The 57,380-nt window shown below is 33.5% G+C and carries 40 protein-coding genes and 1 tRNA gene; 18 read left to right on the top strand and 23 right to left on the bottom strand.

The window, feature by feature from the left end; translation table 11 throughout:
• Positions 1 to 139: 139 nt before the first annotated feature.
• The 6 genes from ABD935_RS15000 to ABD935_RS14975 all read right to left on the bottom strand — a co-directional run bounded on the left by ABD935_RS15000 (position 140) and on the right by ABD935_RS14975 (position 9,770).
• Entirely contained in the window at positions 140 to 418 is a 279-nt protein-coding gene (locus tag ABD935_RS15000) for a F0F1 ATP synthase subunit delta/epsilon (RefSeq protein ID WP_345193413.1), read from the bottom strand.
• Between the two features lie 102 nt (positions 419 to 520).
• Complete coding sequence (gene atpD / locus ABD935_RS14995; RefSeq protein WP_345193411.1) at positions 521 to 2,029, bottom strand: F0F1 ATP synthase subunit beta; 1,509 nt, start codon at positions 2,027 to 2,029, stop codon at positions 521 to 523.
• 183 nt (positions 2,030 to 2,212) lie between these two features.
• Positions 2,213 to 5,032, bottom strand: coding sequence for a TonB-dependent receptor (locus ABD935_RS14990; RefSeq protein WP_345193409.1), 2,820 nt, complete (start codon positions 5,030 to 5,032; stop codon positions 2,213 to 2,215).
• A gap of 217 nt (positions 5,033 to 5,249) precedes the next feature.
• Entirely contained in the window at positions 5,250 to 7,103 is a 1,854-nt protein-coding gene (glmS, locus tag ABD935_RS14985) for a glutamine--fructose-6-phosphate transaminase (isomerizing) (protein ID WP_345193407.1), read from the bottom strand.
• A 163-nt stretch (positions 7,104 to 7,266) separates the two neighbouring features.
• Positions 7,267 to 8,937, bottom strand: a complete 1,671-nt coding sequence (bamH, locus tag ABD935_RS14980; RefSeq protein ID WP_345193405.1) for a BamH family beta-barrel-assembly machinery protein — start codon at positions 8,935 to 8,937, stop codon at positions 7,267 to 7,269.
• 23 nt (positions 8,938 to 8,960) lie between these two features.
• Complete coding sequence (locus ABD935_RS14975; RefSeq protein ID WP_345193403.1) at positions 8,961 to 9,770, bottom strand: glycogen/starch synthase; 810 nt, start codon at positions 9,768 to 9,770, stop codon at positions 8,961 to 8,963.
• A gap of 199 nt (positions 9,771 to 9,969) precedes the next feature.
• On the opposite strand from ABD935_RS14975, the gene panC reads away from it, so the two are divergent.
• From panC to ABD935_RS14945, 6 genes are all read left to right on the top strand, one after another.
• Entirely contained in the window at positions 9,970 to 10,821 is an 852-nt protein-coding gene (gene panC, locus ABD935_RS14970; protein ID WP_345193400.1) for a pantoate--beta-alanine ligase, read from the top strand.
• A gap of 13 nt (positions 10,822 to 10,834) precedes the next feature.
• Positions 10,835 to 11,185, top strand: a complete 351-nt coding sequence (panD, locus tag ABD935_RS14965; RefSeq protein WP_345193398.1) for an aspartate 1-decarboxylase — start codon at positions 10,835 to 10,837, stop codon at positions 11,183 to 11,185.
• Positions 11,186 to 11,189: 4 nt separating this feature from the next.
• Positions 11,190 to 12,149 carry a lysylphosphatidylglycerol synthase transmembrane domain-containing protein gene (locus ABD935_RS14960; protein ID WP_345193396.1) on the top strand — a complete coding sequence of 320 codons (960 nt, stop codon included), beginning with the start codon at positions 11,190 to 11,192 and terminating at the stop codon, positions 12,147 to 12,149.
• 198 nt (positions 12,150 to 12,347) lie between these two features.
• Positions 12,348 to 13,496 (top strand): alpha/beta hydrolase, encoded by a 1,149-nt coding sequence (locus ABD935_RS14955; RefSeq protein ID WP_345193394.1) that lies wholly within the window; start codon positions 12,348 to 12,350, stop codon positions 13,494 to 13,496.
• Between the two features lie 44 nt (positions 13,497 to 13,540).
• A complete protein-coding gene (gene radA, locus ABD935_RS14950; protein ID WP_345193392.1) occupies positions 13,541 to 14,899 on the top strand; it encodes a DNA repair protein RadA in 1,359 nt (452 codons plus the stop codon).
• Between the two features lie 440 nt (positions 14,900 to 15,339).
• Positions 15,340 to 18,963 carry a LamG domain-containing protein gene (locus tag ABD935_RS14945; RefSeq protein WP_345193389.1) on the top strand — a complete coding sequence of 1,208 codons (3,624 nt, stop codon included), beginning with the start codon at positions 15,340 to 15,342 and terminating at the stop codon, positions 18,961 to 18,963.
• Positions 18,964 to 18,985: 22 nt separating this feature from the next.
• On the opposite strand, the gene ABD935_RS14940 is transcribed toward ABD935_RS14945, so the two are convergent.
• Positions 18,986 to 19,654, bottom strand: a complete 669-nt coding sequence (locus ABD935_RS14940; RefSeq protein WP_345193387.1) for an SCO family protein — start codon at positions 19,652 to 19,654, stop codon at positions 18,986 to 18,988.
• Between the two features lie 238 nt (positions 19,655 to 19,892).
• Between ABD935_RS14940 and rseP the strand changes: the two genes are divergently transcribed.
• The 5 genes from rseP to ABD935_RS14915 all read left to right on the top strand — a co-directional run bounded on the left by rseP (position 19,893) and on the right by ABD935_RS14915 (position 24,988).
• Positions 19,893 to 21,224 (top strand): RIP metalloprotease RseP, encoded by a 1,332-nt coding sequence (gene rseP, locus ABD935_RS14935; RefSeq protein WP_345193384.1) that lies wholly within the window; start codon positions 19,893 to 19,895, stop codon positions 21,222 to 21,224.
• Between the two features lie 71 nt (positions 21,225 to 21,295).
• Positions 21,296 to 21,369: transfer RNA gene (locus ABD935_RS14930), tRNA-Asn, on the top strand.
• Positions 21,370 to 21,757: 388 nt separating this feature from the next.
• Entirely contained in the window at positions 21,758 to 22,381 is a 624-nt protein-coding gene (locus tag ABD935_RS14925) for a protein-L-isoaspartate(D-aspartate) O-methyltransferase (RefSeq protein WP_425550226.1), read from the top strand.
• A gap of 14 nt (positions 22,382 to 22,395) precedes the next feature.
• Positions 22,396 to 23,547 (top strand): methionine adenosyltransferase, encoded by a 1,152-nt coding sequence (locus tag ABD935_RS14920; RefSeq protein WP_345193382.1) that lies wholly within the window; start codon positions 22,396 to 22,398, stop codon positions 23,545 to 23,547.
• A 142-nt stretch (positions 23,548 to 23,689) separates the two neighbouring features.
• Positions 23,690 to 24,988 (top strand): APC family permease, encoded by a 1,299-nt coding sequence (locus ABD935_RS14915; RefSeq protein ID WP_345193380.1) that lies wholly within the window; start codon positions 23,690 to 23,692, stop codon positions 24,986 to 24,988.
• Positions 24,989 to 25,308: 320 nt separating this feature from the next.
• On the opposite strand, the gene ABD935_RS14910 is transcribed toward ABD935_RS14915, so the two are convergent.
• Both ABD935_RS14910 and ABD935_RS14905 read right to left on the bottom strand, forming a co-directional pair.
• On the bottom strand, positions 25,309 to 26,211 hold the full coding sequence (locus ABD935_RS14910; protein WP_345193378.1) for a DUF6268 family outer membrane beta-barrel protein: 903 nt from the start codon (positions 26,209 to 26,211) through the stop codon (positions 25,309 to 25,311).
• A gap of 867 nt (positions 26,212 to 27,078) precedes the next feature.
• Entirely contained in the window at positions 27,079 to 28,689 is a 1,611-nt protein-coding gene (locus ABD935_RS14905; protein WP_345193375.1) for a tetratricopeptide repeat protein, read from the bottom strand.
• A 207-nt stretch (positions 28,690 to 28,896) separates the two neighbouring features.
• Between ABD935_RS14905 and ABD935_RS14900 the strand changes: the two genes are divergently transcribed.
• A complete protein-coding gene (locus ABD935_RS14900; protein ID WP_345193373.1) occupies positions 28,897 to 31,914 on the top strand; it encodes a T9SS type A sorting domain-containing protein in 3,018 nt (1,005 codons plus the stop codon).
• Between the two features lie 1,766 nt (positions 31,915 to 33,680).
• Here the strand turns inward: ABD935_RS14900 and ABD935_RS14895 are convergent.
• Together ABD935_RS14895 and ABD935_RS14890 are read right to left on the bottom strand one after the other, a co-directional pair.
• Complete coding sequence (locus tag ABD935_RS14895; RefSeq protein ID WP_345193370.1) at positions 33,681 to 34,877, bottom strand: helix-turn-helix domain-containing protein; 1,197 nt, start codon at positions 34,875 to 34,877, stop codon at positions 33,681 to 33,683.
• 301 nt (positions 34,878 to 35,178) lie between these two features.
• Positions 35,179 to 35,532, bottom strand: coding sequence for an arsenate reductase family protein (locus ABD935_RS14890; protein WP_345193368.1), 354 nt, complete (start codon positions 35,530 to 35,532; stop codon positions 35,179 to 35,181).
• Between the two features lie 122 nt (positions 35,533 to 35,654).
• On the opposite strand from ABD935_RS14890, the gene ABD935_RS14885 reads away from it, so the two are divergent.
• Positions 35,655 to 36,119 (top strand): DinB family protein, encoded by a 465-nt coding sequence (locus ABD935_RS14885; RefSeq protein ID WP_345193366.1) that lies wholly within the window; start codon positions 35,655 to 35,657, stop codon positions 36,117 to 36,119.
• On the opposite strand, the gene ABD935_RS14880 is transcribed toward ABD935_RS14885, so the two are convergent.
• Both ABD935_RS14880 and ABD935_RS14875 read right to left on the bottom strand, forming a co-directional pair.
• The gene (locus ABD935_RS14880) at positions 36,099 to 36,821 is read right to left on the bottom strand and encodes a DUF3298 and DUF4163 domain-containing protein (RefSeq protein WP_345193364.1); all 723 of its coding nucleotides are present in this window, start codon (positions 36,819 to 36,821) and stop codon (positions 36,099 to 36,101) included. The two genes, ABD935_RS14885 and ABD935_RS14880, sit on opposite strands and share 21 nt — an antisense overlap.
• Before the next feature lie 352 nt (positions 36,822 to 37,173).
• Positions 37,174 to 37,977 (bottom strand): THC0290_0291 family protein, encoded by an 804-nt coding sequence (locus tag ABD935_RS14875; RefSeq protein WP_345193362.1) that lies wholly within the window; start codon positions 37,975 to 37,977, stop codon positions 37,174 to 37,176.
• A 202-nt stretch (positions 37,978 to 38,179) separates the two neighbouring features.
• On the opposite strand from ABD935_RS14875, the gene gdhA reads away from it, so the two are divergent.
• From gdhA to ABD935_RS14855, 4 genes are all read left to right on the top strand, one after another.
• Entirely contained in the window at positions 38,180 to 39,523 is a 1,344-nt protein-coding gene (gene gdhA / locus ABD935_RS14870; protein ID WP_345193360.1) for an NADP-specific glutamate dehydrogenase, read from the top strand.
• A gap of 122 nt (positions 39,524 to 39,645) precedes the next feature.
• On the top strand, positions 39,646 to 41,991 hold the full coding sequence (porZ, locus tag ABD935_RS14865; RefSeq protein WP_345193358.1) for a type IX secretion system anionic LPS delivery protein PorZ: 2,346 nt from the start codon (positions 39,646 to 39,648) through the stop codon (positions 41,989 to 41,991).
• Entirely contained in the window at positions 41,991 to 42,710 is a 720-nt protein-coding gene (gene recO / locus ABD935_RS14860; protein WP_345193356.1) for a DNA repair protein RecO, read from the top strand. The genes porZ and recO overlap by 1 nt, the downstream gene beginning before the upstream one ends.
• A 3-nt stretch (positions 42,711 to 42,713) precedes the next feature.
• Positions 42,714 to 45,125, top strand: coding sequence for a TonB-dependent receptor plug domain-containing protein (locus ABD935_RS14855; RefSeq protein WP_345193354.1), 2,412 nt, complete (start codon positions 42,714 to 42,716; stop codon positions 45,123 to 45,125).
• Between the two features lie 345 nt (positions 45,126 to 45,470).
• Here the strand turns inward: ABD935_RS14855 and ABD935_RS14850 are convergent, their stop codons facing one another.
• Positions 45,471 to 47,774 carry a T9SS type A sorting domain-containing protein gene (locus ABD935_RS14850; RefSeq protein WP_345193352.1) on the bottom strand — a complete coding sequence of 768 codons (2,304 nt, stop codon included), beginning with the start codon at positions 47,772 to 47,774 and terminating at the stop codon, positions 45,471 to 45,473.
• An 84-nt stretch (positions 47,775 to 47,858) separates the two neighbouring features.
• Here ABD935_RS14850 and ABD935_RS14845 point away from each other — a divergent pair, with 84 nt between their 5' ends.
• Entirely contained in the window at positions 47,859 to 48,332 is a 474-nt protein-coding gene (locus ABD935_RS14845) for a regulatory protein RecX (protein WP_345193350.1), read from the top strand.
• Between the two features lie 65 nt (positions 48,333 to 48,397).
• Here the strand turns inward: ABD935_RS14845 and ABD935_RS14840 are convergent, their stop codons facing one another.
• The 9 genes from ABD935_RS14840 to ABD935_RS14800 form a co-directional block, all read right to left on the bottom strand.
• Positions 48,398 to 48,913 (bottom strand): DUF6646 family protein, encoded by a 516-nt coding sequence (locus ABD935_RS14840; protein WP_345193348.1) that lies wholly within the window; start codon positions 48,911 to 48,913, stop codon positions 48,398 to 48,400.
• A 63-nt stretch (positions 48,914 to 48,976) separates the two neighbouring features.
• The gene (locus ABD935_RS14835; protein WP_345193346.1) at positions 48,977 to 49,837 is read right to left on the bottom strand and encodes a cupin-like domain-containing protein; all 861 of its coding nucleotides are present in this window, start codon (positions 49,835 to 49,837) and stop codon (positions 48,977 to 48,979) included.
• A 299-nt stretch (positions 49,838 to 50,136) separates the two neighbouring features.
• Positions 50,137 to 51,231 (bottom strand): biotin synthase BioB, encoded by a 1,095-nt coding sequence (gene bioB / locus ABD935_RS14830; RefSeq protein ID WP_345193343.1) that lies wholly within the window; start codon positions 51,229 to 51,231, stop codon positions 50,137 to 50,139.
• Between the two features lie 50 nt (positions 51,232 to 51,281).
• Complete coding sequence (locus ABD935_RS14825) at positions 51,282 to 52,439, bottom strand: beta-ketoacyl synthase N-terminal-like domain-containing protein (RefSeq protein WP_345193341.1); 1,158 nt, start codon at positions 52,437 to 52,439, stop codon at positions 51,282 to 51,284.
• A 200-nt stretch (positions 52,440 to 52,639) separates the two neighbouring features.
• The gene (gene bioA / locus ABD935_RS14820) at positions 52,640 to 53,905 is read right to left on the bottom strand and encodes an adenosylmethionine--8-amino-7-oxononanoate transaminase (RefSeq protein WP_345193339.1); all 1,266 of its coding nucleotides are present in this window, start codon (positions 53,903 to 53,905) and stop codon (positions 52,640 to 52,642) included.
• Positions 53,906 to 53,914: 9 nt separating this feature from the next.
• Positions 53,915 to 54,784 carry a hypothetical protein gene (locus ABD935_RS14815; protein ID WP_345193337.1) on the bottom strand — a complete coding sequence of 290 codons (870 nt, stop codon included), beginning with the start codon at positions 54,782 to 54,784 and terminating at the stop codon, positions 53,915 to 53,917.
• Positions 54,785 to 54,809: 25 nt separating this feature from the next.
• Positions 54,810 to 55,424 (bottom strand): dethiobiotin synthase, encoded by a 615-nt coding sequence (bioD, locus tag ABD935_RS14810; protein ID WP_345193335.1) that lies wholly within the window; start codon positions 55,422 to 55,424, stop codon positions 54,810 to 54,812.
• Between the two features lie 73 nt (positions 55,425 to 55,497).
• The gene (locus tag ABD935_RS14805) at positions 55,498 to 55,911 is read right to left on the bottom strand and encodes a putative signal transducing protein (RefSeq protein ID WP_345193333.1); all 414 of its coding nucleotides are present in this window, start codon (positions 55,909 to 55,911) and stop codon (positions 55,498 to 55,500) included.
• A 53-nt stretch (positions 55,912 to 55,964) separates the two neighbouring features.
• Positions 55,965 to 57,128, bottom strand: coding sequence for an aminotransferase class I/II-fold pyridoxal phosphate-dependent enzyme (locus ABD935_RS14800; RefSeq protein ID WP_345193331.1), 1,164 nt, complete (start codon positions 57,126 to 57,128; stop codon positions 55,965 to 55,967).
• Between the last annotated feature and the right edge of the window lie 252 nt (positions 57,129 to 57,380).

The following is a 57,380-nucleotide window of genomic DNA, read 5'->3' as shown; positions in this document are numbered from 1 at the left end:
TTTGTTTATTCTAATTTACGAATTATATCGCTGATTTACAAGTATTTGTGTGTATCTGAAAGTGCCTAATTAAAGTGACTAAAACAAAAAACGCGAAGCATCTGCTTCGCGTTTTTATATATAATTTTAAAATAAAAATTTAATCGGCTAGAACAATCACTTTATTGTTTTTCATTTCTAAAGTTCCAGAGTTAATCTTTAGTAAAGTTGTCCCTTTGTCTCCTTTGGTGAATTTATCTTGAACCTCTTCGTCTAATTCAATATTTCCAGAGATTTTTACAACCCCTTCTTTTAATAAAGAAACAATAGGCGCGTGATTATTTAACATTTCAAAGTCACCGTTAACTCCAGGAACATAAATGCTAGTTACTTCTCCGCTAAATAAAGTGGCTTCAGGTGATACAATTTCTAAATACATAGTAAAACTTGTTTTACTACCCTGAATTTATTTCAGGGTCTGTTTAATGTTATTCAAGGTTCAATTTAAAAGATGCTGAAATAAATTCAGCACTTGCTTCGGCTATGCCTCGGCAAGCATTTTATCTCCAGCCTCAATAGCTTCTTCAATGGTTCCTTTAAGGTTAAATGCTGCTTCTGGTAAGCGGTCTAATTCGCCATCCATAATCATATTAAAACCTTTAATAGTTTCTTTAATATCAACTAATACACCAGGAATACCAGTAAATTGCTCAGCTACGTGGAACGGTTGAGATAAGAAACGTTGTACACGTCTTGCTCTACCTACAGCTAATTTATCTTCTTCAGATAATTCTTCCATACCAAGAATAGCAATAATATCTTGTAATTCTTTGTAACGTTGTAATAACTCTTTTACGCGTTGCGCACAAGCATAATGTTCTTGTCCTAAAATATCAGCAGTTAAAATTCTTGACGTAGAATCTAACGGGTCAACCGCTGGATAAATACCTAACTCAGCAATTTTACGTGATAATACTGTTGTTGCATCTAAGTGAGCAAAAGTTGTAGCAGGAGCAGGATCCGTTAAATCATCCGCAGGTACGTAAACCGCTTGTACAGATGTAATAGAGCCTCTTTTTGTTGAAGTAATACGCTCTTGCATCGCACCCATCTCTGTTGCTAATGTTGGTTGGTAACCTACCGCAGAAGGCATACGTCCTAATAATGCAGATACCTCAGAACCAGCTTGTGTAAAACGGAAGATATTATCTACAAAGAAAAGAACATCTTTTCCTTGTCCTTCACCAGCACCATCACGAAAATATTCAGCAATAGTTAAACCTGATAATGCAACACGTGCACGTGCTCCAGGAGGCTCATTCATTTGTCCGAATACAAACGTTGCTTTTGATTCTTTCATTTTAGATTTATCAACTTTAGATAAATCCCATCCACCATCTTCCATAGAATGCATAAAATCATCACCATAACGGATAATTCCAGATTCTAACATCTCTCTTAAAAGGTCATTTCCTTCACGAGTTCTTTCGCCTACTCCAGCAAATACTGATAAACCACCGTGACCTTTTGCTATATTGTTAATCAACTCTTGAATTAATACTGTTTTACCTACACCAGCACCACCAAATAAACCAATTTTACCACCTTTTGCATAAGGCTCAATTAAATCGATTACCTTAATACCTGTAAATAAAACTTCAGTAGAGGTTGATAAATCTTCAAACTTAGGGGCTTGACGGTGAATTGGTAACCCAGCTTTTCCAGCTTTAGGTAAATTTCCAAGACCATCAATAGCATCTCCAATTACATTAAACAAACGTCCATAAACATCATCTCCAATCGGCATTTGAATAGGAGCTCCTGTTGCAGTAACTTCTGTTCCTCTACTTAAACCATCTGAAGAATCCATAGCAACAGTACGTACAGTATCTTCACCAATGTGAGACTGTACTTCTAATACTAACAAAGAACCATCAGGTCTTTTAATTTCTAAGGAATCATAAATTTTTGGAAGTTCTGAACCTGCACTGAATGCAACATCAATAACCGGTCCTACTATTTGTGCAACTTTACCTGTAACTTTAGCCATTACCTATTTGTTTAATATTATGCGTTTTAATTCTAAGAAAACACTTCAAGTTTTCGCGTGCAAAGATATATTTTTTAATTTAAAATGAAAGTTGTTTTTAAAGCTTTTTTATTCCAAAAAAAACACCTTCTATTAGAAGGTGTTTTAAAATTGTATTTTATCATAAATTCTTTTTAGAAATAATTAATTGTTTATGGTCCAAGAGATAAAATATTGGGATCCAATATATGGAGATCCAACAGCACTTTGATATTCTTTTCCTCCTAAATTAGTTCCTCCAATTTTGAATGTAGATTTCATGGAAGGCACTGAATAGTTTATTTGAGCATCAACTACTGTTCTTGCAGATATCATAGCATTGGCTATACCAGCTTGCCAGAAATATTTATCACTCCAACGACCATTAATATTGAATCCGAAGTTTTTAAATAATTCAGGATTCCCTAATGATACTTTAACTTTATGTTCGGGTGTATTAAATCCTGCACTAAAATCTGGATCAGTTGATTGATCAAAATCTAATTTTGCATATGTGTAATTTACTCCAAAATCAAATTCTTTAGCAATTTTTGTAGATAAACCAATAACACCTCCATAGGAACTTATGTCTGCTGACGAATTTGTATATACGTTAAAAACTTTATAGTTTCCTGTTGCAATATCAATAACCCCTGATGCATCAGTTACCGAACCAGTTTTTGGTGTAACAACAAATTTTTGAGCACTAAAGTTGTCATAAGTGTTATAATAGGCGTTAAAATCAACGGTTAAAAAACTTATTTTACCACGATATCCAACATCAACTGCTGTAACTTTTTCTTGTTCAGCAAGAGGTGTAATACCTGTGCCATTTACAGGATTTAAAGATGTGGTACCTCCGCTAGCTCCAAATGCTTGTAATGAAGTTAATGTATAAGAATTGGAATATGCATCTCTTCCTGTTAAAGTTGTATTAGGTAATCTTCTATCTAAATTATCAGGAGCGGCTCCTACTAGAATTGCTCTACCAACATCAAACCCAATAAATAGCGCTTGTGTATCTGGATTTCTAAACCCTGTTTGTAAGGAAGCCCTAAAATTATGTTGTTTATTTTCTCCAGCGGCATATACTAAAGAAAGTCTTGGAGAGTAGCTACCATCAAAAAACTCATTTTTATCATAACGTATTGAAGCTGTTATTTTTAATCGGTCATCCATCAATTTTTTAATGCCTTGTAAATAAGCGCCATATTCGCTATAATCTATCGATCCATCGTAATCTGTAAACACAGTACCACTAGAATTCAATGAGTATTGTCTGTATTGTCCACCAATTTGTAAATCTATAACATTGTTTAGTAAATCTTTAAAATTGTAATTTCCTTCAGCAACATTCATTTTAGATTCGTCTACTAATTTAGAACCAGTTGAGATGTTAGGATCATTTGTAACTTTATTAAAAAGAGATATAAATTCAGGAGTTCCTGGTTGCGGTGTATAATTAGCATCTGCAAAAACTCTTGCACCTGCATGTAATTGAGACTGAGCAGCAGGGTCACCTGGGTTTCCACCACCACCTAATATTTGTCCAGCGCCTTGTGCATAAGCCGCTGCATAAGCACCAAACCATTCTGAAGCTCCTACTTTATTCATGTTAATTCCTGTAAAACGCATGTCATATGAGTCACCAGCATTTTCTATAGTTGTATAGCCTCTAAGGAAAAAATTATCACCTCTAAATTCTAATTTGTGCTGTTGCAAGGCGAAATCTTTTATGGCATATCTATTAGAACCTTGGTATATTGATGAGCCTTTTCCTATTTTAGAACTCCAAATAACTTCTGTGTTGTTTCCAAAAGGTCTGTAGTTTAAGGTAAAGTAGGCCTTTATACTTTCAGCTTTATAGTCGGTTAAATCAGATTCTTTGTAGCCTGTTCTTGCTACATTTACAGCTGGAACTAATGCACTTGCACCTGTTGGTAAAATTCCATTAGCTTCTAAAAATTGAGCAACTTCATTTAGGTTTTGTGGTTGACCAGTTCCATTTGCTGCTAAAGCTACTTCGTCTCCATATATATTTAATCCATCATGAGCAGGTCCTGATCTAAAAGGGGTTATAGCATCTGCTGTTCCTACTGCTCCTAGTGTATATTGGTTGTTATCTGATGCAAACCAATCAGTACCTCTTAAATAAGAAAATGACGCTTTTGCTGCAAATTTATCACTAAATGCATGCGCAGCACGAAATCCAAAATCATGAAATTGATTATCTCCAGCTTCATCCTGTATCGTCAATCCTGTTTTAACATAAGCACTTACTCCTTGATGTAAAAATGGGTCTTTGCTAGTCATGAATAAAATGCCATTAAAGGCATTGGCACCATAAAGAGCTGAAGAGGCACCTGGTAATATTTCTACGCTACTTATATCCAGTTCGCTTAATCCTAATATGTTACCTAAAGCAAAATTTAATCCTGGTAGTGAGTTATCCATACCATCAACGAGTTGAACAAATCGTGTATTAGCAAAAGTCGCAAATCCACGTGTATTAACAGCATTAAAAGTTAAACTTCCTTTATTGACATCTACCCCTTTTAAATTTTCCAAACTTGAATAAAAGTCAGGTGTGGTTGCAAATTGAATGTCTTTAGCATCAAATCTTTCAATAGTAACTGGAGATTCTCTAACACTTTCAGGTGTTCTGGACGCTGAAATTACAATTTCATCTAAAGACGTACCTTCATTAAGTATGAAAGTCAAGAATTGATTGCTTGAAATTACTTGTTCTTGAGCAGACTCAAAACCAACACTACTTGCTTGAACTGAAAAAGGAGGGTCTTGATCGTAAGTTAGTGTAAAATTACCATCGAAATCGGTAACAGTACCTGTTGAGGTTCCAAGAATAATAATATTTGCTCCAGGAATAGGCTGGTTATTATCATCGACTACTGAGCCAGTTATAGTTGTTTGTGAAAATGATAAACCACAAAACAACAGCATTAAAAAGGGGAGAATTGTCTTCATTTAGTAATTAAAGTTTAAGTTTAATAACAAGATAATATAAAAACTGATATTATCCTATTGGCTAAAAATATAAAAAAATTATGCACGCATAGTATATTTTAACAAAAAATCTTACGGTTTATTGTCAAATAGGCAAAAAATAGGGGGTAAAAGTAAAAATTGCCATGTTTCACATTAAAACATGGCAATTTTTAAAATATTTATTAAAGTAATTTTTTTACTCTACAGTTACAGATTTTGCTAGATTTCTTGGTTGGTCTACATTTTTATCTAACATAACTGCTATATGGTATGATAATAATTGCAAAGGAATAGTGGTAAGTAAAGGTGATAGTGATTCTAATGTCTCTGGAACTTCAATGACATGGTCAGCTAGTGCTCTAACTTGCGTATCTCCTTCAGTTACAATACCTATAATTTTTCCTTTTCTAGATTTTATTTCCTGGATATTACTAACCACTTTTTCGTAATGTCCTTTTTTTGTTGCTATGACAACAATTGGCATGTTTTCATCTATCAAAGCAATAGGGCCATGCTTCATTTCTGCTGCTGGATAACCTTCTGCATGTATATACGAAATCTCTTTTAATTTAAGTGCACCTTCTAAGGCTACTGGGAAATTGTATCCTCTTCCTAAGTATAGAAAATTACTAACGCCTTTATAAACATTAGCAATGGTTTTAATGTTGGCATCAGATTTTAATGCTTTTTCAACTTTCTTAGGAATCATTTCTAGTTCTAATAAATGCTGACGGAAATCTGAGCTGCTAATAGTGCCTTTTGCTCTAGCTAATCTTAATGCGATTAATGTTAATACGGTAATTTGAGTGGTAAATGCTTTTGTTGATGCTACACCTATTTCTGGTCCAGCATGTGTGTAAGCACCAGCATCAGATTCTCTTGCAATGGATGAGCCAACAACGTTACAAACTCCAAATACAAAAGCACCTTTAGATTTTGCTAGTTTAATAGCGGCTAAAGTGTCTGCGGTTTCACCAGATTGTGAAATGGCAATAACTACATCATTTTCATTAATAACTGGATTACGGTATCTGAATTCTGAGGCATATTCCACTTCTACAGGAATTCTTGCTAAATCTTCAAAAATATATTCAGCCACTAAACCTGCGTGCCATGATGTTCCACATGCTACTATAATAATACGATTGGCATTAAGAAACTTTTTCATGTTGTCTTCTACACCTGCCATTTTTATAATAGCTTCGTTTCTTAGCAACCTACCTCTATAGGTGTCTGTTATAGCTTTAGGTTGCTCGTGAATTTCTTTAAGCATGAAATGGTCAAAACCACCTTTTTCAATTTGCTCTAAATTGATTTGAAGTTTTTGAACGTAAGTATCTACCAAAGAATCATCTTTGATTTTTCTAATTTTTATGCCTTTATGAAATCTAATAACAGCCATTTCTTCATCTTCTAAATACACAGCATTTTTAGTGTATTCTAAAAAAGGAGAAGCATCACTAGCAATAAAAAACTCATCTTCATTTTCACCAATCCCAATAGCTAATGGACTTCCTAGACGTGCCACAACTACTTCTTCTGGTTTGTTTTTATCAAAAACGGCAATGGCATACGCGCCTATTACTTGGTTTAATGCAATTTGTACTGCTTTACCAAGTTTTACGTTTTGTTGTTTTTTTACATCTTCAATTAAATTGATAAGTACTTCTGTATCTGTATCGGATTGAAAAGTATAACCTCTAGAAATTAATTCTTGTTTAAGTGAATCGTAGTTTTCAATAATACCATTATGGATGATTACTAATTCGCCTGAGTTTGAAACATGGGGATGTGAATTGACATCATTCGGCACACCATGGGTTGCCCAACGTGTGTGTCCAATACCTACATTTCCGTTTTTAGTAATTTCTTTTTCAGAACGATTTTCTAAATCTACTACTTTCCCTTTTGTTTTAGAAACTTTAAGGTCTGTGCCATCAAATAGGGCAATTCCAGCACTGTCATATCCTCTATACTCTAATCGCTTAAGTCCTTCAATAATAATTGGGTAAGCTTCTCTGGGGCCAATATATCCTACAATTCCGCACATATTTTCTAAATTTAATTTTGGGGTTTTTATTTCAAAAACAAATATGTGAAATAAATGCTAATGAAAAACAATTATTATATGAAGTCCTTGTTTTATACGATGAAATTCAATTTTGAAAAATAAAAATAAATTTCATCGTATATGTGGAGCTAAATTGCTGATTTTAATTAGGTTCTGTGTAAAATATTTTTAATCTTATTTTCTTGCTTTTATTTTGTTCATTAGGATTGCTGCCATGTAAAATAGTCCCTCGTGGAGTTATTAGTGCTGAAGCTGGAATTGCCGTAACATTATCTGTACTATTTAAAATTTGAGCATTAGTAGTATAATTAACATTAGTAGATAATACTAAACCAATTTGTGTGTTGTAAATAGAATCTCGCAGTAAAATATTATTTAAATGTTCTGTTAGACGTATTTTATATTGACCTGTAATAGTATCTCTTTGACTTAAACTAATAATCTTAGAGCTAAACGCATTTTGAGCATTCTCAGTTGGGTCTATTTGATAATCTAAAGTTGGCGCGTTGTTTTTAGTATCATATGCGTAAATACGGTCATATTTGTGGAAATCAGCATCATAAGTGCCAAGTTCTATATCTTGATCTTCATAGATTTCTAAATGCGCTTCATTAATAAGTCTTTTTAAAACAAAATTTCCTGTGGTGTTGTCCATAATAAAGTCACCTTTGTCATCAGTTTGCCTGTAGTCCTTTAGAAAGTCCTCTAACTCATCAGGAGTATTATTAGAATTTGCGTCTTCATTTCCAAATAAATCAACAATAGCCATAGAACCTTCAGCGCCTTTTAAATAAAGCTTTTCATCACCTAAATCTTTATTAGGAACTGGAAACGTAACCTTATTATAATCATTTATAAAGGTGTTAAGCCTATTTCCTGAGAAATTTAGGGCATATGTAGATTGTGTTCGAGCATCCGTTTCACCTGAGGTGTAATAAATAGCAATATTCGCATTAGCAGATGCTAAATTCACTAAAAACAGATTGCCATCGCCAACAACAGTTTCTTCAACTTTAAAGTATAAACCTCTAAAGTAATTTTTAAAGTTATTGGCATTGCTGAGTTCGGGGTGGTCTTGTTTGTTTATAATTGTTGTTTCCCAAAAAGTATTATTTTCTAATACAACCCTTAAAGCAGGAACGGATCTTGTTTTAACTTCATCGTCACCAGTACCTGTAGTAGTAATGATGGCTGTAGCACTAGGTTTAAATTCTTTTTCAAGAAGTAGTTCTCCTATATGGTCGTCAAAATTAATTGTGCTAGAACCATTAAGCGCAGAATTTTTACCACTACCTGCATTAGAATAATAGTTTTGAGCACTATTATCTGTTGTGTTCGGGTCAAAATCTCTTAAAAAATACTTGTTTTGATAAATGCTAAGTTTGATGTCTGCATCGGGATTTCCGTATAAAGAATCTAAAGTATATATAGTATTCCCGTCACCATCAACTCCTGTTGCAGTGCTGTAATAAGGGATGCTTATAACAACTGAATCGATAACTGGTGTAACACCAAAATTTGGACTAAAAGTCGTTGGAGTTACTTGAGTAACAATACTAGCTGTAGTTAGTCCATATGCAGGGTCATCAAAAACACCAAGTAAGTTAGATGCTAAGTTGTTGATTTGCACAGCGTTTAAGGTTTTGTTATATGCGGAAATAGAAATTGTATCTATACTCGTTAAAAAATTTGCATTTCCTTTTCCAAGAACATCACTATCAATAATATTAAAATCTTTATCGCATGCAATAAAAGATGATATAAATAATAGGAAAACAATAGATAATTTAAGGGCTTTAATCGTCTTTTTCATATATATTGAATGAATATAATAGTTTAGCCTAAAACAGTATTATTAAAAAATGCTGTGTAAGCTTCACCAAATTCATCTTTACTTTTATATTCTAAAATAGGTTTATCAGATGCTTTTAAATAGGTGTCTAAGTCATCCGGGATGTTTTCAGACCCAACAATTAAAGCGTCTGAATAATCAATAGCAACTTTCATTAAGTTAGTATACGATGGATCTTCCAGTGTTTTAATGGCATCGTCATCAATATTGTCAAATTTAATTTTGTTGACCATGTCTTTGTTTAACGTGTCATCAAAACTTTGATTGTATATTGATGTCACTATTTTGCTTTCATTAAACAATGGTTCGTCTTTGTAATATTCTTTTAAATAAAGAGGTAATAAAGAAGCTAACCAACCATGAACATGTATGATATCTGGTGCCCAATTCAATTTTTTAACAGTTTCAATAACGCCTTTTGCAAAGAATATAGCACGTTCATCATTATCAGAAAATAATTTACCATCTTCATCAGTTAATGTTGCTTTTCTTTTGAAATACTCATCGTTATCAATAAAATATACTTGAATCCGTTCTTTAGGAATAGATGCTACTTTGATGATAAGAGGCATGTCCAAGTCATTTATAACTAAATTGATACCAGATAATCTTATGACTTCGTGTAATTGATGTCTTCGTTCATTAATATTGCCGTATCGAGGCATGAAGATTCTGATTTGCCCACCTTGTTGATTCACCAATCTCGGTGCTTCAAAAGCTGCAGACGAAATTTCGGTTTCTGGTAAATAAGGAACTACTTCAGATGATACATATAATATCCTCTTATCTTTCATATGTTTGTTTTTGTTGACTTTTAATGACTTAACATCATTAGAAATTATTAACGTCTTTTTAATGAGAGATTTTGAAAAACTTACACTAAATAAGCTTCTGCTTCAGAAAACTCTAAATAAAAATCACGCAAAAGTACAAAATTTTATGCAAATTGCTTGTAAAATCTTAAGTTTGCACGCGTTAATTTTTTATTAAAAAGTGGAAGTTTACTCAGAAAAACAGCAAATTAGAGCAGCAATTGATGCTTTAAAATCAAAAAACCTAACATTAGGCTTAGTTCCTACCATGGGTGCATTGCATGACGGGCATTTGCAATTAGTGAAAAAAGCATTGGCAAATAATGATAAAGTTGTTGTTAGTGTTTTTGTGAACCCCACGCAATTTGATAATAACGAAGACTTGGTTAAATATCCAAGAACTTTAGAAAAGGACATTGCCCTATTAAAAACAGTAAGTAGGAACGATATTTTGGTTTATACACCTACTATCGAAGATATTTATGAAGGTAATACAGTATCTGAAAATTTCGATTTTGATGGTTTGGAATTTGAAATGGAAGGAAAGTTTAGGCATGGTCATTTTGATGGTGTAGGTACTATTGTAAAACGTTTTTTTGAGATTGTTAAACCACATCAAGCTTATTTTGGAGAAAAGGATTTTCAGCAGCTAGCCATCATTAAAAAACTCGTTGAAAAGCATGATATTCCTATAACTATTGTAGGTTGTAAGATACATCGCGAGGCTAATGGTTTAGCCATGAGTTCTCGTAATACAAGATTGAAACCAGAGTATAAAAAGGCAGCTCCTTTTATTTTTAAAACTTTAAAAACTGCCAAAGAACTTTTTGGCACAAAAAGTGCTAACAAAATTATAGAATGGGTTGAAAAACAGTTTGCTAATCATGATTTATTAGAGTTAGAATATATCATTATTGCGGATACCGAAACCTTAAAGCCAGTTAAACGAAAATCTAACCAAAAATCTTATAGAGCATTTATTGCAGTATATGCAGATGATATTAGACTCATTGATAATATCGCTCTAAATTAATTATCTTTGCCACATGCAAATTCAAGTAGTAAAATCTAAAATCCATAGAGTTAAATGCACGGGTGCAGAACTCAACTATATAGGCAGTATAACCATTGATGAAGACTTAATGGAGGCAGCCAGCATTATACAAGGCGAAAAAGTTCAAATTGTAAATAATGACAATGGCGAGCGTTTAGAAACGTATTGTATTCCTGGGCCACGAAATAGTGGTGAAATTACACTTAATGGTGCCGCAGCTAGAAAAGTTTCTGTAGGCGATACACTTATTTTAATTACTTATGCGTTTATGAGTATAGAAGAAGCGAAAGTGTTTAAACCATCGTTAGTGTTTCCTGATGAAGCCACAAACTTGTTAAAATAAACTTTTGAATAGAAAAACAAAAAACATACTAAAGATTACGCTCCCATTATTATTGGGAGTTTTTTTGGTTTGGTATTCACTGTCTAAAGTATCTGTTGAAGAATTATTGATTTATGCTAAAAATGCGGATTATAAATGGATATTTCTTGGTGTATTTTTAGGGCTTTTAAGTCATTTGTCTAGAGCTTACAGATGGTTGTTTATGTTAGAGCCCATGGGTTACAAAATTAAGTTTGGGAATAGTACAATGGCTGTTTTTGCTACGTATTTAATAAATTATACCATCCCAAGAGCGGGCGAAGTAGCCAGAGCATCTATAATTACAAACTACGAAGACGTGCCTTTTGAAAAGGGCTTTGGTACTATTGTAGCAGAACGTATTGCAGATATGATTGTTATGCTTGGGATAATTGGCATCACACTCTTTCTGCAATTCGATTTTATTTATACCTTTCTTATTGAAAAATTCAATCCAACAAAAATTCTGATGGCTCTTTTTGTGGTTGCCTTGTTACTCATTTTCTTTTTAAGGTTTATAAGGAAAAGTAATTCTAAAATAGCGTTAAAAATAAGAACTTTTGTAAATGGTTTAATTGAAGGCGCATTAAGTATATTCAAAATGAAAAAGAAGTGGGCCTTTATTTTTCATACACTATTTATTTGGGGGATGTATTTACTTATGTTTTATGTTACATCTTTGGCTATTGACGAACTAGATGGTATTTCAGCAGGCGCCATTTTAATAGGTTTTATTTCGGCAAGTTTTAGTATTGCAGCTACTAATGGGGGTATTGGTTCGTATCCAATAGCCATTTATGCTGCGTTTTCAATTTTTGGAATCGCAGAAGACCCTAGTATTGCCTTTGGATGGATTATGTGGGCATCACAAACCCTTATGATTATTATTTTTGGTGGTTTGTCCCTTATCTACTTGCCTATTTACAATAGAAAAAAATCGCAATAAGCTTCAATTATAAGTCAGAGAGATGCTTTTATTTCCCTTTTAAGCCACAGAGTCTTGTAATCTATGTTATTCGTGGCTCAATTTTCTTTGTGAAACAAAGTGTGCTTTAGTACTGGTTTCAATACTCTACTTTATTGAATTGTTATCCACATATTTATTATCTTGCCAATATCAAAATTTCAAAATCATTTATTTAAAATGAAGCATTTAGGTTCCTTTTTATTACTTCTAATCACCACACACTTTACCGAAGCCCAAGTTAAATATGAAACTATTGAATCTACAAAAATAGGAGAAGAACGTCAATTAAAAATTCAATTACCAAGAGGTTATAATTCTAATGAAGATAAAAGCTATCCACTTTTCATTGTCCTAGATGGCGATTATATGTTTGAAGCAGTAGCTGGAAATGTTGATTATTATTCCTATTGGGAAGATATGCCCGAAGCCATTATTGTTGGTATTAACCAAATAGATAAACGATTTGATGATTGCATGTATTCTGAGCAAAACTCGTTACCTATTGAAACAGGCGCTTCTTTTTTTGAGTTTATTGGTATGGAATTGATTCCTTACATTGAAAAAACATATAGAACAGGTAATTTTAAAGTTGCTGTAGGTCATGGCGAAACCGCAAATTTTATTAATTATTATTTGCTAAAACCAAAGCCATTATTTCAAGGCTATATATCGGTTAGCCCGGAATTAGCACCGGATATGATAGATTATCTTCCAGAAGCATTAAGTAAGATTGAATCTAAAATATTTTACTATTTAGCAAATACAACTAATGATGGGGCTTCTGTAAAAAAGATGACAAGTGCATTAAATACGGATATTTCGGCTTTAGAAAACGAAAATTTAGTATTCGATTTTGATAGTTTTGATGGCCCTTCTCACTATTCTGTACCAACGCACGCCATTCCAAATGCTATAGAAAGTATTTTTCAAGTGTTTCAACCTATTTCAAAAAAGGAATATAAGGAAACTATTCTTGAATTAGAGATATCGCCAGTACTTTACCTTCAAGAAAAATATCAAGCAATTAATGATTTGTTTGGTATTGAAAAGAAAGTATTAATCAACGATTTTAAAGCCATATCTGCAGCTATTGAAAAAAACGAATTGTATGAGTATTATGAAGAATTAGGTAAAATAGCAAGAAAAGCATATCCAGAAACTATGCTAGGAACGTATTATATTGCTCGTTTTTATGAAGAAACTGGAGATCCTAAAAAAGCAATGCGCACCTATCAATCGGCTTACACCTTAGAGGAAATTGCAGGCCTTTCAAAAGATTTAATGTTAGAGAAAGCTGAATTAATTAAAGAAGATTTTGGGTATTAAAAATGAAATTCCAAATCTCAAACTCTAAATTCCAAAACAATTAAATGGCTAAAGTAAAAACCACTTTTTTTTGTCAAAACTGCGGCTCTCAATATGCTAAATGGCAAGGGCAATGCAATGCATGTAAAGAATGGAATACCATTGTTGAAGAAGTTATTCAGAAACCTGAAAAGAGCGATTGGAAATCGCCAACTTCAACCGTAAAAAAAGCATCAGTTCCATTACGAATTAAGGATATTGATGTTTCAAAAGAACCTCGATTAGATACTTTTGATGGTGAATTTAATCGCGTTTTAGGTGGTGGCATTGTGCCAGGCTCTTTAACCCTTTTAGGTGGCGAACCGGGAATAGGAAAGAGCACATTATTGCTTCAGATTTCATTAAAATTACCTTATAAAACCTTATATGTTTCTGGTGAAGAAAGTCAGAAACAAATCAAAATGCGAGCAGAACGCATCAATCCAGAAAATAACAATTGTTATATATTAACGGAAACTAAAACTCAAAACATCTTCAAACAAATCGCTTCGCTCCAACCTGACATAGTAATTATTGACTCTATACAGACCTTGCATAGCGACTATATAGAGTCATCTTCCGGAAGTATTTCGCAAATTAAAGAATGTGCCACAGAACTTATAAAATTCGCTAAAGAAACAGCTACTCCAGTTTTACTGATTGGACATATCACTAAAGATGGTAACATTGCAGGGCCAAAAATTTTGGAGCATATGGTGGATACCGTTCTACAGTTTGAAGGGGACCGAAATCATGTGTTTCGAATTTTAAGAGCCCACAAAAACCGTTTTGGCTCTACTAATGAATTAGGGATTTACGAAATGCAAGGTTCTGGGCTTAGAGAAGTTTCTAATCCTTCAGAAATTTTAATTTCCAAAAAAGATGAAGACCTTTCGGGTAATGCCATAGCGGCAACTTTGGAAGGGATGCGCCCATTAATGATTGAGGTACAAGCATTGGTAAGTACAGCGGTTTATGGAACGCCACAACGTAGCGCTACGGGTTTTAATGCCAAACGCCTTAATATGTTATTGGCTGTTTTAGAAAAGCGGGCTGGCTTTAGACTTGGGGCAAAAGATGTGTTTTTAAACATAACAGGAGGTATAACTGTGGATGATCCTGCTATAGATTTAGCGGTGGTGGCATCCATTTTATCCTCAAATGAAGATGTTGCTTTACAAAAAGATTTTTGTTTTGCTGCTGAGGTTGGGCTTTCAGGTGAAATTAGACCGGTGCAACGTGTGGAACAACGTATTTTAGAAGCAGAAAAATTAGGATTTTCAACTATTTTTGTATCTAAATACAACAAAATTTTTTTAAAAAATACCGCTATTAAAATTCAATTAATTTCTAAAATTGAAGATTTGGTTGAAGCACTTGTTTAATATCTTAAAGGAAATTAATTTTAATTTCTACTGTTATGAATTCTTTTTTTATTAATCGACAAAATACATTTAATCGCTGAAAATATGTGTTTTAACGTGTTTTTATTAGTTTTTATCGATTTTTTATTATATTATTGTTGTATTATTGTATGATGTATGTGTAAATAGTATTACAACAAGTTGAATTATTCTCCCCTCAAGTTTAATTTCAAAACATTTTATTAAAAATATTTAAATAAAAATTTTAATAAAGGAAAAACATATTAATTATGACTTCACTGTTTTGGCAGTATCTAAAAGGCAGTGGGTTAAATTATAGGTGGATAACAAATTTTATGTATTTCATCAATTTTTTAAGCTAGGTTATAGTTAATATAAAGATTTAAATTGTATAACCAGCTGATAATAAGATAATTTTGATTTCCCCAAATCTATTAATTATGAAAACTAGAATCTACAAAATTTTCATTTCACTAACTCTATGTGCTACTAGTTTTAGTAACGCACAAACCTGTGAATCGTACGTTTTTAATCCCCCAACTATACCATCAATTTTTACATATACATTTACAGGTTCAGGATGGATAGACAGTTCTGGTAATCCAACTTCAGCTCCTTCTACCGTTAACGGATCGGATAGTGTTTGTATTTTGGCTGATAATAGTGATACCCTAGCTAATAGTGGTTTTAAAGGTACTTTTTATGTTGCTCCAGGTGTGACCTATTCTGGTACAATTTCTAATTTTAATGGTGCAGTTTTATTAATTGAAGGTCAAGCAGATTTTGCTGTTAATCCATCATTTCAAAATGCAGAGGTTTATGTTTATAATTCAGGGTATATTAATTTACGGGGAACTTTTAATCCAGCTGGTTCATCAAAAGTTTATAATTCAGGTGTTTTTAATATAGATGGAGATTTACAACTGGGCGGAAATGCTATTTTTGTTTCTTTTTATGAAAGTAAAACCTTAGTTAAGTTGAGCGCAAGTGTGGCTAGTGAATATGCTAATTGTGGTACTTTGGAAGTTATAGGGTCTTTGTCAACAGGTGGTTCTAGTGCATTAACAAATAATTGTTCAGTTTATATCCATTCAGATATGTCGTTAAATGCGGATTATACTAATGACGGATTGTTTGTTTTAGACGGTGTTTTAAATTTTGGTACAGCTAAATTTTTTAATAATGATACCATGTTGCTTAACGATATTCATTTAAGTAATGATGATTTAATAGGTAATGATGTTAACTCTTTTTTAATTGTTAGAAATAATGCAACACTCTCTAGTGGAGCAACGGTTACCGGGCATATGTATTATGATATTAATGATGGTGGTGGTTTTGATTCTGTTTGTGCTTCGTGTATTGAGGATATTGATGTGCTTTTAGATGTAACAATTCCAGCATCTACAGATCTTATATTAGAAGATTGTGGAGCAAATATTATAATAAACCCTGTTTTACTCCAATCAAAATTAGATTTTGATGGTGTTGATGATTATTTATCTACACCAGAATTTATAAATGGATTAAGTGCTGTTACACTAATGGCTTGGGTAAAAACAGATTCAGGTAATTCAACAGACATGACCATTGCTGGAGAAGATACGGGTTTTAAATTATGGTTGCAAAATGGAAAAACTCCTAAGTTTACTTTGAAAACTGCTGGAAATGCAGAAGTGTCTATAAATTGCAGTGCCATTAATTTTGATGAATGGCATCATATTACTGGAACTTATACTAGTGCTACAGGGATTATGTCGTTATTTATTGATGGTGATTTTATGACCTCTGTAAACGTAGGCAGTACAGGAGGTGTTATTGAAAACACGGTCTATTCAAATGGGAATTTTGAAGTTGGACGAACCACTAAAGTCGTAGCAAATAGAGAATATTTTAAAGGTGATATAGATGAAGTTAGAGTGTTTAATTCTTCACTAACAGAGAGTCAAATTCAAAGAATGGTTTATCAACAAATAGAGAACAATTCTGGATTAATTAAAGGGTCGATTATTGATAAAAACATAGATGATATAGTGACTAATTCTACAATTCCTTGGGCAAGCTTACTGGCTTATTATCCAATGACAGATATAATTTCATATGATAGAACTACTGATTATTCTAGTAATGATAGAATTACTAAGTTGCATAATATAACATCCATGCAACAGCAAACAGCACCGATGCCCTATGTTACTGCAAATGATGGTTCTTGGAGCACGGCATCCACTTGGAGGCATGGAGATGTTTGGGATATTGAGGATGTGGCAAATAATAAAGATTGGATTATATTACATATAAAAGATGATGTTTCGGCAAGCCATTCAACAAAAAGTTTAGGATTGGTTATTGATAGTGGAAAAACCTTAACGGTTAACGGTGACAATCTAGTGGAGAACAGCTGGTATTTAGAGTTGAACGGAACATTGGATTTAATGGATGATTCTCAATTAATACAGACTATAAACAGTGATTTGGTAACCTCTGCAACCGGTAAAGTGTTAAGGCGTCAAGAAGGAACGGCCAGTCCATACTGGTACAACTACTGGTCATCTCCAGTTGGAGCTTTATCGGCTTCGAGTTTAACGGATAATAATGCAGCGACTAATAATACAAACAACACAGAATTCAGCCTACAGATGATTAAAGACGATTCTGGGTTCAATTGCCAATTTACGTCAGGTTATACCGCAAACGGAAACATAAGTACCTATTGGTTGTACACGTTTATAAACGGAAAGACTTATTGGGATTGGGCACAGATATCTACATCAACAGCCTTGAAGTCAGGTGTTGGATATACCCAAAAAGGAACAGGGACAGTAGCTCCGGAACAACAATATATTTTTGAAGGCAAACCCAATAATGGTACTATATTTATCAATGTTGCGGATGTTGGCGGGCCAGGTTCGGTAACATCGGTATCAAAAACCGAATATTTATTAGGGAACCCATATGCATCAGCTATCGATATCCATAAATTTATAGATGATAATGCAGGAGTTATAGACGGCACCTTGCAATTATGGCAACAATGGAGCGGGACTTCTCATAACCTAAATGATTATAATGGCGGTTATGCCCAGGTAAACAAATTAGGGTCATGTAGAGCCTACCAATTCGTTGGCTTTTATGGCGCTAATAATGGCTCACAGGATGGCACGATAGTCCCAACAAGATACCTTCCGGTAGGTCAAGGGTTCATTACAGAAATTGTTGCAGATGGTACTGTGGAATTTAACAATAACCAACGTGTGTTTATTAAAGAAGCCGATGCAGATGGTACTTATAACAATGGCTCAACATTTTCAAAATCAGGAAACACTAAATCATCAAAAGGAAAAACTTCCAAAGAAAAAACGACGAGTGAAGATATGAAAAAAATTCGTTTAGAATTTAATTCTACATCAGGTCCCGAGACACGAAGAGAATTGCTTTTAGGATTTAGTGAAAAGACTTCAGATGGGTATGATTATGGCTATGATGCAGAATGCGACGAATTAAACAACAACGATTTGAATTTGAATTTGGAAGGTAAAAACATGAATATGCAAGCTTATAGTGCTATTACAGATGATAAAGCGGTGCCTTTGAATTTTAAATCATCTGGTGATAACGCCTTTGAGATTAAAATTTCAGAATTTGAACATATTGAAGAAGATCAAGCTGTTTTTTTGAAAGATAACCTAACAGGAATGTATTTCGATTTAACTGAAGGTACGGCTTATGGTTTTTCATCAGAACAGGGTGTGTTCAATAATAGGTTTGAGATTGTTTTCCAAAGCGAACAGCAGAGCTTGAGTACAGAAGAAGCAACAATTACAGAAAACTTCATTTATTATAAGAATACTGCCAACACGCTATATGTTAAAAAACTTAACAGCCCAGTGAGCAAACTGTCATTGATAAGTATGCGAGGGCTAGCTGTTTTAGAATTAACAAATGTTTCAAGTGAAAGGTTACAGAACGGATTGCAATTCACAAATATATCGACAGGCGCTTATGTGGTGTGTATGCGAACAGAGGCAAATGAAGTAATAACCAAAAAGATAATTGTGAATTGATATTTCAAAAAAAAAGTTAGTGTTAATATTCTTCTTTCAAAATAGCAATATCGTTAAGCAAGCGATTAATATCCTCAGAATTTGTGCCATCATAATAACCTCGAATTTGACGTTTCTTATCAATCAACATAAAATTTTCGGTATGTACCATATCAAAAGGACCACCGTCCCCATTGTCTTTTACAGCTAAATAGCTTTTGCGGGCCAGTTTGTAAATCTCTTTTTTATCACCAGTAACTAAGTTCCATTTTTTATCATTCACGCCTTTTTTTAAAGCATAACGTTTTAGTTGAGCCACGCTATCAATTTCTGGAGTTACGGAATGAGATAGCAGCATAACGTCATCATCATTTATAATTTCTTTTTGAATGTCTACCATGTTGCTAGTCATAATCGGACAAATGGTTTGGCATGTGGTAAAAAAGAAATCGACAACGTAAATTTTGTCTTTGTAATCGTTTTGGGTAATGGTTTTTCCATTTTGATTAGTAAGACTGAAATCTGCTATTTTATGATATTTTTTTTGATATTGAATCGTGCTATCCACAAGTTCTGTGCTTACCATGGTTGGTTGGTAAATAGGAAGTGGCTGGTAAACATTTAACGTATTGTATATTATTGAAATAATAACAATAGAAATTATTATAAAAACAATGGCAAAAATTTTGTAACCTTTAAAAAATGATAACATTTAATCTTATGAATTTAACAAATTCCGATAGTCAACCTAGGAATTTCTAATTATACCTTCCCTTTGGGGAGGTCAGCTTTGTGTTAACAAAGCTGGGTGGGGCAAAAATACAATGAAATTTAGATTTGCAGAATAGTATTGAAGCTTAAATTCATGTTAAAACTAATGGCATTCTACAATTGTCTTTTCAAAGTTGGTTTAAAACGTTACTTTTGTGCGATTATAAAAAAAATTGTAGATGTCAGTATTTTTAATAAAAGGCGGTCAGTTGCTATTGAGCCTTTCCATATTAGTTGTTTTACATGAGTTAGGACACTTTATACCTGCTAAAATATTTAAAACGCGAGTTGAAAAATTTTATCTGTTTTTTGATGTGAAGTTTTCACTTTTTAAAAAGAAAATAGGTGATACCGTTTACGGTATTGGTTGGTTGCCATTAGGAGGTTATGTGAAAATAGCTGGGATGATTGATGAAAGTATGGATACCGAGCAAATGGCTCAGGAGCCACAACCATGGGAATTTCGTTCAAAACCAGCATGGCAACGTTTAATTATTATGCTTGGCGGAGTTACCGTTAATTTTATTTTAGCCGTTTTCTTGTTTATGGTTATGCTTATGGTTTGGGGGACAAATTATACCGGAAAAGATGATGTAAAATACGGTTACGGAGTTACTAAAACATTAGAGAATTATGGGTTTCAACAAGGGGATAAAATTATTTCTGTAAATGGAAAACCTGTTGAAGAACTTACAATAAATATTAATAAAATTTTGATGTTTAGGAAAGTCGATAATGTGAAGGTAGAACATGTTAATGGCACTATTGAAGACATTAAACTTCCTGAAGATATTGGCACACAGCTTTTCGAAGCTGGAGATTTACCTGGGTTAGAAGCCCGTTCTCCGTTTCAAATAGATTCGGTTATAGCTGATTTTCCAGCTGCAAAAGCAGGGTTAAAAGCAAACGATAAAATTGTAGCAATAAATGGAGCACCCGTTAATTACTTTTCAGATTTTATTTATGGGTTGAAAAACAACATTAAAGACCATGCAGTCATAGAAGTTGAACGTAATAATGAAAAACTGGAATTATCTATTACACCGACTGAAGATAACAAAATAGGTGTTCTTACTACCAAAACAGATTTAGATTATATAAAGTTTAACCCTAGAAGCTATACACTTTCTGAAAGTATTTCGGGAGGAGCGAGCCAAGCTTATTGGGAAATCAAGGATTATTTAGCGCAGTTTAAATATATATTCACCAAAAAAGGAGCCTCACAAATTGGTGGGTTTGCTGCTATAGGGCAAATGTTTCCACCTGTGTGGAACTGGCAAGCATTTTGGTATTTAACCGCCTTTTTATCTATCATGCTAGGGGTTTTAAATTTATTGCCAATACCAGCGTTAGATGGTGGTCATGTGGCGTTTTTGCTATATGAAATGGTTTCTGGAAGAAAACCTGGAGACAAGTTTATGGAGTATGCCCAAATGGTAGGATTCTTTATTTTAATAGCTTTAGTTTTATTTGCTAATGGTAATGATATTTATAAAGCCATTTTTGGGTAAAATTTTTCAAAAAAATATTTGTAGTAATTAAAAAACAACATATATTTGCACTCGCTAAGTAAAAAGCACACTCCTTCTTAGCTCAGTTGGTTAGAGCATCTGACTGTTAATCAGAGGGTCCTTGGTTCGAGCCCAAGAGAAGGAGCAAAAAAAGTCCAGCAGCAATGTTGGACTTTTTTGTTTTTAATACTTTCCTGTTAAAACCTGCTTTTACTGCACTATTACATTTCACTTCAAATACCACCTGCCAAGTTATTTCATCACAAAAGGCATACTATTAGGTATACCAATATTTCTTCAAGGTGTACCATTTAACTATACACATTTCTTTTACAACGATAATAACATCAAACTTTTTAATAATGATGTAAGTCATTGTCAAGGTCTCCTTTATGGTTTAATTTAGAACATTTAATTCACTGGTACATCAACGCATATCCATTTGAGAAGTGAAAAATAGTATAACTGCCATAGCATGTATTGTCTTCATGATTGGTTTTGGCCAGGAGGATTACACGGTCAAAAGGGAGCACATGGTAAAAACGCAGCTAGAAGCAAGAGGTATAAAAGACGCTGCTACGCTTTTGGCGATGCAAAACGTTCCTCGGCATCTTTTTGTCCCCGAAAATAAGAAACCATATGCCTATACAGACGGTCCACTACCTATAGGAGAAGGTCAAACGATTTCCCAACCGTATATTGTCGCTTTTATGACTGAGGCACTGCAGTTAAAAGAAAGCGATAAGGTATTAGAAATAGGCACAGGTTCGGGATATCAAGCAGCCATTCTGGCAAAAATTGTTGATACTGTATATACTATTGAAATTGTAAAGCACTTGGCCTTTAAAGCCAAAGACCGATTGCAAGACTTAGGCTATGCCAATGTTAATGTAAAATGGGGTGACGGTTATTACGGCTGGCCTGCAAAAGCGCCTTTTGATGCTATTATCGTAACAGCAGGTGCCGACAGCATTCCCCAGCCCCTAATAGACCAATTGAAGATTGGTGGAAGAATGATCATACCTGTAGGGCAGTATAAATACGTGAGCCATTTGGTATTGATTACAAAAAAGAAAAATAAGATTACCCGGAAAAAATTAATACCTGTGCGATTTGTACCCTTTACCAGGGATAAGAAGCTTGGTGGCAACAAATAATATAAAAAAACAGTATGGCAAATAACATCATCATAGGAAGTATTATTGATGATTCTGTTGAGATGGCCGAACGAAAGGGCATGGGGCATCCTGACACGATATGCGATGAGATCACCGAGCAAATTTCAAAAGAACTTTGTCAGTATTATATAAAAGAATTTGGCGCCATCATGCACCATAATGTTGATAAGGCCCTTTTAGTTGGAGGGCAATCGAAGCCTGCCTATGGAGGCGGGAAAGTAATACAACCTATTCAGCTGATTATTGCCGGAAGGGCTACGGCTCAAATAAAAGATAAAAAAATTCCTGTTGAAGACATTGCTATTGAAACCGCAAAAAAGTGGTTACAAAAAAATATCCGACATCTGGATGCTGCAAAAGATATTAAGATTACTTCTAATATACGTTCGGGAAGTGCCGATCTGGTCGAGTTGTTTAAGCGTTTTGGAAAAGGTGACATGCCATTAGCCAATGACACTTCATTTGGCGCTGGTTTCTATCCTAAAACGCCTTTGGAAGAGACCATCATTATGATTGATACCTTGTTAAATGACCCAACTACAAAAATTCAATTTCCCTTTATTGGGGAAGACACCAAGGTTATGGGTGTTAAAGCATATTCAAAAAGGTATTTTACCATTGCTATGGCCATGATTGATACCTATATCACAGATTTGAATGATTATATCAGCAAAAAGGAAGCCGTAAAAGCATATATCATCCATAGTTTGGAGTTGACTGATGCCGAAGTACACATCAATACGGCCGATGATTATAATAACGAAAGCATCTATCTTACCGTTACAGGTACAAGTGCCGAACATGGTGACGACGGACAAGTAGGACGAGGAAATAGAATCAACGGATTAATTACGCCTTATCATCCTATGAGTCTGGAAGCCACGTCTGGAAAAAACCCACTAAATCATACTGGTAAAATATACAATTACTTTGCCATGGACCTCAGTCGTGCCATTGTAGAAAGCAAATTTGCCGATTATGCTCGTGTCTTTATTGTATCGCAAATTGGTAAACCTATAGATGAGCCACAGCTCTTACATGTTCAATTAAAAAACAAGAATGCTGATAACAAAACCATTGAACGTTTTGCCAAAGAAAAGCTCAAGGAACTTTCTAAATATTGGGATCGCATATTATATCAATAGGTATTCGTCATAATAAACTTTATTATGAAACATGATTGCCATAGATTTTTATAATGAGCGCTTTCAAGAATGAAGACGTGGTGGGTAGGTTTTTCTGCTAAAGTAGAAAAATTTAACATGAATCAATTGATGGAATACAATAATGAATAAGCCTAATTCCATAGGGTTTTTTACAGCTACTGCTATCGTTATGGCCAACATGATAGGAGCAGGTATTTTTACTAGTTTGGGATTTCAATTAGCAGATACCACAAATACATGGTCTATCATTATGCTGTGGTTATTAGGTGCTTTAATGGCACTATGTGGTGCTTTGAGCTATGCAGAACTGGGGACGTACTGGCAACGATCGGGCGGGGAATACCATTTCCTTTCTAAAGCATTTCATCCTGCTATAGGGTATTTATCGGGATGGGTATCGCTAACTATTGGATTTTCTGCACCCATAGCACTGTCCGGGATGGCTTTAGGGAAATATGTTGCACCCTATACCGGAGTTTCCAGTATGGTTTTGGCTATAGCTACTATTTTAATGATTAGTGTACTTCATTCGCTAAGCATTAAAAGAAGCAGTACACTACAAAATACCACGACCTTACTAAAGCTATTACTAATTTTGGTATTCATCTATTTTGGGGTAACAAAAACACCTGCAGCATCTGCATATCTGTGGGATCAAAGCTGGAAAGAGGAACTCATCCTACCGGCCTTTGCGGTATCCTTTGTATATGTTACATTTTCTTATTCAGGATGGAACGCAGCCGCTTACATTGCAGACGAAATCCGAGAGCCTCGTAAAAATTTACCAAGAGCATTGCTTTTGGGCACGGTTGTGGTAAGCTTGCTTTATGTATTGTTAAACTTCGTGTTCTTAAGGCAGAATCCATTGGAAGCTATTAAAGGGCAATTGGAAATCGGACAGATTACAGCCATTTCTATTTTCGGGGACGTAGGAGGAGAACTTATTAGTTTCGGCATCGCTTTAATGCTGATATCAAGTATAAGCGCCATGGTATGGGCAGGCCCCAGGGTAACACAGGTCATGGCCGAGGATCATCGATTATGGAAATGGTTTTCTATAAAAACAAAAAACAAGGTGCCTTTACGTGCCATTTGGCTACAAACGGCAATAACACTCATATTATTATGTACCGGCACTTTTGAACAGGTGATGATCTACAGCGGTTTTGTACTGCAATTGTTTGCCGCTTTAGCGGTGGCAGGGGTATTTGTTGTGAGGCGAAAGAATACAACAAAAAAAGGCTTCAGAAGTCCTCTTTTTCCGCTGCCACAAATTATATTTCTGATCCTGAGTTTATGGGTGCTGGTGTATCTGGTATTTGCCCAACCCTTAGAGACCGGTCTTGGGCTTCTTAACCTGATATTAGGGGTTTTGGTTTATAAATTCGATGGTTTTTATAGTAAGAAAAAGCCTGTATGACATACTTTTTATCCATGGTGTTATTAAATCTTATGATTATAGCAAATATCGCATAAATGGCTATTACGCTATTTGTTGTAAAATGTACTATAATGTACACGCGTTATGTAACTTGAGCTTTGGATAAAAGCGGGACAGAGCATTAAGAAATAGTCCTGTGGACTATTTTAGTGAATGGGTCAGCTGGGGCTTTGGCCAACTACAGTTTCTTGAAAAAAATTATTCTCAAAAGTTTCTTCTGCAATGTTAATTGGAATTTTTTATTCAACAAGAAGGAGGGAAGCGGAATGTGTGAGGAATCTTTAAGCCAGTAATAGCTATTAATCGAAATGAAGCCGATATAATAGTTCTAATTTAAAAATGGCACCATCTTTAAAACGTTCATTCAATTGGGTTCTGTTATCGCCAAAATAAAAAGAACTCAAAGCTAAATCTATTTTATCTTCAGAATCAAATACTTTATAATTTCTACTAATGGCATAACCAACTTTTGTATTTATATATATCGATTTACTTAATTTGTATCTAAAATAACTTACTAATTCATTAGATGTTTTAGAAACATAAGCACCTTTAGTGCCGTAGTTTTGGTCTACTAAATTATAGGTAGTCCCTAGACCATCAAATCTCATCCCTAACCAAGTTTTTTTGTTTATTTTATAATTAACATCTCCATTGATAGGTAAGTTTAAATTAGCCTCAAATTTCTTATTATCACTTAAATAAAATAAACCAAATATAGGCACTACTATTAATCCGTATTTTTCTGTATTGGCATAAACGCCATATTTGTATTTAAAATTATCTTCCTTTTTATTAGTAAAAATAGATAAAATGGCAACTTGTAAATGCTCATGTGAGAGTTTCGTAATATCCGACGCAAATTTAGAGTAAACAATAAATGTCGAAGACCATGAATCGCTAAGGGTTTTATTAACACCAACTTTCAATCCTAATACATTTAAGTTGGTATATGGCATATCTGAACTTAATTTCAATTTTGTTTTGTTGGCAAAAATCCCAGTAAGTAAAATAGTTTTATCATTAATTATTATTGGAAAGTCTAGTTCTAAGGCTAACTCTTTAACGGTTGTTTGTGTATCAATAATTTCAAAATCGTTTGCGGTTGTATTGGTGTATGTCACATTTAAAATATCAAAATAGTTTTGCGTAAAACTTTGAAAACTAATAAAACCAATTAAAACAACTAGAGTATACTTCATGTGTATTTTTAATTAGTAGTCAAAGTACGTAATTAAACTGATGGATTGTTTCTTTTATATATGAATTATCGTTTTGTTATAGTTACCCATTATTCTTATTGAATCGAATGCTTCTGGGATATTTTACATACTTTTTAAATAAGAGCTTCCAGTGGATGGTTTTATTTAAAAACAAATTATAGTTAGAAATTACAATAGAAATAATAATTATTTTAATATTCAATCATCCACCGGATAAACCTATTTATAAAAATGTACTATAATGTACCGCGTTATGTAACTTTGCTTTGGTAAAAAGCGAAAGTTGTTACTATAGTTTCTTGAAAAAATTTATGCTCAAAAGTTTCTTTTGCAATGTTAATGAAACACTTTTTATGCGACGACGTAGGAGGGAAGCATAATGTGTGTGGAATGGAATTAATTAAATTAATTGCTTTTTTTTAATTCAATAATCATATTTTAGATGGATAATTTCATCGGCATATAAATATGAACAAAAATAGCATCATTGATACAATAGATAAAGTTGGAGACTTATCGAAACTAATAGAAGATTTATTAGTTAAAATGGGGTTGGAAAATGTAAATAGAGTTTCAGAAAATCTAATTGATAGCATTATGAGCCTATGATGATAGTTCGTATCTTTAATGAAGAAAAGAGTTGTTTTTTAGGTCTGTTGGTTGTTGGGTTTAAATATAGTAGCGTCTCACAAATTTATGAGTTTATCCAAAATTTTGGATAAACTCTCATAGGTTAAAATAATAATGATTATAACCTTTCTTGCACGAATACATTTTTGTAAATGGCTTCCCCTCTTTGGTTCTGATTTCTTAATTTGCAAATGAACGGCCGTTTTCTACTCAATATTAAATTGCAGTAATATAATTACTTAAATTATCATTACGTTGCAGGGACATCTTTTTTCGAATACGGTGTCTTGAAATATTAACGCTGTTTAGTGAGATACTCAATAAACGAGACATTTCCTTACTGTTAAAATTCAGTTTGATAAGCGCACAGTGTTTAAGCTCCGTAGGTGTTATATCAGGGTGTTGATTTCTTAAGCGTTCATAAAATCCCTGATTGACTTCTGTAAAGCGTTTATTAAATTGCTCCCACATTCCGTTATTCCTCTGCGCAATAAGCCGCTTCATGCTTTTATATTCTGCTAAGGATGCACTTTTTAGTTTTTCTAACATCTCGCCAATAAGTTTATCTTTTTCAATCATCTGCAAGGTGTTAGAAGTAAGCTCTCTATTTTTCATTTCCATGATTGCTTCAGCTTTATCATGGTCAAGCTTTACTTGTAATTCAATCGCTTTCTTTACAATATCCGACTTTCTAAGCTTCAAGCGCATACGTATCACTACAATACCAACTACTATTGCAAACAGTATAAAGACAATTAAAAGTTTTAACCTCGATTGGATTAATTTGTTACGCTCTATCCCTAAAAGGTGTGTTTTAATTTCTTCATCCTTTTTACGAATGGTCTCTTCGTGTTTATTCTTTATTTGAAACAATTCATTGTTAACTGAAACTCTAGCATTAAACAAGCTATCTGTAAGCACATTGGCTTCCTCCAAGAAATCATAGGCTATACTAATATTCCCTAGAATTCTGTTGGTTTGTGCTAGTTTAGCAAGTAACTCACTATGAATATCGGTATGTGAATTCATCTTTTGCAATTGCGATAGACTTTCTTTGTAATACTCATTTGCTCGATACCAGTTCTTCTTTTTAACATAAAGATCACCCAGACTTAGACTAGATTTAATAGCAAAATTTAAGTTGTTTTTTATAAAGTACTTGTGCGATCGAAGTAGGTGTTTTTCAGCATTGTCAAGTTGGCCCATCTCCAAATATATTTTGCCACGTTCCGAGTCGATATAACTAAATTCGGATTGCCCTTGTTGTTCCTTCTTTCTAATCATTATGCAAGTGTCCAGATAGTCCAGCGCTTTGTCATAATTCTTTAAATTGCGTTCTACGATAGCCAACCCATAGTAGATATTAGCTTGACGATAACCTTTTTTAATGCTATTATCTTTTGAAAGTTGTAATGCAGTTTTCAAGTACTGCTGGCATTTGTCATAACGTTTATAAATGCTGTATAGCGTAGTTAAGTCTATATTAATATCAATTATTCTAAGCTGATTATTTTCTTTTTCGCTCAAAAGAAGGGCATCCCACAAGTGTTCGTAAGCCTTGCTGTATTGCCCTTTAGTTTTGTAGGCATCTGACAAGCCAATATGACATTGAATTAGTTTTTCAGTATTTAGACTTTTAGTATAATAAGTAATTAGTTTATTATATAAAATTAAGGCACTATCTGCATTAATATCTAACAACCTATTAGCCTCATGATAAACATCATTATGGTTATGCTCTGTGATGCGATCCATACCATAAGCCTTACTCGTAGTAAATATTAAGCTTAAGACACATGCTAATATAAATATAAGAGTTCTTTTCATTTAATCGTTGATTTTAAGGGCTTACAAAGCTATAAATTTTTTATTGTAAATATAATATACATATCTATTCTTACGATTGTAAATATAAAACAAATATATATTTTTATGTTTTGAGGTGTATTGCATATACTTTTGGAGTCATCAAAACATGTATTGACACAAATAATAACCCAACACACAAAAGTGCGTTACTAAACTATTATTACCATGAAAAGAATAGGATTACTTATAACCTTGCTTTTTTTAGCAACACAGATGTTCTCACAAGGCTGGGGCTACAGCAATTACCGTATAGCCATTAGTGCAGATGGAAATAACCAGCCCGACCCAAACACTTGGGGTGGCACAGTGACTGCAACCGCACCTGCTACTGATGCCGGCAAAACTTTTACCTATAACTCGGCCTGGCAACGTGGAGACGAGGACGATTGGAGTGCAACACCTGCAGCTTTAGCCATGTTGGCCAATGCCAATTTAGAGGCTAAATTGGTGCATTATTCTTATAATAACTTTATAGGCTCTCCAGCACATACAAGCGAAACGAATGTTATGAAAGAAGGTGTGGAAGGTGCCTTAGAATTCTTTACCGAGTTTGACACCTCTGTTTTCTTCGATGTTTCGGCTAATAATACAGCAGCAATTAATCATTTGGCTGAACAGATTAAGATATCAACAGCAAGTGATCCTTTGTATTTTGTACAAATGGGACCTAGCGAATTTTTATACCAAGCCTTAGTGAAAGTAAAAGCTGATGGCAAAGAGGATGCTATAAATCACCTTTACATCATATCCCATAGCAATTATAACGATAATCATATACGTAGAGCTGAGCACCATAGAGTTGAGCATATATTAAATGATTTCCCAGTAACTGAGGGGACAAATTTCAAACGCATTATAGATCAAAACCAGTCTGCAAATTTGAATAATGGTTGGAGTTCGTCTGCAGTAGATGGCGTAAAGAATTGGACGCCTTACTATTTCTTGAGAGATCATTTTGATCCTAGTTGTAAGTATCTATGGGATCGATTAAATATTGATTCCAAAAGCAAACCTGATATTTCTGATGCTGGTATGGTATGGTTTCTTTTGAATAACGACCAATATGGCAACCCGAGCAAATTAAAGACTAAATTTATTAATGGTGTAAAACCTGGTAGCATTCCTCCAGCTGATGGCTACTGTCCAGCGATTGATGTTTATGAAACAGAGGGTTTACTCGTATTTGAAGCTGAAAGAATAGCGCTAAAAGGAGACTGGAAACTTGGGACAGATGAAGAATATGCTTCAGGAGGCCAATACATCTATTACGATGGACCTAACTCTTACCAAAGTCAGAATGCTAGTAACGTCATATCTTATAGTTTTACGATAAACACACCTGGTACATATACCGTAAAATGGTTTGGTCGTCAAAATGAAGAAGAACGAGGAAAAGTAGAAGGTCAACAAGGTACTGATTTAAGTAATGATGTATGGTTGAAGTTTTCTGATGGTATTGCTTATTGGGGTACTCAACAGACAACATCTTGGTTTAAATTTTACGGGCGTAGTGATCCAGGTTTTTGGATGCACGGTATTGGCGAAATGAACCACGCACACAACTGGGTAAATATAAAAGTAGAACAAGCAGGAACTTATACCATGGAGATTTGTGGTCGCTCACATGGCTATCAAATCGACAAAATTGTAATGGCGACTAGTACTGCAGCTAAATTGGGAGACTTTACTAATAAAACAGAGGCACAAGCTAATAAGTATTGGTCGGAGACTGGAACCGTTGACCCTAATTGTGAAAACCTTGTAGTAGAAGGCTGCGAAACGATAGTGGCTAAAGACTTCACAGATCTGGATATTGAAGGCTATGACCCAGCAACAATAGAGTGGAGAGTTAGTAAAACCTGGGGAGGAGCTGCCAAAGAAGTCATAAAATGTAACGGCACCAATGGTGTTAATCGTCCTATTGCTGCAGAGGTGGTTTATAATGGCACTGCACAAGGTAATGCCCGATATAAGGTACATGCTATGCAAGAGCCCGATGGCGAATGCACCTACGCCGTTTATGTGAACGGGACAAAAGTAGGAGAACAGCAGATTTCTTCTTCTTATGAAGCTACTCACGACATAGAGGATGAAAAATTAAGGAATGAAATCGAGGAATTGATTATAGACACTAAGGCTCCAATCAAGCCAGGCGATATCATTAGGGTGACTTCGAATCAAGTAACAAACGGAAAAGTACCAGAAGGTACCAGTACCGCTACTGCTCGTGGCCGATGGTATGCCTTGGAGGTGTGCGTAGACAAGAATGATTTTGACATTACAGAAAAAGTGGGTTTCGTAAGTCCGGCAGATAAAGTATCAAATGCTGCGTTGGAGATTCCTATAACCGTAAGCTATGGAGCTAATGAGCAACGAGATCTTAAAGTAGAGCTTCAAAATCCTGATGGAACGACTATAGATAGCAAAACAATAAGTGTTGAAAGAGGAGTGTCGTCAACGAATGTAAATTTTACTTTGGCATCCGCTCTTGCTGTTGCTGATGGCTACAAGGTGATTTCAGCGCTTTGTCCTGTAGGTGAGGGTATAGAGGCAAGTATTATGACTAAGGAGCATTTGTTTGATGTGGTTGATGGCCCTTTATTGCCTACTGAAGATTTAGTTGATTTTATTGATGCCCCAGTAGAATTTTCAAAGGATTTATTAGAATTCTCCTTTAAGGTCAGTTATTCTGCAACACAGGAGCGAGATGTTAACATTGAGCTCAAAGACCTTCAGCCATTATACATTACCAACGCAAAGATAACAGTGCCTGCTGGGAAAGGTGAAAAGACGATAGTGGTGAAATTGACTGCTCCTTTATCGGTTGCTAACGGTTATAGTGCCATTTTAGCTATTCGGCCTGTCAACGGTAACTGGCAAACCAACATCGCTAAAAAGGAGTACAAATTTAATATTGTCGAGGGCAATTTAAGTGTTGATAAGCAACAATATAATGCTTTGAATGTATATCCATCACCAGCTGAAGATATCCTGAATATTAGCTGCCCTAAGTTTTTAAATTCAAAGATTAGCATTATCGCTTTATCTGGTCAGCTTATCTCAACAGTAGATGCGCAGTCTGAACATACAGCAATGGATGTCTCAAGGATATCGTCTGGTATTTACGTACTTCGTGTTGAAAACGAAAATTTTTATACTCTACGAAAAATAATAATTAGATAGAACAGAATTGATAATTGATCTTATAGAAAAACCGAGTCAAAGTGAGAAGTCACTGGCTCGGTTTTTTTTTATAATAATACAAGACAATGCCCCTCGTTTGCAACGAGGGAGATGCTGTTTTTCGTTTGTAACGAATCAACCATACAATAATCCCAAAACGATTGATGTTAAAAACAGGTCGCTCCACATTCTTATGAAATAGAGCGTAATTAAATATTCTATATTGGCATTGCAAATGCCTTAGTAACGAATCCTCGTTGCAAATGAGGGGCAGTCTGGGGAGCGTAATAGTTTAATTACGCTCCCCTCTACAAATAAATTAGGAAGTATCCCTGAGAATCATCACCCGGTCAAAACAAGAATGGTTAAATTTGATATGTTGTTCTTTTTCTTGATAAGATAACTTTTTCATTTTTACTTTAGTTTTTCGGTTAATTGTATTTTTATAATGGTTATTTAAAAGTACAATGGAATACGCTATTCACGAAACAGACGATAGGAGCGCAGTGGTATGTATTTGGAATGGTAAAAGAGTTTGAAGCTTTCTAAATTTTTAATCACAATAGATCGCTGTTTTAAATTTTTTGGAGTTTATAATAAATACATATTGTTAGTTTATCTATTTATAAAATATTTCTAAAATTGTATTAAAAACTTTGAATCTATCCTAAAATATAGAGAAGCGAACCGTAATTGTTTCCAAAATTATATGTAAGTCTTGATTTTTTTGTTTCTTTTTTCATCAAGGAAAAAAAGATAATAATAATAGATTAATAGTTACAATGCTTATCTTCTATTTAACATAATAATATTAGTACTAACCAAAAAATGGTTAATTATAACAACCAAATAGAACAAGTGCATAGAATTTTATTTTTTTAAAATTTATGCTCTTGTGGAAAGCTGGCGAAAATGATATTAGAAAAAAATATTTACGGATTATTATAGATTAACAAAGTTTTATACAAACTAAAAATGTTAGCTTTTTGTGCGGTGGAAAGCGTTGGAAAATTGTGTTTAAAAAAATTACTGCGACAGCATAATTATTTTTAAAAAGCAATCGAGCGTTTTTGGTAAGAGGCAATTTAACATAATGTCGAATTATAGCTACAAATTTGTAGTTTGAAGTTTTCTTATAATAACGTATTTGAAAAAATATCTTTAAAATTTCTGAATATGAAGTTTATAAACAAGTTTAATTAAACACTTGTTGACGAATTATAAAACACCCCAATAACAATGTTTATTGAATGTTCAAAGGTTTATAGGATATTTAACATAATAGAGAATTATAGCTACACAATAATAAATACAACTACGAAGCCACAATTAGCTTGTCATAATTATTATCGATATAAGTCTGGCAGCCATTATATCTTTAATTATGTCAAATATCGCCCAAAAGCGCTATTTCGCTAATTGTTGTAAAATGTACTATAATTATTCTTATGTATAGTAGATTTGGATTAAACTCTATTTTTTTCAATATTTAAAGAATGCACTTTAACTTTACCTTCTACTCAAGGTGGGCAATTCATTCAGTTCGCTTTATTGCCTTAAAAATCTTCACAATTAGCTAAGCCATTTTTGATTTAAATAATCGTTTGGCACTTATTACTTGAACTTAGATAACATATATGAACTCATTTAAACTAAAAACACTCGAATATTTTAAATTATAATTGGTATAAGAGAAGGTCTGAATTAAAGTCTAACCGAAATGTGGCTTGGTTATTTTTTCAATATTTATACCATGCTATGTTTTTCTATAAGGCTAAATCTAAAATAGTTTCAGTGTTGTTATTAAGGCTGTTTACATATGCTTTGGGAGCCAATTTAGTATGTTTTTTAAAAGCAGTGTAAAACGAATTATAAGAGCTAAACCCTACTTTGTTAGCCAGCCCTTCTAGAGTCAAGGTGTCTAAATCTCCATTATTAATGAGTTCTAGCACATCGGTTATTCTGCAATAGTTTTTGTATTCAACAAAAGTAATATTACAATGATATTTAAATATGTAGTTTACATGACTTGCAGGTATTTTAATGGATTTTGCAAAATCAGAAAATGAATATTTACTATTTCTAAAGGGGTGTTCATTATCAGTAAAATTTTCTATATCCGAAATATAGGAGGCTATGTTGTTTTTAATAGTGTTACTTAGTTTTTTGTCCTGAACATTTAAAATATGAGTTGAATTGAATGTCCATATTTTATTAGGAATATTAATTTGATCTTGGATTTCTGAAACCTGTTTTTTTAGTTTGGGGTAGCCATATAAAATGCCTGGGCTTATCAATATTTTACCATATACGAGTAGCCAAAATATAACAACAAAAAAAACATGGTGTTGTGTATGAAATAATTCTTGTGCATTTCTATTAATATAGATTGAGTATATGATACGTAAAAATAAAAATGAAGAAATTGTAAAAAGAAATAGTGTCCAGTTTTTAATTAAAAGATAGTGTTTTCTATCTACAGATACGTTTAGTTCAGTTTTCCATAAACTATTGTAAAGTAGATTAAAAGATAGGAGAGAGTAAAGTGAGAAGAATATAATTAAACCTACAAACCGTATATTTTCTATGAAACTAGTGTTTAAAAAAGGAAAATATTCTTGACCTAAATTTAAAGCGAAATTCATTATAGGAAATAATAGGTGTATTAAATCTTTTTTGTAGATAGCCTTATAGTCTTTAACTAGAGATTTAAAGTATAAGTATAAAGCAGGTGATGCAATTAAGCAAATGGGTGTAAATAATTTTATAAAAAGTGTTAGGTTAAAATCGGTAAATTCAAATAATCCAATTACAATATTTCGAAAAGAGCAAAGGATAAAGATGGATACTAAATAAATATTTATAAAAACATTAGACTTATAGGAAAACAACATAAGAGTTGTTACGAATAGACCTAAAAGACCTATGAGTATTAGGGTTAAATTCACAAAAAATTCTGGCATATAATTAATTTTACTCTGATATTAAGCGAGATGAAAGCGTCCTCAATTTACTAAAAAAGTTACTGTTTTAGCAAAATTCTTACTGTTTTATTAAAATAGCACGCAAGGCGGCTTTTAGTATAATTTAAGTTGCTATTTTTAAAAAAAAAATATTTAGACTATCTCAGTTAAACAGGTTGTTGTTAATTAAAGTATATCTAATATTTTTATTTGCTATTATTAATAATTTCACTTTTAAGGGGTGGGGTTTTAAGGTCCAACAGAAATGTTGGACTTTGCTGTTTTAAAACATGAGTAATCTTTATTTGTCAATAAAAGCCTTGGCAGCTTCAACAGTTTTTTTAGAGTTTCCAATAAAAATATTATCATCAACAATAATAACGGGTCTGCTTAAAAAGGTATAGTGGTCTAAAATATAGTGCTTATAATCACGTTCCGTTAAGTCTTGGTTTTTTAAGTCCATTTCCTTGTAGAGTTTAGAACGCTTGCTAAAAAGTGCTTCGTAACTTCCTGCAAGTGCTTTCGTCTCTTCCACTTGCTTTACGGTTATTTCTTCGGATTTAATGTCTTGTAATATAAACTCAGAAGATAGATTCAGCTCTTTTAAAATTCTAGTACAGGTGCTACACGTTTTTAAATAATATACTTTTTTCATAATTAATTACAGTTTTAATTTCCATGAATCCCGATAGCTATCGGAAGAAATCTTAATAATTTTCCCAACAAAATAAAAGCAATTATATCATAAATACTATATTTATCGAAAAATTAAACAATATGGATTTTACATTTCAGGTTTTAAATAATACACGCGCCATTTTCAATAAAATAATTGAAAATAACGCTTTAGAAGATTTAAATAAAATTCCTGCCGGTTTTAATAACAACATTATATGGAATATTGGGCATATTGTGGTTTCAGAGCAATTATTAGCCTATAAGTTATCTGGGTTAGATACCATGGTTTCTGATGAAATGATTAATACCTATAGAAAAGATTCTAAACCTGAAGGCGATATAACCCAAGAAGACGTAAACGAAATAAAAGGGTTGCTATTTTCAACGGTAGAAAAAACAAAGTCTGATTATAATAAAGGGGTGTTTAAAATGTATAATGCTTACACCGTATCTACTACTGGAAACACATTATCCAATATTGATGAGGCTTTACAATTTATAGCCATTCACGAAGGCTTACATTATGGTTATGTTTTGGCACTATTAAAAGCTGTTAAAAACTAGATAAGGTTCAATTTCATCAAAAGGAATTACAAATTCTATAATACCTGTGGAATATGGTGCAATTTCATAGGTATTGTAAAGCAAAACAAGACCTTCTTCGCTATAGGCTATATTTAATGGTAAATTAAATGAATTGGTGTTAACAGTGTCTTCCTTTTCTGCAATGGCCTTACTGAAATAAGGTTTAGCCACTTTTTTAAAGGCTTCAACGTCGTTTATCAAGTTCTTATTAGAAATTACATGTCCAGTTTCAGCATCAAAATTCAAAAAAGAAATATGTAATGAACCGTGGGCACCACCTGTATTAACATAAGAGGTTATTGCAATGCTTACAATGTCTGGTGATTCATATATAACTTCACCATCTATTTGAGCGTCCCATTGCTGTTCGGTTTCTGGGAAATCACTTTTAAAGGTGTTGTATTCTTTATTAAAAGATAAAATGCTTTCTTTAATAGATTTTGAAACAGCATCATCATTTGGATTCCCAATATGCAATGCTTCTATTACCATGTCTTGTATTTTTGAATTTATGTTATCTGCTATAATCTCATTTCCATGAGCTTCAGGAATATTTACTTCAACAATAGTGTTGTTTTCTGCGGAAATATTAATTTCTGAGAATGATGTTTTCTGTACTTCATTACAAGCAATAAAAATAAAGAATGAGCAAAAAAGGATAAGGCGTTTTCTATAAAGCATACTTAAATTTGTTAACCTAGATTAAAGGTAATTATTGCATTTGAATTGAAAAAGAATTCTTCGATAGATTATCGAGGTTTCGCTTCAGATGGCCTTTCTTGGGAATCTATAAATAATGCAGATTTGGTATAAATAAAAAATCGCATATAGAATTAATATTATTTTTTACTATACCCAATTAAAAGTAGCATTTGTGTATCAAATTAAACACTAAAGTTATTCACAGAGGTCGTTAGGGCTTGATAAAGCTAATGGTCCCGAAATAAAACTTCTGAAATCTGGATATGAAGTTGTTTTTGCCAGCGATTATATGGTGGCTTTTTGTATGCATTTTAAAAATGTATGTTTTTCTTTAATCTAAGTAGTAGATATAACCAACGTTTAGCCATACTAACCAGTCGTTATTTTGATTAAACTCCAATTGGTGGTTAAGACCGTCAACCCAATCGCTAAAATAGTATTGAAATCTAAAATCTAACATTAAATCTGATAGCTTATCTAGTTTATAACGCACGCCTACACTAGAAACAATAGACCAGGTTCCACCAGGTGAAGGGTCAACAGATCCAGGATCCCAAAAAGAGTAAAAATTACTTGGGTCTGTAACATCGCCGATAGCATTAGGATCTGGATTAGCATAAGTGGTACTAACTTCTGGAGTAAAAGACGTATAATGAACCCCTAAGCTTCCAAAAGGAGCAAATCTGTAGCCAAAAGATTGAAAAGAACGAATACTTAAAGGGAAAAATTCAAGTTGTGTGCCAATATCTAAATTTTCAGCAATACCTTTATGTCCCCTAAGTTTATTAGCATTTGGAGATGTTTTAGATGGGTCAACAAACTCACCTAAATGTTCAAGATTGGTCTTATTCCAAGATATTTCGTTTCGTAATTTAAAGTGGTCGTTAAAGTAGGTATCGGTAGTATAACAATTACAATCGGCTCTGTAAGAAAAGTTTAAATAATGTACAATTCCTATTCCGAAACCAGAATTACCAAAATTTGTTTTTGAATCTTCACGAACACCGTAGTCTGATCTAAATTGTAGAGGCCCTGCAATAACACCTATTTCGTGAGAAAATCCTAGCTGAGCACTTGCAGTTTGAACAATAACAAACAAGCAAAAAGCAGATGCTAAATGTTTCAAGTTAAACATAAAGAGGTTTCATTTTTTGAGGGCATTATTATGAACAAATATATAAAAAGTCACTTAACAAACAAATATTAATAGGTTTTGCAAAATTCATTAAAAATATTTATTGCGAATTTCAAAAAAAAACACATATATTTTTGAACATAACGTATATTTGTAGCAATAAATTACTTATTTAATAAATAATAACACAATAATTGTATATATGAAAAGCAACATTGAAGCATTTATGGATCTTGTAAAAGAAAGAAATGGTCATGAACCTGAGTTTTTACAAGCTGTTGAGGAAGTAGCAGAAACTGTAATTCCCTACATTGTTCAACATGATATTTATTATGGTAAAAACATTTTGCTAAGAATGGTAGAGCCAGAACGATTAATTTCGTTTAGAATTTCTTGGGTAGATGATAGCGGAGAAATACAAGTTAACAGGGGCTATAGAGTTCAAATGAATTCAGCTATAGGGCCTTACAAAGGAGGTTTGCGTTTTCATCCTACAGTAAATGCCAGTATATTAAAATTTTTAGCTTTTGAGCAAGTGTTTAAAAACTCTTTAACAACCTTACCAATGGGAGGCGGTAAAGGAGGTTCGGATTTTGACCCCAAAGGTAAATCTGACAATGAAATTATGCGTTTTTGCCATGCTTTTATGAGTGAATTATTTAGATATATAGGTCCAAATACAGATGTTCCTGCGGGAGATATTGGAGTGGGTACTAGAGAAATAGGTTTCTTATTTGGTATGTACAAAAAATTAAGGAATGAATTTACTGGAGTTTTAACTGGTAAAGGGATGTCTTGGGGTGGCTCATTAATTAGACCAGAAGCAACAGGTTACGGAACTGTATATTTTGCTCAAAAAATGCTTGGAACTGGGGGTGATAGTTTTGAAGGGAAAAAGGTTGTGGTGTCTGGTTCAGGAAATGTAGCACAATATGCAGCAGAAAAGGTTTTACAGCTAGGCGGAAAAGTACTTACGCTTTCAGATTCGTCAGGGTATATTTATGATGAAGAAGGGATAAATAAAGAAAAATTAGCTTTCGTTATGGAACTTAAAAATGTTAAGCGTGGTAGAATTAGTGAATATCTAAAAACACACCCTAATGCAAAATTTATTAAAGGGAAAACCCCTTGGGAAGTAGCTTGTGATGTTGCGTTACCATGTGCCACTCAAAACGAATTAAATGAAGAGGATGCTAATACCCTTTTAAGTAACGGTTGTATTTGTGTTAGTGAAGGCGCTAATATGCCTTCAACTAAAGAGGCTATTGCAGCTTTTCATAAAGCGAAGATATTATTTGCTCCCGGTAAAGCTTCTAATGCGGGTGGTGTTGCAACTTCTGGTTTAGAAATGACTCAAAACTCCTTAAGATTTAAATGGTCTAGAGAAGAGGTAGATAATAAGCTTAAAGATATCATGTCAGATATTCATAAATCATGCTTAGAATATGGTAAAGATGATGATGGATATGTGGATTATGTAAGAGGTGCTAATATTGCAGGCTTTGTAAAAGTGGCAGATGCTATGTTGGCGCAGGGGGTTGTGTAGAAGAATTTAAATAACACTAGACAAAAGCTTTCCGTGATTCGGAGAGCTTTTTTATTTAAAATATATTATTTCTAAGTAAAACTCGTTAGTTATAAATATATTTGAATTTCCAAATAAAGTTTATGTTTAGAAGACTAGTTGTTTTTATAATTTATCTAATTCCATTGTTGCAGTTTTCTCAAGATTTCTCAGCACTTTGGAAGGGGCATTTCTCTTATAATGAAATAAAAGCTATTGCTCAGGGTAATAATAAAATTTATGCAGCAGGAGATAATGCAATTTTTAGTTTAGATACTCAATCCAATGAAATAAAAGAAGTTACTACAGTTAACGGTTTGTCGGGTGAAAGCATTTCAACAATATATTATAGTGAAGATTATGAATTACTAGTAATTGGGTACGATAATGGTCTTATTGAAATAGCCTTTGATAATGACACTGAAATTCTAACGATTGTAGATATTATAGACAAGCCTACTATTCCTCCTAATGATAAAAAAATTAATCATTTTAATGGATATCAAAATGTTGTATATATTTCAACAAATTATGGTATCTCAGTATTTGATTTAGAAAGGTTAGAGTTTGGAGATACTTATTTTATAGGAAATGGTGGAAGTCAAATCCAAGTGAGCGAGACCTCGGTTTTTGGCGATTATTTATATGCGACCTGTCTTGGTGGAAATGGTATAAGAAAAGCTCAAGTTTCAAGCCCTAATTTAATAGACTATCAAAATTGGCAATCAATTACTTCTGGCAATTGGGTGTCAATAGAAACTCAAGAAAATAAACTATACGCCATTAATTCAAATAGAAAGATTTATCAAATTGTAAATGATGTTATTAACGAGGAATTTACGTATTCTGATTTGCCTTTAAGTATGATATCTGTTAATGGAAACTTAGTGGTTTCAACCCAAAATAACGTTTTTGTTTATGATTCTAATTTCAATATCATATCTCAAGTAGCTATAGAGGCTGATTTTGATACAAAATATACAACGGCTACTATTGATTTAGAGCATATTTATATTGGCACCAAAGATTTTGGAATGTTGAAAACCCCACTTAATAATTCCGTAATTTTTGAAGAAATCCGTCCTAATGGGCCTCTATTAAACACGCCATTTTCAATTGAAGCAGAAAGAGACGGATTATGGGTTACTTTTGGGGGGTATTCATCAAGATATGTTCCTTCATCAAAAAAATACGGAGTTAGTCACTTGGAAGGTGAAATTTGGAAGAATATTCCTTATGATAGCCTATTCAATTCTAGAAATTTAAATAGTATATCTATAAACCCTCTTAACACAGAACAAGTCTTTATTAATTCATTTCAAGATGGGATGGTGGAGATTATTAATAATGAACCAATAATAAGATACGACCAAACAAATAGTGGTCTTGAATCATTGGTTTTACCTGGAGTCCCAAACTATATAAGTTTAAGGTTGTCAGGATCAACTTTTGATAGAAATGGGTTGCTATGGACTACAACCTCTTTTTTAAAAAAACCGTTAAAGTCATATCAACCAAGTAGTGGTCAATGGAAAAGTTATGACTTTACCGATTTAATTCCAGATCCACTTAATCAAAATTTAGGCTTTAGCGATATTGTAATTGATAATAGTGAAATTAAATGGATAGGTAGTTTTAACTTTGGGTTAATAGGTTTTAATGAAAACAATAGTAATCCAATAATAAAGAGTATTAAAGGTGATGTAGAAAATTTCCCTTCTTTTAATGTTACCGCTTTAGCTTTGGATAAAAGAAATCAGTTATGGATTGGAACGGATTCGGGACTAAGAGTTCTATTTAACACCTCAAACTTTTTTAATGATGATGATGTTCGTGTAGAAGAAATCATCATAGAAGAAGATGGTATCGCTAAAGAGCTTTTATTTCAACAAACTATTACAGATATAAAAGTTGATGGGTCGAATAATAAATGGATCGGAACTGCCGATTCCGGATTGTTTTATTTTTCATCAGATGGACAAAACACGATATTTCATTTCACAAAAGATAATTCGCCGTTACCATCAAATACAATTAACGACATTGCTTTAGATGAAGCAAATGGCATAGTATATATAGCTTCAAATAAAGGTCTTGTGTCATTTCTGTCAGGGGGATCAAGTCCTTTTGAAGATTTGCAAAGTGCTTATGCATATCCTAATCCGGTTAGGCCAACATTCAATATTGTAGATGAAAAAGTTAAAATTAAAGACATCTCCGAAAATGTAAACATTAAAATCACGGATATTGAAGGTAATTTAGTTGCCGAAGCACAATCTAGAACGAACCAACGATATAATGGTTTTAACCTAGAAATAGATGGAGGTACCGCATACTGGAACGGGAGGAATTTTGCAAATAATGTGGTAGCGTCTGGAGTTTATTTAGTTATGCTTTCGGATTTAGATACTTTTGAAACCAAAGTTTTAAAATTAATGGTTGTTAGATAATGCTCATTACTACAAATGCTATTGTTCTATCTAAATTAAAATATAGGGATAATGACTTAATAGTTAAATGTTACACGCAACAATTAGGCGTTGTAAGTTTCCTGTTAAGAGGTGTTTTAAAAAGTAAAAAGGGAAACACAAAGGTTGCCTACTTTCAGTTATTGTCTCAATTGCAAATTGGGTTTCTTTATAAGAATAATAGGTCTTTACAAACTATTAAAGACACAAAACTTAATTGCATTTACAGAAGTTTGCATTCGCATGTTTTAAAAAGCGCCATTGTTATGTTTTTATCTGAGGTTTTAACAAGTACCTTACAAGAAGAAGAACAAAACGAGACGCTATTCAGTTATTTGGAAAATACGCTTTTATGGTTGGATTCTCAATCCGAATACGCTAATTTTCATTTGTTATTCTTATTGAAATTAACTAAATACCTAGGATTTTATCCAGAGACTACAAACATTGAATACCCTTTTTTTGATTTAAGCGAAGGTAAATTTGAATTGAAATCAAATAACAGGTACATTGTGTCTAGCGAAAATTTAGCGCTCCTAAAACAGTTATTAGGCACAACATTTGATGGATTACCTAATGTGAAAATTAACGCCAAGCAAAGACAGTCGTTTTTAAGTATGATGTTGCTTTATTTTGAACTACATTTGGGGAGTTTTAAAACCCCTAAATCACTACAGGTATTTAATCAAGTTTTTAGTTAAAACATGAGGTTTTTATATATTACTTTCTTCTTATTACTTGTTTCTATAGCCACTCAGGCTCAGAACATTAAAGTTCTTAATGAAGTAACTAAAGAACCTATTTCTGGCGTAGCTATTTACAATGTTGATAAATCTAAAAGTGGGATTACCAATTTTAGAGGCGAGGCAGAATTAGATGATTTTTCGGATACTGAAATCATTTATTTTAAACATTTATCGCATGTTTTAAAAAAACTAACCAAACTAAAGTTAGGGCATTCAAATAAAGTGTATTTAGTTTCAAATACTCAGGGGCTAGAAGAGATTGTTATTTCTGCTTCAAAGTTTGAACAAAGCAAAAAAGATATACCCCAAAAAATAGTCAGTATGAATACTAAAAGTATTCAATTTATAAATCCACAAACCAGTGCCGATTTATTAGAGAATACAGGGCAGGTATATGTACAGAAAAGCCAGTTAGGTGGAGGAAGCCCAATGATTAGGGGTTTTTCTACCAACAGACTATTAATAACTGTAGATGGCATAAGAATGAATAACGCCATTTTTAGAGGTGGAAATCTACAAAATGTTATTGCCGTAGACCCTTTTTCTATTCAAAACACCGAAGTTACTTTAGGTTCGGGTTCTGTTATATATGGAAGTGACGCTATTGGTGGAGTTATGGGTTTTTATACCCAAAAACCAAAATTATCCAATTCTGATTCATTAGTGTTTAGTTCTAACGCAGTATTAAGGTACGCTTCAGCCAGTGATGAAAAAACAGGGCATTTTGATTTTAATTTGGGGTACAAAAAATGGGCATTTGTTACCAATGCTAGTTATACAAGTTTTGGCGATTTAAAAATGGGAAGTCACGGGCCTACTGAATATCTAAGACCAGAATTTGCTTTAGCAACAAGTAATGGCGATGTTATCATTCAAAACAACGACCCTTTAGTTCAAAAATTTTCTGGATATAATCAATTAAATATGATGCAGAAAGTGCATTATAAACCCTTTAAAGATTTAAGCTTTGATTTAGGGGTTTTTTATACTACAACATCAGATGTCCCAAGGTATGATCGCTTAATTCGCTATAGAAATGACGTGTTGCGTTCCGCAGAGTGGAACTATGGACCGCAGCAATGGTTTATGTCTAATTTACAAGTTACTAAACTAAGCAGTCGTTCCAATTTATATGATAAAATAAAAGCTACCATAGCTTATCAAAATTTTCAAGAAAGTAGAATAGATAGAGATTTTCAATCGTCAACTCGTAATATTCGAGAAGAAGCTGTTGATGCGTATTCATTTAATTTAGATTTAGAAAAAAGATTTAGTCTTAAAACCCAATTTTTTTACGGTGTAGAGTATGTTTATAATAAAGTGATGTCTCATGGCGAAGAAGAAGATATATCTAATAACATAGTATCTCCAACGGTTTCTCGATACCCAAATGGAGCAAGTTGGCAGTCTGCGGCTGTCTATTCTAGTATTAAATATAAACCCAGCCCTAAATTTGTATTTCAGTCGGGCTTACGTTTTAATCATGTGATTTCTAAGGCTGATTTTAAAGAAAATAATGTGTTTTTAAATTTACCTTTTGAATCATCAAAAAATGAAGCAGGAGCACTTACAGGAACTGCAGGTATCAGTTGGTCGCCAAATAGAACTTTGCAATGGAAATTAAATGCATCGTCTGCTTTTAGAGCCCCCAATATTGATGATATTGGTAAGGTGTTCGATTCAGAACCAGGTTCTGTAGTCGTGCCAAATGAAACTTTAAGACCAGAGTACGCTTATGGTGGGGAGTTGGGATTGAAATTAAATTTTGATGATAAATTAGTGCTTGATATGAGTACATACTATACCTATTTAGATAACGCTTTAGTGCGAAGAGATTATAATTTAAATGGCGAGACAGAAATTATTTATGATGGCGAATTAAGTAATGTGCAAGCCATACAAAATGCTTCAAAAGCTTGGATTTATGGTTTTGAAGTAGGGTTAAAAATGGCTATTACTAATGGACTTAATCTGAATTCTCAATATAGTATTATTGGTGGAACAGAAGCGGCAGGCGATATAGAAGTTCCTATTCGTCATGTAGCACCAAATTTTGGAAATACACATTTGGTTTGGAATTCTAAAAACTTAAAACTGGATGTATTTGCTAATTATAATGGCGATTTATCTTTTAATCAATTAGCACCATCAGAAATTGAAAAAGATTATATCTATGCTTTAGATGAAAACGGCAATCCATATAGCCCATCGTGGTATACGCTTAATTTTAGAGCGCAATATCAAATAAACAGTTCTACAACAATAACAGTGAGTTTGGAAAACATAACAGACCAACGTTATAAAACCTATTCGTCTGGTATTGCAGCAGCAGGACGGAACTTTATTTTGTCATTAAAATATAGTTTGTAACCTCATTACGAAACTTTTTAAAAAGTTGGGGTAATCTGCTAAATTGTAATTTGTAAGATTAATCCGTGTCTTGTAACGATGCTAGGAGGCAAAGCGAAGACTAAAAAAATAGGCCTTGTTTTGCAGAGATTCGAAAAGGTTTTTGTCGCGAAAAGACGCGAAGGCGCAAAGCGAAGACTGAAAAATCAACGTTTATTTCGCTGAGATACGCAGGTTTTTTACAGACTCGCAAAGTATGAATTTACAAGGATTTTGAAAACATTTTAAAACGCTCTGTGTATCTCCGTGAAAACCCTGTGTTATAATTTCAGCTTTTCTAGAAGCACAATATATTCGTAAAGACAATTATCTTTTTACAGCTTTTTTAGTAATAATTGCTCCGTTTGATAATTCAACTTTAGCAATATAAACCGTGCTACTTATTTTTGAAAGCTTGTAAGTTTCAGAATTAGTCTGACCTTTAAACTCATATAATTGTCTTCCTAACAAATCAAATATTCTAATTGTTTTTATAGTATTAGAAGTTGTGAATTGTACATTGTCATCTTTAAGTTCAACAATTTTAAGTGATTTTGAATCTGAAATAACATCATTAGTGGATAAAGCATTGTCATTAAATACAATTTCAAAACGGTCATTAAACTCTCCAGTTTCAGATGTAAATGTGTAATCTGAAGTAGATAAATTGTGTAGTTTGTTAAGTAGATTGTCTTTTATATAAATGGTGTTGTTGTTTAAAAAATGACCTTGTAATTGTGCAATAGATAGTTTGTATAAAGTTGGCACATCAATTTTGGTGCTAAAACCAATATTTAAAACTTCATCATTATTTATACTATTTAAACTTTTCCCTTGAATTACGTATTTTGTGTCTACGTTTTCAATTGTAGAATATAAAACTGCACCATAATTTTCAGGAATTAATCTAGGCGCATCAAAGGCCATGCCGTCATAAGCATTAGTAGCATTGTCAACGTAGCCAACAAGTATTTGATTAAACACACCATTATCTGATGTTAAGTTTACCCAAAGTCTGTTTTCTGAAGAACTAGAAGTACTCGATTTTTTTGCACTAGCAGCTTTAAAAAACTGCGTATTACTTGTGCCATTTGCCATACGCATAGCGTTGGTAAATGTAGCTGTACCACCAATAGCTGTTGAAGGAATAAAAAAGCCTTGACCAGATGCTATAAAACCATTAGGTTGACTTCCAGTATCTCCCCTAGCGCCAACACCACCAACGCCAACAGCATATGTAGCATAATCATCTAAACTAAAATTTAAGTTTTCATTACCTGGATTAGCTGTACTTGGTGGGGTGCCTTGATCCCAAAAATAAGCCACACCTTCTACAACTGTAGAATTTGCAGTATGAAAAGCATTAAAATCTATAGCAGAAGGATAAGGGTTTCCAATAAAGTTCCACTTCATCCCAAGATTAGCAGGATTAAAAGTAATGTTTACGGGAACATCTCGTGTATTAAATTCTCCTGTAAAAGTTGCAATATCTGTTGCTCCAGGAAAATGAAGTCGAGCCGCAGTTGCAGCATAACCAACACCAGGTAACATCGTATTTCCAGCCATTGCAGTTTGCCAATCGTTACCAGTTTCACCTATATCATCTCCATCTGTATCTACAAAGCCTGCTGCATTGAATGAATAACGCCTATCCGCATCTACAAGAGGAAATACATTTCCTATGGTTTCTCCAACAACAGGAGAACTCCAATAAGTATAATAAAACCAATCGGCTTTTGGTGGAGTTATTTTATTAACAGATGCTGTACCAGTACCGCTAACTGTAAAAGTACCTGTATTGCCACGCTGAACAAAGTTTCCTTGAGTTTCAACTATTAAAGTACCATCAACAATCACGTTGTTTTCAACTTCTATAAATCCACCATTATTTACTCTTACAATTACAGGATTAGTAGTGCTTGATGATACTTCATTAATATATAAGCTACATGCTGAAAAGCTATTAGCTGTTGTAGCAGTATAGTCTCCATCGATTACAACAGAAGTTGTAGATGTAGGAGGAGCATCCCAAGATGTTCCATTCCATGTTACAGTAGTTGGACAAGTTAAGGCAGAAATAACACCGTTAAAAGTAAAATCATTAATGCTAAAAGTCCCAGTGGAACCGCTAGCTCCCCAACCATAAAACCGAAATGTTATTGCACTTGATATATCTTGGTAAGTACCAGAAGATAAATCTATTGTTGTACCACTTGTCGTTGGAATTCCAATATTTGCACTATAACCATCTAAACTACTTCTAAAAGCGAAATTTATTGGACCTGTTGGTGAGACTTGACCTGTATAAACAAAATTTACAAAGTCAATTTCAAATGTTGTATTTGGTGTTAACGTAAATTCAAAATAATCATTAAGGTCTAAGCTTGCTGAATCCCAATTAATAGCGTTATATCTGTCATTTGCATTTCTTCCACTAACCCCAATTCCTCTGCTAATTCCATTAACTGAAATGTTGGGGTCAACATATTGCCCTGTGAAATAAGGATTAATTTGTCCTGGGTTTGTTCCAGTTATTATATTTGAAAAAATATCTTGTCCAAAACCTAAAGCAACTACACCAAAAAGTGCAATTGTAATTGTAATCGATTTTATATAAGTAATCTTTTTCATAATCGTTAAGTTTTAAAATTTAGATTTGGCTTTTATAAATTTTATTCTTGTTATTAATGGTTCTATTGTTATTTTTGATAAGCTATGCAATCAAAAAAAACATATACGGTACAAGAAGCCACCAAAAAACTGGAGTATTATTGTGCGTATCAGGAACGCTGCCATCAAGAAGTTAGAAATAAGTTAGAGACTATGTACATGATACCCGAGGCTATCGATGTGATTATAGTTCATTTGCTTGAACATAACTTTCTTAATGAAGAACGTTTTGCCAAAACATTTGTAAGTGGTAAGTTTAGAATTAAGGCTTGGGGCCGTCGTCGATTAACTTTTGAATTAAAGAAAAAAGACATAGGCAAAGTTAATATAAATCAGGCACTTGCAGAAATTGAAAACACGGAGTATATCGAAGTTTTCAATGATTTAGCCGAAAAAAGAGTCAAATTGATTAAAGAAAATAACATTTTTAAGAAACGAAAAAAATTAATCGATTATCTGCTTTATAGAGGGTGGGAATCGCATTTAGTATATGAAAAAGCCTACGAATTAATCAAATAACAAACAAAAAAAGAGGTCATAGATGATTTCTATGACCTCTTTTTTTTGTAAGAATTGATTCGTTTTTATAAATTAAAAGAAGCACCTAAATTAACAGTAAATTGATTATGTAAGGTTTCAGCAGCTGTTAAAGTGCCTGTTTTGTATTTTGCAAATGGGACGTTTAATTCGGTAAAAATACCAAAGCCTTCAGTAAAAAAGTAACGCGCTCCTAAATGCCCGCCAAAGTTTTTAAGCCCAAGACTTAACCCAGGATACACATCAAAGTTCTCATCAATATTTATCACATTTCCTAGGTTCGCATTAAAACGCGCTCTAACATCAAAACGATTGTCAAAATTGGCATCAAGGCTGTCATCTACATGGTTTTTTAAGGCATCGTCAACACCTAAAAGGTAAGTAGAGGATATTCCAATAGAAATATTTTCGCCAATACCAAAATCGTAACTTAAATTAAGACCAGTACCGTTATCTTGAAGGTTAGCGCCAACCTGGAATTTGTTATCACCATTTCCTATATAAGCCTGAGCGTTAATAAGTGATACACTTAATATTGCTAATAATAAAATTGATTTTTTCATGATTTGAGTTTAAATTTTAAGTTGGCAAATATATTACAAGTTTTTTAAAATGAAACTTAATATTTATAAATGCTTATGCGTTCTAACTATGGCTTGTTCATTTTTCCAATCTATCCATTTCTGCCCTTTAATACGGCGCATTACATTATCGTAATTGCGCATAATAAAAACGTTATAAACTGCCTTTCCAAAATTTTTGGGATTTCTGGCAATAGCACGTAAGCTCATAGAAAACCCAGGCGTTAGATAGCGCATGTGGTGCCAATATCCTTCGGGCATATATAAAACTTCACCATGGTTAAGTTCTGTTTTATAGCCCTTAGCTTTTTTTAACATCGGCCATTTGTCAAAATCAGGATTGTTAAAATCGATATCTTCTCTTGCAATAAGAGAATGCGGGATTTTATACAAAAAACCGTTCTGTTCTTGGTCAAACAAAATACATTGCTTTTTGCCTTCAAAATGAAAGTGAAAAATATTGGCTAAATCAATATCATAATGCATAAAAGTATGCGAATCTCTTCCGCCGAAAAACAGCATGGGTATGCCTTTCATTAATCGTAATCCAAAATCAGGGAAGTTAAAATCTTTTTGCAATGCAGGGATTTCCTTGAGCGCATTCCATAAAAAAATACGATATTTAGTAGGTTTGTTCTTCAATAAATCCACATAATCGCTCAATTTCATTTTAGCATGTGGTTCATTAAAACCATCTCTGTAATCCACAGGTCTGTCATCATAAAGCGGGATAGTTAAATCCCCGCCAATCGCTTTCATATAGTCCAAATTCCATTTGGTGTATGCGGGCCAGTCTTCAATAAAGCGCTCAATAACCACAGGTTTTTGTGGCTTAAAATAGTGCTTTAAAAAATCCGCTTTAGTAATTGTTTTTACTCGCGGAATATCCTGTAAGTTTAACGACAAAGCTTAATTTAGTTTTAGTAGGTAAAGTTAGTGAAACCTTGTGAGAATAGAAATAGTATTTTATTAGGATGCCAGCCAGCCAGCGGGTAGGTTACCTCGCCCTTTGTCTGCTTTCAAGGCAGGTGGTCGGGCTTTGCACTTTATCTTTTGCTTTTTGTCATCCCTGTAAAGGCAGGAATCCAGTTGTAAATGTTTAGTTTCTCCAAAAGTTTATTACTTGTATGTTAAAGAACAGAAGGATGCTGTTTCAATCTTTAAAGCAAGCTTGCCTTAAGGTCATTCTTAGTAAGCAACAAGATTTATTTAGCTGCTTTAGCCTTTTCTTTAGCCACTTCGTTTCGCTCAATGGTATGTTCAGGACGTGTCCATTTTGGTTTTTCGCCCAAGGCTTCGTATTCAGATTCACTAGCTTCAACCGTTTTTGGTTGCACCTTTTTTGTAAAAGGTTTTTGCGGATTTAGTCCTAATAAGTCAAACATTTTCATGTCTTCGTTTACATCAGGGTTAGGCGTTGTTAATAATTTATCGCCAGCAAAAATAGAATTAGCACCAGCAAAAAAGCACATGGCTTGTCCCTCTCTAGTCATTTGGGTTCTTCCTGCACTTAATCGCACTTGGGTTTCTGGCATTACAATTCTAGTGGTAGCTACCATACGTATCATATCCCAAATAGAAACGGGTTGTTGGTCTTCAAGAGGTGTGCCTTCAACAGCTACTAGTGCATTGATAGGAGTTGATTCTGGCTGCGGATTTAAAGTAGACAGCGCCACAAGCATACCAGCTCTGTCTTCTATATTTTCACCCATACCAATAATACCACCGCTACAAACCGTTACATTGGTTTTGCGCACATTACCAATAGTGTCCAAGCGGTCTTGATAACCACGTGTGGAAATCACTTCTTTATAATACTCTTCAGATGAATCTAAATTATGATTGTAAGCATATAAACCAGCTTCAGCTAAGCGTTGTGCTTGGTTTTCGGTAATCATTCCTAAAGTACAACACACTTCCATATCCAGTTTGTTAATGGAACGTACCATTTCCAGAACTTGGTCAAATTCTTCACCATCTTTCACATTTCTCCAAGCTGCTCCCATGCAAACACGGGAACTTCCTGTAGATTTTGCACGTAAAGCTTGTGCCTTAACTTGCTGAACGCTCATTAAATCATTGCCTTCAATATCGGTATGATAACGTGCTGCTTGCGGACAATAACCACAATCTTCAGAACATCCACCAGTTTTTATAGATAATAAGGTACTTACTTGAACCGTATTGGGGTCGTGGTTTACACGGTGTACCGTTGCTGCTTCGTAAAGCAGTTCCATTAAGGGTTTGTTGTATATGTCTAGTATCTCGTCTTTGGTCCAGTTGTGTTTAGTCTCGCTCATAAATCTGCTCGTTAGTTAGCATCAAAAATACTAATTTAAAAGTTATGCCCTTAATTTTTAGACAACAAAATAGAAACTGCATTTCCGCCAAATCCCACGGCATTTACTAGTATATTTTGAATTTTATTTGGTATTTTTTGGTTTTTTAGATAAGGAATGCCAATAAATCGTTGATGTTGTAACATCAGCACAGCAAATTCAATACTTAAAGCTCCTGAGGCTCCAAAGGTGTGGCCGATCTTCCATTTATTTGAAGTTACTGCTGGCATATTATCTTTAAATATAGCTTCAATGGCTTTAAATTCTGAAATATCGCCTTTAATGGTTCCTGGAGCATGCATAACAACAATATCAATATCTTCAGGGTTCATAGCGCCCAAGGCCATTTGCATGGATTTTTGAAAACATTGCGCATCACTTGAAATGGAAATGTTGTGCTTTAAAATTTCAGTAGCATAACCAAAACCTTTTATAATAGCGAGTGCATTTTCATGTATTCCAGATTCTAAACATGCCATAGAAGCGCCTTCTCCTAAAACCATGGTGTTTTTAGTTTTGTTGAGGTCTAAGGCTCTGCAAGGAAAAGCATTAGTTTCTTTTGAATATATTTTTAAAGCCTGCATTTGTGCAATAGTAAACGGCGTTAATGGGGCTTCACTTCCGCCTACCAAGAATGTACCGCACATGCCTGAATTTATCCAAGCAATGCCGTTAAGCATACTATGTAATGCCGTAGAGCAAGTAATAGAATGACTTATTTCTGGGCCTTCAGTTTGTAAATCGTGTGCCACCCAAGATGATATATTCCCTAAAGTTGTTGTTGGAGAACTTAAGGTGTCTGACTTATTATTTTTTAAAAACGATTCGTGATATTTTTCAAAAAGCTCTGTAGCACCACGAGAAGAACCAATATTAATTCCGTAGTTATCTGTGCCGTTCCAACCAGCCTGTTTTATGGCTTGTCTTGACGCGTAAATAGCATATAGAACAGTACTATCTAGTGATTGGTATTTGTTGTCTGATTGTCGTAAAACGGCAATATCTTGTTTAGCTTCTTCAGGAATTTCAGAGACTAAAACTTCTTTTCCTAAAAAATCTTTTTTAGTAATGCAATGTGTCTTATTTTGGTAGCTTTCCCAAGCGTCTTCAAGAGATTTTCCTAAGGAAGAAATAGATGAAATAGCGGTAATTGAGATTGGTTTTTGCATATTTTTTCGTCATGCTGTCCCGAAAGCTTTCAGGATTATTTCAGCATCTCATAATTTTGTGATGCGAATCTGAAACAAGTTCAGATTGTCGTTAATTGACAAAAATAGTACTTATGCGTTAGGGATAGAAGCGGCATCCTTTTTAATTTTCAAAAAAATTTAAAAGATATAGCGGATAGCCCGACCCTTGTGGTAACGCCCTAAATAATTTCTAAAGCTTCTTCAATAACCTGATAAACTTTTTGCAGTTGTTTTTTAGTAATAACATACGGTGCTTGAATATAAATAGTGTTCCCCAGAGGGCGCAAAAACACGCCGTTATCCATAAAAAATTTAAAGAGTTTATCTCGTAAATTCCCGTAGCGTTGCATTTCAACATTCAAATCGAGTGCAAAAATAATTCCTATGTGTCTTGTAGATTTTACTTTCGGATGATGTTTTATACGATTTCCAAAAGCTTGATGTGAGGCTATGATTGTTTTTATGTTATTTTGAATTTCCTCTGATTGCAATAACTCAATACTTGCCAATGCTGCGGTACACGCCAAGGGATTAGCAGAATAGGTGTGTCCGTGAAAAAGCCCTTTGCTGATATCGTCACTATAAAAAGCATCGTAAATTTTCTGAGAGCATGTGGTAAGTGCCATAGGCAGCAAACCACCAGTTAAGGCTTTGCTTAAGCACATAACATCTGGTTTGGTTTCCATATGAAGTGATGCGAAATGCTTTCCTGTTTTTCCGAAACCTGTCATAACTTCGTCCGCTACGGTTATGATATGATGGTTTTTACAGAATTTTAAAATGGCATTTAATCCTTCAGCATCATGCATGTTCATGGCTGCTGCGCCTTGTACTAAAGGTTCGTAAACAAATCCGGCTACTTGGTTATTTGAAACAATAGCTTTTAAGAGTGTTATTATTTCATGACTATTTTCACCATTAGGAACAGGAATACGCTTTACATCTAAAAAGAATTCTTCAAAAGGTCCGTTATAAACCGAAAGCCCTGAAACACTCATGGCGCCAAAAGTATCACCATGAAACCCGTCTTCAAAAGCAATTAAGGTATTGCGTTTTTCACCATTATTAAAATGATATTGCAATGCCATTTTAATACCAATTTCAACGGATGTTGAACCGTTGTCACTAAAAAAAATCTTGTTTTGATTTTTTGGTAAAATTTCGATGAGTGCTTCCGATAATTTTATGGCAGGTTCGTGAGTAAACCCACTAAAAACCACTTGGTCTAATTGCTGCATTTGGTCGGAAACCCGATCGGTAATGTATTTGTTACAATGTCCATACATGCAGGTGTACCAGGAGGCAATGGCATCAATATATTCCTTACCATTTTCATCTGTTAAAATGCATCCTTTTGCTTTGGTTATAGCAATAGTTTCTGGATGTAACTTGTGCTGTGTTAATGGATGCCAGAGGTGTTTTTTATCGCGGTTTTGTAGACTCATTTGTAATATTTAGAAGTTTAATTGCAACGATTCAAGACCTGAAAGATTTTGTTTTAAAACGATTTCAACATCTTTATTTTCAACATGTCCTAGAATGCCCCAAGTTCCATTAAACCCTTCGTCTAATAAAAGTTTTATCATATCTTTTTCGTGTTCGCCTTTTCCAATAGGTAAGATTTTTGCACCATCTATTTGCATACCATTTAAATTTACCGATGCTAAGTGAGGTTTTATAGTTTTAACTATTTGAGGGAAGTTTTCCAGATAATTGTGTGCATGATGAAAATTATATACCATTTTTAGATCATAATCTGGGAGCGACTCAATGATTTTAACTTGGTTATCAGGGTTTCCAAACCATCCTTTATGATTGTAAAGTTGAATTTTGCAATTAATTTTATCCGCTTTTGCTTTAATAAATTTAATCATTTCGGCGGTGTAGTTAATTGATTCTTCTTGTGTTAAATCTTCAAAAAAATTATTGCTAAAACTTAACCACAAATTTGTTCTAAGATTTGATTCTTTTAAAATTTCAAAAACTTTTTCATTTGATGGACTTAACTTACTAAGACTATCTCTTTTTGCATTTAGCCACAACCAAACCGATACAACTTCAATATTATTTTTTTTCGCGAGTTCTAATTCGCTTTTCATATCATTTAAATCTTTGTCGCGCCAATCATATGCATATTTTGTAAAGCCTAAGTCTTTTAGCATTTTAATGCGTTGTGTGGGTGTTCTTTCCAAAGAATCAAAGGCCACAATACACCACGGATAAAGGTTATCCATATTTAGATTAGGTCTGTTTTTATCAGTACAGGATTGTAATAATGTAAGAGCATAAATAAAAAAAACAATATGATTTACATAACGTTTCATAAGAATAGTTTGTTTTACTAAAAAATTATAAGTGCTCTCTAAACAATTCAGCATACTCTTTTACCACATTTTTGTCAAAATAAGGCTCTTCTTCAATGCGTCCAATAATTGGAACTTGAGTCATTTTTTTGATAATATCTTCTGTTGTTTTATGTTCGTTTCCGCTAAAAATAAGGGACACATCAAATCCTTTTTCTTTAAGTAAATTTACTGTTAAAAGTGTGTGGTTGATGCTTCCAAGATAATGTCTTGATACTACAATGACTTTATATTCTGGTTTAATTAAATTGAAAACGGTGTCTTTGTTATTTAGAGGCACTAATAAACCACCGGCGCCTTCAATTACTAAATGATTGTTTGTTTTGGGGGCTTTAATTTTTTTGATATCGATTTCAATACCATCAATATCAGCCGCACCATGCGGACTCATTGGTGTTTTGAGAGCGTAGGCGTTTGGATGAAATTTGGATTTAGAATTTGAAACTAATCGTTTTACTTTTTTAGTATCGCAATTATCAAGTTCCCCTGCTTGTACAGGTTTCCAATAATCGGCTTCTAAAGCTTCCGTTATAATGGCTGAAGCTACTGTTTTACCAACATCGGTTGAAATTCCTGTAATGAAATATGCTTTTTTCTTCATCAAATCATTTAATAGCTCGCCACGAATTCACAAATATATTGCGAAAAATAATTCGTGTATTAGTGGCTAAAACTCATTTTAAATCGAATTCTGTTTTACAATCTTCGCACTTATATTTATGTCTGGTGTAAAATGGTAGTGCCGAAAATAATACACCAAAAATAAACGCAAAAAACGATTTGGCATCTTTTATTGTTGAAAATAACTCAATTCGATTCCCTTTGCAATTTGGACAACTAATAGTATTCCCTTCATCATCAACTGAGTATTTGTTGATGGATTCTAAAATATGTTGCGCTTTTAAAGCATCAGTTGATAAGACTTTGAGTTTAACGCCACCAATGGCATTACTTACTAGGGGGTCTGTATCTATAGTTAAATTGTCTGATAGAAAAACCTGAATACCTTCGGCCTCTAAACGTCCTTTTATAATTTGGGCTTCAGTGGAATATTGAAATCTAGCAATGGTTTTAAAAGTGTCGCTCATATATAATATTGAATGCGTTATGTGATACTGAAATAAATTCAGCACAAGCAAGTTCAGCATGACTGCGTCACAAAAGTAGCTAACAGTTGTAATATTTTCGATATATCATCTTCTGAATTATAACTATGCAAACAAAAACGCAAACGTTCTTGACCTTCAGGAACTGTTGGAGATAAAATGGGCTTTATATCATACCCATAGTCTTGAATTTTTTTTGCAATTGATTTTACTTGGTCGTTTCCTGAAATAATACAACAATGTATGGCTGAATCAGATTCAATAAAAATATTTTCAAGTTTGTTTTTAATAATTTCAGCTTTAAAAAATTGAATATTTTGATGAAGTTTCTCATTGTTTTTAGTACTGGCCAAGTCATTATAAACCGTATGAATCGCTGCTAAACTATGTGGCGGTAGAGCCGTTGTATAAATTAAACTTCTGGAAAAATTAACTAAATATTGTTTTAAGTCTTCACTTCCAAGAATTGCGGCGCCATGGCAACCGATAGCTTTTCCAAAAGTAATTATGCGAGCAAAAACAGTTGCTTCTAATTTTAAATCTTGAATGATGCCTTCACCACGCACTCCAAAAACACCAATAGCATGGGCTTCGTCAACCACTAAAAAAGCGTTATGTTTTTTACTTATCTGAGATATTGCTACTAAATCTGGAGAATCGCCATCCATGGAGAATACGGATTCTGTGACTACATATATCTCTTGATGAGATTCTGAAACAAGTTCAGAATGACGAAGCATTAGCTTTTCTAATGCTTCTAAGTTGTTATGTTTGAATTTATAAGCTTTGGCGTTGCTCATTGAAATACCATCGCGAATGGATGCATGGATATATTCGTCATATAAAATAACATCCCCACGTTGAGCTACGCTTGAGAAAAACCCAATGTTCGCATCGTATCCCGAGTTAAACACTATAGCCGCTTTACTATTATGAAACTCACATAATTGATTCTCTACGGTATTATATAGCGCATGGTTTCCTGAAAGCAAACGCGAACCTTTTGACCCATTTTGTTGGATATTTTGATTAATTAGAAAATCATGACTTCTGTTAAAAATAGTTTCAGATTTTGAAAACCCTAAATAATCGTTTGACGAAAAATCTACCAAATTACTTTGTGCTCCAAGTTGGCGCAAAGCATTATTCGCTTTGCGTTCATCTAGTTTTTGTTGTAGTTTTTTGGGAAAGACTTTCATTTTAAACAAATATAAATAATGCTTTTGTTATTACGTGATTAAAATATTTTTAATTAAAATTATTGTTTTTCGATAATTTTTATATATTTGTTATCGTTAAACAATAATTATATTATGCAAATGACTAAAAACATTCTTTTGAACATAGCAATTATAATTTGTAAAATTATTAGGTTATTAATCAATAGCGTCCTAAACGATTAAAAAAGAGAAAGGGAAATTTGTTCCGCAAAGTTACCTTTGTGGTGCAAC

Origin of the sequence: Algibacter agarivorans (genome assembly GCF_039543245.1) — a bacterium.
Taxonomy (GTDB): Bacteria; Bacteroidota; Bacteroidia; order Flavobacteriales; family Flavobacteriaceae; genus Algibacter_G; species Algibacter_G agarivorans.
This window is presented reverse-complemented; position numbering and strand designations above follow the sequence as displayed.

What these genes read in the sequence shown, in the direction of transcription:
- ABD935_RS14990 (WP_345193409.1), bottom strand. Translation starts at nt 5,032, where the DNA reads ATGAAGACAATTCTCCCCTTTTTAATGCTGTTGTTTTGTGGTTTATCA.
- panD (WP_345193398.1), top strand. Translation starts at nt 10,835, where the DNA reads ATGCAAATTCAAGTAGTAAAATCTAAAATCCATAGAGTTAAATGCACG.
- ABD935_RS14880 (WP_345193364.1), bottom strand. Translation starts at nt 36,821, where the DNA reads ATGCTTTATAGAAAACGCCTTATCCTTTTTTGCTCATTCTTTATTTTT.
- ABD935_RS14975 (WP_345193403.1), bottom strand. Translation starts at nt 9,770, where the DNA reads ATGAAAGATAAGAGGATATTATATGTATCATCTGAAGTAGTTCCTTAT.
- bioB (WP_345193343.1), bottom strand. Translation starts at nt 51,231, where the DNA reads ATGAGCGAGACTAAACACAACTGGACCAAAGACGAGATACTAGACATA.
- ABD935_RS14900 (WP_345193373.1), top strand. Translation starts at nt 28,897, where the DNA reads ATGAAAAGAATAGGATTACTTATAACCTTGCTTTTTTTAGCAACACAG.
- ABD935_RS14840 (WP_345193348.1), bottom strand. Translation starts at nt 48,913, where the DNA reads ATGAAAAAATCAATTTTATTATTAGCAATATTAAGTGTATCACTTATT.
- bioD (WP_345193335.1), bottom strand. Translation starts at nt 55,424, where the DNA reads ATGAAGAAAAAAGCATATTTCATTACAGGAATTTCAACCGATGTTGGT.
- radA (WP_345193392.1), top strand. Translation starts at nt 13,541, where the DNA reads ATGGCTAAAGTAAAAACCACTTTTTTTTGTCAAAACTGCGGCTCTCAA.
- rseP (WP_345193384.1), top strand. Translation starts at nt 19,893, where the DNA reads ATGTCAGTATTTTTAATAAAAGGCGGTCAGTTGCTATTGAGCCTTTCC.
- bamH (WP_345193405.1), bottom strand. Translation starts at nt 8,937, where the DNA reads ATGAAAAAGACGATTAAAGCCCTTAAATTATCTATTGTTTTCCTATTA.
- glmS (WP_345193407.1), bottom strand. Translation starts at nt 7,103, where the DNA reads ATGTGCGGAATTGTAGGATATATTGGCCCCAGAGAAGCTTACCCAATT.
- gdhA (WP_345193360.1), top strand. Translation starts at nt 38,180, where the DNA reads ATGAAAAGCAACATTGAAGCATTTATGGATCTTGTAAAAGAAAGAAAT.
- ABD935_RS14955 (WP_345193394.1), top strand. Translation starts at nt 12,348, where the DNA reads ATGAAGCATTTAGGTTCCTTTTTATTACTTCTAATCACCACACACTTT.
- ABD935_RS14805 (WP_345193333.1), bottom strand. Translation starts at nt 55,911, where the DNA reads ATGAGCGACACTTTTAAAACCATTGCTAGATTTCAATATTCCACTGAA.
- ABD935_RS14815 (WP_345193337.1), bottom strand. Translation starts at nt 54,784, where the DNA reads ATGAAACGTTATGTAAATCATATTGTTTTTTTTATTTATGCTCTTACA.
- porZ (WP_345193358.1), top strand. Translation starts at nt 39,646, where the DNA reads ATGTTTAGAAGACTAGTTGTTTTTATAATTTATCTAATTCCATTGTTG.
- ABD935_RS14825 (WP_345193341.1), bottom strand. Translation starts at nt 52,439, where the DNA reads ATGCAAAAACCAATCTCAATTACCGCTATTTCATCTATTTCTTCCTTA.
- ABD935_RS14845 (WP_345193350.1), top strand. Translation starts at nt 47,859, where the DNA reads ATGCAATCAAAAAAAACATATACGGTACAAGAAGCCACCAAAAAACTG.
- ABD935_RS14890 (WP_345193368.1), bottom strand. Translation starts at nt 35,532, where the DNA reads ATGAAAAAAGTATATTATTTAAAAACGTGTAGCACCTGTACTAGAATT.
- ABD935_RS15000 (WP_345193413.1), bottom strand. Translation starts at nt 418, where the DNA reads ATGTATTTAGAAATTGTATCACCTGAAGCCACTTTATTTAGCGGAGAA.
- ABD935_RS14885 (WP_345193366.1), top strand. Translation starts at nt 35,655, where the DNA reads ATGGATTTTACATTTCAGGTTTTAAATAATACACGCGCCATTTTCAAT.
- ABD935_RS14800 (WP_345193331.1), bottom strand. Translation starts at nt 57,128, where the DNA reads ATGAAAGTCTTTCCCAAAAAACTACAACAAAAACTAGATGAACGCAAA.
- ABD935_RS14905 (WP_345193375.1), bottom strand. Translation starts at nt 28,689, where the DNA reads ATGAAAAGAACTCTTATATTTATATTAGCATGTGTCTTAAGCTTAATA.
- recO (WP_345193356.1), top strand. Translation starts at nt 41,991, where the DNA reads ATGCTCATTACTACAAATGCTATTGTTCTATCTAAATTAAAATATAGG.
- ABD935_RS14850 (WP_345193352.1), bottom strand. Translation starts at nt 47,774, where the DNA reads ATGAAAAAGATTACTTATATAAAATCGATTACAATTACAATTGCACTT.
- atpD (WP_345193411.1), bottom strand. Translation starts at nt 2,029, where the DNA reads ATGGCTAAAGTTACAGGTAAAGTTGCACAAATAGTAGGACCGGTTATT.
- ABD935_RS14910 (WP_345193378.1), bottom strand. Translation starts at nt 26,211, where the DNA reads ATGAAGTATACTCTAGTTGTTTTAATTGGTTTTATTAGTTTTCAAAGT.
- ABD935_RS14855 (WP_345193354.1), top strand. Translation starts at nt 42,714, where the DNA reads ATGAGGTTTTTATATATTACTTTCTTCTTATTACTTGTTTCTATAGCC.
- ABD935_RS14915 (WP_345193380.1), top strand. Translation starts at nt 23,690, where the DNA reads ATGAATAAGCCTAATTCCATAGGGTTTTTTACAGCTACTGCTATCGTT.
- ABD935_RS14945 (WP_345193389.1), top strand. Translation starts at nt 15,340, where the DNA reads ATGAAAACTAGAATCTACAAAATTTTCATTTCACTAACTCTATGTGCT.
- ABD935_RS14895 (WP_345193370.1), bottom strand. Translation starts at nt 34,877, where the DNA reads ATGCCAGAATTTTTTGTGAATTTAACCCTAATACTCATAGGTCTTTTA.
- ABD935_RS14940 (WP_345193387.1), bottom strand. Translation starts at nt 19,654, where the DNA reads ATGTTATCATTTTTTAAAGGTTACAAAATTTTTGCCATTGTTTTTATA.
- ABD935_RS14920 (WP_345193382.1), top strand. Translation starts at nt 22,396, where the DNA reads ATGGCAAATAACATCATCATAGGAAGTATTATTGATGATTCTGTTGAG.
- ABD935_RS14925 (WP_425550226.1), top strand. Translation starts at nt 21,758, where the DNA reads ATGGTAAAAACGCAGCTAGAAGCAAGAGGTATAAAAGACGCTGCTACG.
- bioA (WP_345193339.1), bottom strand. Translation starts at nt 53,905, where the DNA reads ATGAGTCTACAAAACCGCGATAAAAAACACCTCTGGCATCCATTAACA.
- ABD935_RS14875 (WP_345193362.1), bottom strand. Translation starts at nt 37,977, where the DNA reads ATGTTTAACTTGAAACATTTAGCATCTGCTTTTTGCTTGTTTGTTATT.